At 69.4% G+C, this 40620-nt stretch carries 37 protein-coding genes and 2 pseudogenes; 6 read left to right on the plus strand and 33 right to left on the minus strand.

Annotated elements, in window-relative coordinates; all coding sequences use genetic code 11:
- From VGZ23_06335 to VGZ23_06445, 23 genes and pseudogenes are all read right to left on the minus strand, one after another.
- Nucleotides 1-255: BatA domain-containing protein (locus VGZ23_06335; GenBank protein ID HEV2357214.1), on the minus strand; the 255-nt coding region annotated here is incomplete at its 3' end.
- Nucleotides 252-1175, minus strand: a complete 924-nt coding sequence (locus tag VGZ23_06340) for a DUF58 domain-containing protein (GenBank protein HEV2357215.1) — start codon at nt 1173-1175, stop codon at nt 252-254. The genes VGZ23_06340 and VGZ23_06335, both read right to left, overlap by 4 nt.
- Before the next feature lie 17 nt (nt 1176-1192).
- The gene (locus VGZ23_06345) at nt 1193-2224 is read right to left on the minus strand and encodes an AAA family ATPase (GenBank protein HEV2357216.1); all 1032 of its coding nucleotides are present in this window, start codon (nt 2222-2224) and stop codon (nt 1193-1195) included.
- Nucleotides 2221-3783 carry a hypothetical protein gene (locus tag VGZ23_06350; GenBank protein ID HEV2357217.1) on the minus strand — a complete coding sequence of 521 codons (1563 nt, stop codon included), beginning with the start codon at nt 3781-3783 and terminating at the stop codon, nt 2221-2223. The genes VGZ23_06345 and VGZ23_06350 overlap by 4 nt, the downstream gene beginning before the upstream one ends.
- Nucleotides 3780-4484: a hypothetical protein gene (locus VGZ23_06355; GenBank protein ID HEV2357218.1), complete on the minus strand. Its 705-nt coding sequence runs from the start codon at nt 4482-4484 to the stop codon at nt 3780-3782. Before VGZ23_06355 ends, VGZ23_06350 begins: the two co-directional genes overlap by 4 nt.
- Nucleotides 4481-6268, minus strand: a complete 1788-nt coding sequence (locus tag VGZ23_06360; GenBank protein ID HEV2357219.1) for a hypothetical protein — start codon at nt 6266-6268, stop codon at nt 4481-4483. The genes VGZ23_06355 and VGZ23_06360 overlap by 4 nt, the downstream gene beginning before the upstream one ends.
- Nucleotides 6269-6320: 52 nt before the next feature.
- On the minus strand, nt 6321-6665 hold the full coding sequence (locus tag VGZ23_06365) for an FmdB family zinc ribbon protein (protein HEV2357220.1): 345 nt from the start codon (nt 6663-6665) through the stop codon (nt 6321-6323).
- Nucleotides 6666-6831: 166 nt separating this feature from the next.
- Nucleotides 6832-7776, minus strand: a complete 945-nt coding sequence (locus VGZ23_06370) for a hypothetical protein (protein ID HEV2357221.1) — start codon at nt 7774-7776, stop codon at nt 6832-6834.
- A 149-nt stretch (nt 7777-7925) separates the two neighbouring features.
- Nucleotides 7926-9146: a methionine adenosyltransferase gene (locus tag VGZ23_06375; protein ID HEV2357222.1), complete on the minus strand. Its 1221-nt coding sequence runs from the start codon at nt 9144-9146 to the stop codon at nt 7926-7928.
- Between the two features lie 185 nt (nt 9147-9331).
- Nucleotides 9332-10429, minus strand: a pseudogene (gene ispG / locus VGZ23_06380) (flavodoxin-dependent (E)-4-hydroxy-3-methylbut-2-enyl-diphosphate synthase).
- Between the two features lie 61 nt (nt 10430-10490).
- Entirely contained in the window at nt 10491-11531 is a 1041-nt protein-coding gene (locus tag VGZ23_06385) for a M50 family metallopeptidase (protein ID HEV2357223.1), read from the minus strand.
- Nucleotides 11532-11553: 22 nt separating this feature from the next.
- The gene (locus VGZ23_06390) at nt 11554-12765 is read right to left on the minus strand and encodes a 1-deoxy-D-xylulose-5-phosphate reductoisomerase (protein ID HEV2357224.1); all 1212 of its coding nucleotides are present in this window, start codon (nt 12763-12765) and stop codon (nt 11554-11556) included.
- Complete coding sequence (locus VGZ23_06395) at nt 12762-13655, minus strand: phosphatidate cytidylyltransferase (protein HEV2357225.1); 894 nt, start codon at nt 13653-13655, stop codon at nt 12762-12764. The genes VGZ23_06390 and VGZ23_06395 overlap by 4 nt, the downstream gene beginning before the upstream one ends.
- A complete protein-coding gene (locus tag VGZ23_06400) occupies nt 13648-14472 on the minus strand; it encodes an isoprenyl transferase (GenBank protein HEV2357226.1) in 825 nt (274 codons plus the stop codon). The genes VGZ23_06395 and VGZ23_06400 overlap by 8 nt, the downstream gene beginning before the upstream one ends.
- Nucleotides 14469-14777 (minus strand): hypothetical protein, encoded by a 309-nt coding sequence (locus VGZ23_06405; GenBank protein HEV2357227.1) that lies wholly within the window; start codon nt 14775-14777, stop codon nt 14469-14471. Before VGZ23_06405 ends, VGZ23_06400 begins: the two co-directional genes overlap by 4 nt.
- A complete protein-coding gene (gene frr, locus VGZ23_06410; GenBank protein ID HEV2357228.1) occupies nt 14777-15331 on the minus strand; it encodes a ribosome recycling factor in 555 nt (184 codons plus the stop codon). The genes VGZ23_06405 and frr overlap by 1 nt, the downstream gene beginning before the upstream one ends.
- Nucleotides 15312-16073 carry a UMP kinase gene (pyrH, locus tag VGZ23_06415; protein HEV2357229.1) on the minus strand — a complete coding sequence of 254 codons (762 nt, stop codon included), beginning with the start codon at nt 16071-16073 and terminating at the stop codon, nt 15312-15314. Before pyrH ends, frr begins: the two co-directional genes overlap by 20 nt.
- The gene (gene tsf / locus VGZ23_06420) at nt 16070-16699 is read right to left on the minus strand and encodes a translation elongation factor Ts (GenBank protein ID HEV2357230.1); all 630 of its coding nucleotides are present in this window, start codon (nt 16697-16699) and stop codon (nt 16070-16072) included. Before tsf ends, pyrH begins: the two co-directional genes overlap by 4 nt.
- Before the next feature lie 16 nt (nt 16700-16715).
- Complete coding sequence (gene rpsB / locus VGZ23_06425) at nt 16716-17531, minus strand: 30S ribosomal protein S2 (GenBank protein ID HEV2357231.1); 816 nt, start codon at nt 17529-17531, stop codon at nt 16716-16718.
- Between the two features lie 212 nt (nt 17532-17743).
- Nucleotides 17744-19189, minus strand: a complete 1446-nt coding sequence (hslU, locus tag VGZ23_06430) for an ATP-dependent protease ATPase subunit HslU (protein ID HEV2357232.1) — start codon at nt 19187-19189, stop codon at nt 17744-17746.
- Between the two features lie 4 nt (nt 19190-19193).
- Nucleotides 19194-19721, minus strand: coding sequence for an ATP-dependent protease subunit HslV (gene hslV, locus VGZ23_06435; protein HEV2357233.1), 528 nt, complete (start codon nt 19719-19721; stop codon nt 19194-19196).
- Nucleotides 19718-21853, minus strand: coding sequence for a type I DNA topoisomerase (gene topA, locus VGZ23_06440; GenBank protein HEV2357234.1), 2136 nt, complete (start codon nt 21851-21853; stop codon nt 19718-19720). Before topA ends, hslV begins: the two co-directional genes overlap by 4 nt.
- Before the next feature lie 261 nt (nt 21854-22114).
- On the minus strand, nt 22115-23011 hold the full coding sequence (locus tag VGZ23_06445; protein HEV2357235.1) for a LysR substrate-binding domain-containing protein: 897 nt from the start codon (nt 23009-23011) through the stop codon (nt 22115-22117).
- A gap of 97 nt (nt 23012-23108) precedes the next feature.
- On the opposite strand from VGZ23_06445, the gene VGZ23_06450 reads away from it, so the two are divergent.
- The 3 genes from VGZ23_06450 (at nt 23109) to VGZ23_06460 (ending at nt 24978) form a co-directional block, all read left to right on the plus strand.
- Nucleotides 23109-23681, plus strand: a complete 573-nt coding sequence (locus VGZ23_06450) for an NADPH-dependent FMN reductase (protein ID HEV2357236.1) — start codon at nt 23109-23111, stop codon at nt 23679-23681.
- Nucleotides 23682-23772: 91 nt separating this feature from the next.
- Nucleotides 23773-24639, plus strand: coding sequence for an EamA family transporter (locus tag VGZ23_06455; GenBank protein ID HEV2357237.1), 867 nt, complete (start codon nt 23773-23775; stop codon nt 24637-24639).
- A gap of 156 nt (nt 24640-24795) precedes the next feature.
- The gene (locus VGZ23_06460) at nt 24796-24978 is read left to right on the plus strand and encodes a hypothetical protein (protein HEV2357238.1); all 183 of its coding nucleotides are present in this window, start codon (nt 24796-24798) and stop codon (nt 24976-24978) included.
- A 197-nt stretch (nt 24979-25175) separates the two neighbouring features.
- Here VGZ23_06460 and VGZ23_06465 read toward each other — a convergent pair whose 3' ends face one another.
- The 10 genes from VGZ23_06465 to VGZ23_06510 all read right to left on the minus strand — a co-directional run bounded on the left by VGZ23_06465 (nt 25176) and on the right by VGZ23_06510 (nt 37264).
- Nucleotides 25176-25889 carry a DUF3179 domain-containing (seleno)protein gene (locus VGZ23_06465; GenBank protein HEV2357239.1) on the minus strand — a complete coding sequence of 238 codons (714 nt, stop codon included), beginning with the start codon at nt 25887-25889 and terminating at the stop codon, nt 25176-25178.
- A 269-nt stretch (nt 25890-26158) separates the two neighbouring features.
- Nucleotides 26159-27304 (minus strand): DNA-processing protein DprA, encoded by a 1146-nt coding sequence (dprA, locus tag VGZ23_06470; protein HEV2357240.1) that lies wholly within the window; start codon nt 27302-27304, stop codon nt 26159-26161.
- A 5-nt stretch (nt 27305-27309) separates the two neighbouring features.
- Entirely contained in the window at nt 27310-28095 is a 786-nt protein-coding gene (locus VGZ23_06475; GenBank protein HEV2357241.1) for a phosphoribosyltransferase family protein, read from the minus strand.
- Between the two features lie 30 nt (nt 28096-28125).
- Entirely contained in the window at nt 28126-29691 is a 1566-nt protein-coding gene (locus tag VGZ23_06480) for a YifB family Mg chelatase-like AAA ATPase (protein HEV2357242.1), read from the minus strand.
- Between the two features lie 122 nt (nt 29692-29813).
- Nucleotides 29814-30938, minus strand: coding sequence for a sulfite oxidase (locus tag VGZ23_06485; protein HEV2357243.1), 1125 nt, complete (start codon nt 30936-30938; stop codon nt 29814-29816).
- 140 nt (nt 30939-31078) lie between these two features.
- The gene (locus tag VGZ23_06490) at nt 31079-31546 is read right to left on the minus strand and encodes a sulfocyanin-like copper-binding protein (protein ID HEV2357244.1); all 468 of its coding nucleotides are present in this window, start codon (nt 31544-31546) and stop codon (nt 31079-31081) included.
- Nucleotides 31547-31960: 414 nt separating this feature from the next.
- Nucleotides 31961-32914 (minus strand): ABC transporter permease, encoded by a 954-nt coding sequence (locus VGZ23_06495; protein ID HEV2357245.1) that lies wholly within the window; start codon nt 32912-32914, stop codon nt 31961-31963.
- 50 nt (nt 32915-32964) lie between these two features.
- Nucleotides 32965-33867 carry an ABC transporter permease gene (locus VGZ23_06500; protein HEV2357246.1) on the minus strand — a complete coding sequence of 301 codons (903 nt, stop codon included), beginning with the start codon at nt 33865-33867 and terminating at the stop codon, nt 32965-32967.
- Between the two features lie 12 nt (nt 33868-33879).
- Nucleotides 33880-35625 (minus strand): peptide ABC transporter substrate-binding protein, encoded by a 1746-nt coding sequence (locus tag VGZ23_06505; protein HEV2357247.1) that lies wholly within the window; start codon nt 35623-35625, stop codon nt 33880-33882.
- A gap of 1183 nt (nt 35626-36808) precedes the next feature.
- Nucleotides 36809-37264, minus strand: a complete 456-nt coding sequence (locus VGZ23_06510) for a ferritin-like domain-containing protein (protein HEV2357248.1) — start codon at nt 37262-37264, stop codon at nt 36809-36811.
- A gap of 976 nt (nt 37265-38240) precedes the next feature.
- Here VGZ23_06510 and VGZ23_06515 point away from each other — a divergent pair.
- From VGZ23_06515 to VGZ23_06525, 3 genes and pseudogenes are all read left to right on the plus strand, one after another.
- Nucleotides 38241-39569, plus strand: a pseudogene (locus VGZ23_06515) (IS1380 family transposase).
- Nucleotides 39570-39900: 331 nt separating this feature from the next.
- Nucleotides 39901-40170 (plus strand): erythromycin esterase family protein, encoded by a 270-nt coding sequence (locus tag VGZ23_06520; protein HEV2357249.1) that lies wholly within the window; start codon nt 39901-39903, stop codon nt 40168-40170.
- Between the two features lie 38 nt (nt 40171-40208).
- On the plus strand, nt 40209-40620 hold a 412-nt coding region (locus VGZ23_06525; GenBank protein HEV2357250.1), incomplete at its 3' end, for a hypothetical protein.

Raw genomic sequence — 40620 nt, forward strand, 5'->3', positions numbered from 1 at the left:
GGCCGCCCAGCCGGGCACGGACGGCTGCGCCAGCGCCGCCGCGAGGCCGGCCGCGGCCAGGATCTGCAGAAGCAGCAGTAGACTGCGCTCGATCCGGCGCGACGGGCGAAACGCCGACGGCGACGGGGCGGACCTGACCCACAGGAGGATGCTGCTTACGACGTGCTCGCGGCGCCTGACCCGCAGCAGGTAGAGCGCGATGAGCGCCGGGACGGCGGCGAGCGCCCACAGCGCGGCGGGGACGCCGAACGTCACCGTACCAATCCCGCCTGCCGGAGGTAGCGGAGCACGAGTGCGTCGGCCGGCACGGTCGACGCGGTGCGGAGGTACTCGATCCCGTGGCGGAAGCAGAATCGCTGGAGGCCCTCGAGATATGCATCGCGCGCCGCGGCGTAGGCGCGGAGCGCGTCGGCGTCCACGGTCACCTCTACCGCCCGGCCGGTCTCCACATCGACCAGGCGCAGCTCGCCGCCGAGAGGCGGGGCCAGCTCCTCCTCGGCCAGGACGTGAATGACGAACGTCTGCAGCCGCTGGTGGCGCGCGCGCAGCAGCCCCTCTTCGTACCCCAGCGGATCGAGCATGTCCGAGATCAGGACCAGGAGGCCCCGTCGCGCCGAGCCTTCGATGGTCCGGCGCAGTGCGAGACCCAGGTCCGTCGCGCCCTCCGGCCGGATGCCGTCGAGGAACCGCAGGAGATCGAAGGCCCGGCCGCGGCCGCGCAGGCGGCTCAGACGCGGCCCGGGGCCGGACGAAAAGACGCCGATCTCCACGCGATCGAGGTTGACGAGGCCGACGTACCCGATCGCGGCGGCCAGACGCTTCGCAAGCAGCAACTTGCTCGGCGTCCCCGCCGCCATCGAGCGGCTCGTATCGACCAGCAGATGGACATCGAGATCCTCTTCTTCGCTGAACAGTTTGACGAAGAAGCGGTCGAGCCGGGAAGCGATGTTCCAATCGATGTACCGGTAATCGTCGCCGGGTTCATAGGCGCGGTAGTCGTCGAACTCGATCCCGCGGCCGCGGACCAGGCTGCGCCGCTCACCGCGCTGGCGTCCCCGCACGCGCCGGCGGCTGACGAGGCTCAGGGCCTCGAGGCGCTGCAGAAACGCCGGATCGAGGAGCCCGGCGTCGCCCCCAGGCGGGGACGGGCCGGCGGAGGGAGGATCGCGACGCATCGCGGCGGCGGGCGCGCTCAGGCGTTGACCGCGGGGGCGGTCTCGGCCTCGGTGTGCCGGATCGCCTCCTCGATGATGCGCTCCGGATCGATGCCTTCGGCTTCGCCCTCGAAGTTCAAGAGAATGCGGTGACGCAGCGACGGGAGGGCGAGCGCGCGGATATCCTCGGTCGCCACGTGCGCGCGGCCCTGCGCGAGCGCCCGCACCTTGCCGGCCCGCAGCATCGCCTGCAGTCCGCGCGGGCTCGCGCCGTACCGGACCAGCCGGCGCGACGTTTCCGGGGCGCCGGCCGGCTCCGGGTGCGTCGCCAGCACGAGGCGCGCCGCGTACTCCTGGACATGCGCCGCGACGGGGACCTGCCGGGCAAAGGCCTGCAGCCGGCGGACCGTGGCCGCGTCCACCACGCGCCGCGCGGCCGGCGGCTCCGGCCCTGTCGTGCGATCGGCAATCTCGCGCAACTCCTCGAGCCGCGGAAACGGCACGCGCAGCTTGAACAGAAACCGATCCAGCTGCGCCTCCGGCAGCGGGTACGTGCCTTCCATCTCGATCGGATTTTGGGTGGCGAGCACGAAGAACGGCTCCTCCAGCGGACGGGACTCTCCGGCGATCGACACGGCATGCTCCTGCATCGCCTCGAGCAGGGCGGACTGGGTTTTCGGCGTCGCCCGGTTGATCTCGTCGGCCAGCACGATCTGGGCAAAGACCGGCCCCGGCTGAAACTCGAACCGCCGCCGTCCTGTCTCGTCCTGCACCAGCAGGTTCGTGCCGAGGATGTCGGCCGGCATGAGGTCCGGCGTGAACTGGATGCGCGCGAACCGTAGGTCCAGCGCCTGCGCCAGCGTGCGCACGAGCAGCGTCTTGCCAAGCCCCGGCACGCCCTCGAGGAGCACGTGGCCGTCGGCGAACAGCGCCGCGACCGCGAGGTCGAGCAGGTCGCCGTGCCCGACGATGACGCGGCCGAGCTCGCCTCGAACGAGTGCGAACGCGCGCCGGAATTCGTCGGCGGTCTGCGCGGCCACATCCGCGCCCGGATGATCTGCGATGCTCACGGCGTGCCTCCAAGATCGAAGTACCGGCGGATGAGGGTGACGTACGCCGGGGGCAGCGGGTCCCGCGCGAGCGTGCGGTCGATCTCGTGGGTCACGTCGGCCGGCGGGCGGCCGGGCGTGGCGCGAGCCGCCTCGGCGCGTCCCGGCCCCACGATCTCCTGCACGTGGGTCGTGCCGGGCGCCGGCAGTCCTTCGAGCCGGCTTTGGGACCGCGTGCCGCTGAGGCGCGGCGTCGCCGCCCCGAGTTGCCCGCCCGTGCCCCGACCGGGAAGACTGCCCTGATTCGGACCGGGCGGCGGCGGAGCGTCGGCGGGACCGGGCGCGAGGGGATTCGGGCCGGAGGCCGTCGGCGGCGACGTGTCGGAGCCGGACTGCTGCGCCGATTGGGCGCGGCCGGCGGCGCGGCCGGCCTGCGCGATCCGCTCCCCGGACTGCTGGACCTGCCGCTTGGCGTCGCCCAGCGCCTGCTCGTCGCCAAGCATCCGCTCGAGCCCCGCCAGATCCTGCAGCGCATCCCCGATGCCCGCTCCCGCGGCCGAGCGCTGACCCTGCTCCGCCGCGCGCCGAGCCCGATCGACGGACGCGCGCACGCCGGGCGGCGCGCCCAACTGGTCGAGAGAGTCCGACAGAGCCCGCAGCCGCCTGGCCAGCTCCTCCGCAGACATCGCCGTTCCCACGCCCTGCCCAACCGAATTAGCCAATTCCTGGAGCGCGAGCCGGGCGGCATCGACGCGCTGCATCTCGTCCCGGCGTCCATCCGCCGGGGCACGGGCCCCCGAGCGATCCGCACGGCCGCCGGACAGCGCCTCGTCGACGCGACGGCGCACTCCTTCCTGCGCGGCCTCGAGCCGGCGCACCATCTCACGCACGCGACCGACGGCGTCGTCCCACCCGACACGCGGAGCTTCCAAGCGCCGGCCGGTGTCCTGGATGGCGGGCGCGGTGTGGAGGGTTTCCGGCAACTGCGCGGCGCGTCCGGCTTCGTCGAGCCGGCGGCCGAGATCGACGAGGAAGCGACCTTCGCGGTGGATGGTTGCGGCGGTCCGGCCGGCCGGCGTCCCCGGGAGGGTCAGCCCTGTACCGAACCGCCCCCACGCGGCCAGCGCAAGGCACACCGCAATGGCCAGCCAGGCGTCACGGCGCATGCGGACCGGCGCGACCGCCCTCGGCTCCACGGCGGCCGCCGCCCTGAGGGCGTCGCGAATCTGCAGCCGGCCCAATCCGGTCGGCGGCGTGCCGCGGGACAGCAGGTCCACCGCTGTGCCGAGGCGGTCGGCCAGCACGGCGCGCCGGTCGGCGACGCGCGCGGCGAGAAGGAGCGGCGGCCGGGCTCGCCGCGCGGCGACCAGCGCGAGGGCGGCGAGCGCCGCCGCCAGAGCGGGGGCGACGCGCGGCAACGGAAACGGCACCGGAAACACGGTGGTCAGAAGACCCCACAGGAGCAGCGCGCCTGCACCCGCGGTCGCGGCACGCGCGACCACCCGGGCCGCCGCGGTGATCGCGAGCCGGCGGACGACCGGGCGCAGGAGCCGATGCAACTCCTGAGTCTCCGGGATCATGCGCGGGCGTATCTCCGCAGCGACAGCCGCGCGGCCGCGTCGCACAACAGCCCGAATGCGATGTAACCGCCGTACGCGGCCGGCGACAACGTACCGCTTTGCGCCGCGGCGATGCCGAGCACGGGATTGACCGTCCGGGCCGGCATGGGCAGCGCCAGCGTCCCGACAAAAATCAGGAGCAGCCCGCTCCAGTGAACCAGCGTGCGGGAGAATTCGGATTCGACGGCGATGCCCAGCCACAGACCCATCTGTCCTATGCTCCAGGCCACCACACCGGTGAACGCGGCGGCGCCGAGCACGCCGGCCGTGGGATCCCGACGGATGCCGGCCGCGAGCGCCACGAGCGGCGCACCGAGCAGCAGCCAGTACCCGACCGTAACCAACGTGGCCACGCTCTTGCCCGCGATGATCGTCCGCGGCGCGAACGGCGCGAAGGCGAGATCCACGGAAGACTTTTCACTCTCCACGGCAATCTCCTGGGCGGCGCAGGCGGAGACGAAGTACGTCACGAGGATCCCCTGAACGACGAGGAGCGCCGTCGTGAGGCTCGCGGTTTGGTCCGCGGCGCGCGCCCCCAGCTCGGGCGCCATCCCGAACCACGCCAGCACCGCCAGCACGCCGACATAGAAGAGCTCGATGGCCACGATCTTGCGGCTCGCGGCCCGGGCGCGGAGATCGCCCCGCAGGATGGGATTGGTCACGGCACGCTCCGCGGCACCGGCGGCCGCCCGCGGACGGGGAGTACGAGAACCACGTCCTCGGCACCCGCAGCCCTTCCACCGCTCGGGTCAGCGAGCGCAAATGCCGGCAGAGCCACCGGCCACGCCCCGATGAGCAGGGGCTGGGGGGCCTGCGTGATGGCCCCTGGGATCTGGCTGCCGGGGGCCCGGAAGAATCGCCCGGGCGACCGCTGATCGGTCACGACATCCCCGGCGGGACGCCAGCCGGCACCGGGCACGCGCGATTCCGAGCGGCCCCCCGGCAGATCACCGAGCGGATATACGAGCCCGTGCCACCAGACGGCCGCGTCCCGGAGGCCCGCGGCCGGGAGATCGGCCGTGAGGCTCCCGGAGGCGGCGAAGTCCGCCGACGCGGACAGCGGCACGGCGGTCGCGGCCTCAAACACCCATGGTACGTCCGCGCGCATGCGGCCGGTCAGCAGCGTCGGGCCGCCGTCTCGCCGGATGCTGAGATCACCTATGACCGCGACCGGCGAGGCGGCCGCGCCGTCCGGCGCCCGTAGGGCGATGACCCCGCCGTACGGCACGGCGGTGGCGGCGACGATGAGCGCGCTCGCCACCTGCGTCTCCGGGGCCTGCTGCACCACCACGACCTGACTCAGCGCTGTCGACCGCGCCCGCGCGCCCGCGGCGAGGGTCGCAAAGACGGCGACGGCGACCACGGCGGCAACCGCCACGGCGGCGCCGCCCATCAGCGTGGGCCTGCGGCGCCGGACGATCGCGAGTCCGCCGACGTAGACCGCCATCAGGAATCCAGCGGCGACGTGCGAGAATCGGTCCGCCGGTACCTGGAGATCCAGCACCCCGGCCAGCGCCGCCGGATCGGCCAGGGCCGGCGCCGGCGCACCGAGTGTCTCGGCCCACAACCGCGTCCCGCCGTCCCAGTCCGCGAGCGGCGGGATCGTTGGATCGAGCCCCCAGACGCTCACCCGGCCGTCCCCTTCCGCAGCCGCGGCGACGACGGGCATGCCGCCCGCGCGCACCACCAGCGCGGCCGGTTGCGGCACGAGCGCGACGATCGGCACGGGACCGGCCGGGACGGACGCACTGTAGCGCGCCGCGAGATCCGAGGCGGATCGGAGCACCTGCGGCGGGCCCGCGTACGCCGGCATGATCGGCGTGAGGAACGCCGGGAGCGCCACGCCGGGACGCGCGATGACGACGAGCCGACCGCCGAGACGGACCCAGGTGAGGAGCGCGCCACGCTGCCGGTCGCTGAGCCGCGCGGGATCGATGTCGCGGAGGACCAGCAGATCGACACCACGGTACTCCTGCCATTCCGAGGGCAGCGCGTCCGCCGCGACGTACGCGTCGACGACGGGTGGATCGGCACGCCGGAGAACACTCAGACCGGTGCGCACGGCGGAGACCAGGACGACCAGCCGGCCGACCGCGCGGGTGGGATCAAGCGCCACGTCGGCGGCGGCCGCGGGCCGGCCGCCGACCAGCAGCCGGACGCGCAAGGGGCGGCGGAGATCCTCGATCACCACGGGAACGGAAAGAGTCTGGGCCGCCCCGGCCACGGCCTGAAACCCCACGGTCGTGGAGACGGTGGCGCGGCCGGCCTGCGGCGTGAGAGCCGATGTCTCGAGGATGAGCTGCGCGGGCCCGCCGGCGGGCAGCGGCGGGATCTCCACGTCAACCGCCGTGGGCGCCCCGGGCCGGAAGGCGCCGTCGAACCCCACGGTGACGGCGAGCCGCGTCTGGGCCGACGCGGCGGAGGCGGCGATCCCGACGACCGCCACCGACGACGCGAGGGCGCGGCCTATCCGCCGCGTCCTCGCGTCGTCGCGCCTCCTACGACACGGTCCCGCCGCCACCGGATCGCGATGCCGATTTCGATGGCTTAGGATTGCTCTTCGCCCCATCGCTCGAGGCGGCGCTGCCGACCTTCCCGTCATCGCGCTTGCCTCCGTCGGCCGGCGCCTTCTCCGCTGCCTTGCTCGCGCCGTCGGACGGCGCGGGGGTCTTCCGGTAGTCGTTCACGTGAAATCCCGGACCCTTGAAGATAATTCCGACCGGGGAAAACACGCGCCGCACCTCGCGGCCGCACCGCTCGCACCGCGGCGGCGCTCCGTCGACCGCGTGCATCACCTCGAATTGATGCCCGCAGTGGGTGCAGCGGTATTCGTAGATCGGCAACGCCTCCACCCCCATATAATGTCCGCGGCCCCGCCGCACGGTTGGCGGGGCCGCCGCCCTGACACTACTCGTGATTCATTGTCTCCCCGCCCGCCGGGTGTGTCAAGCGCGCGGGATGAGGACGCGGAGTGATGGCGCCGCGCGAGGAGCTTGCCGGGCCCCGGTCTCAGCGCCGCTCGAGCGTCGCGAGCCACACGAATCCCGCCGTCTCACCGGTGTCGGTGCCGAACGCGAGCCGGGTCCCACCGGGCGCCCACACGATGACGAGGGGGGCGTCGGACGCCGCCATCTCCGGCCGATAGTCGCCGACGTGGAGGCGCTGGCCGGTCAGCACGTCGGCGATCTCGAGGTCCGCCCACTCCCCGTCCTGCCGGGCGAAGGCGACGAGCGTGTCCGAGGGCGACCACGCAAGCCCGGTGTAATGGCCCGGCGGCGTCAACACACGGCGGCCGGCGCCGCCGGCGCGCACGGCGGCGACGCGCGACTCCCCTCCCCCGGCGTCCTCCAGATACGCGATGAACCGGCCCGCCGGCGAGGGCACGGGATCGCGGCCGCCGGCGGGAAGCCGTTCAATGCGCGACGCGGCACGGGCATCGGGCCGCAGGAACACAATCCGGTCGGCGTCCCCGCCGCCGGCCGCGGTGACCGCCACGCCGGCATCGCCGGCCAGCCAGATGAGCGACCGCGCAGCGATTCCCGACGGCAGCGAGCCGATCCGGAACGGCCGCTCCGCGTCCCGCAGCGCCCACACCGCCGTGCGGCCGCCGGCGGCGCTGGCGTACACCGGGCCCGAGAGACGGCCGGCACGTCCGAAGCCGCCGCGCGCCCCCACCGGCGGCCAGGCAAAGCACTGCACGCCGCGGGAGGGGACCAGCGGGCGCGGCGACGGATCATCGAGGTCGACCGTCAGCAGCCGGCCGCCCGCGAGCACAGTCACCGCGCCGCCGTCAGGCGACCACGCCACCCGATCGACGCCGGTCATAGCGGTGAGGCGGTGCGGCTCGGCGCCGGCCTGTCCCCGCACGGTCCAGACGGCGTCTGCCGTGGCGAACGCGATCCGCCGGCCGTCGCCCGACCAGGCCGGCGGGCTCACCGCGCGGAGATCGGACATGCGCGCCAGTCCCGCGGACCGGAGAAACGGCGGGCCGGCGCCGATCGGCGCGCGCTCGACGGCACAGCCGCAAACAGATACGGCCGCCAGAATCGCTCCCAGCAGCCGTGTGGGACGAGACGCCCCGGGCGCGCCGCGGGACGCCGTGCCTAGCACACCGCGTATTTACCGGCCGCGAGGTCGCGGCAAAAGACGTTGATCCCGGCCAGTTCGCGGTCGACGACATCGCGAACCTTGCGCTCCGCCGCGCTGCGGCGCACACCCTTCGCGAGGATGACCTGTGCCGCGGCGATGGGCAGGTCGATGGGCTTGCCGATCTGACTGACCATCCAAATGTAGACTTCGCGAATGCCGGACACTTCCTCGTACACTTTCTGCGCGACCTGGTGCGTAAACACGGAGTAGATCTTGCCGACGTGCGAGACGGGGTTCTTCCCCGCGGCGGCCTCGGTGCCCATCGGCCGGTTAATGGCGATCACGCCGTTCACCTTGTTGCCGCGGCCGACCTGGCCGCTGTCCCCCGACTCCGCGGAGGTGCCGAGGACGGATAGGTACACGCCGTTCTGCCCGCGTCCCGGCTCGTCCAGCGTGTTCAGGTCGAACGTCACGCGCTCGAGCGTGGTCCGCTTGCGAAGAAATTCCATCACCGACTCATACAGCCGGTCTTTGCGCCGGAAGTATTGGTCCTCGTCCTCGATAAACCGATCGACGAAGGCCACCGCGGCCGTGAGGCGCAGCTCGGGCCCGAGCCGTACCCCCATGACCTTGACGTCCTCGCCGGCTTCGGGGAAGTCTTCCTTGAACGTCCGCGAGTTGATGTACTGCTCCGTCTCGCGCACCAGGCGCTCGGTTTCGGTCATGGGCCAGTAGCCGACCGCCGCGGACGTGTCGTTGGCCCCCGTGGTGTCGCGGCTGAAGATATCGACGAGCTCGGCGGACCCGGGCTTCAGCTCGAGCTGGTAGGTGACGTGCGGCCCGTCCTGGTCATCCGAACCGCCCGGGTCGACGAATCTCAAATTCTCGCGGATCCAGTGCTTCGCCGTGCGAATCGCGATCTCGCGAATCGGCAGCTCCCGGTCGTCGATCCCGTACGTGGCCCGATCGCCAAAAATGAGGCGCATCGGCTCCTTGATCGTGCCGCCGCCGAACCGTGTCTCGGCGTCGCCGGCGACGAGGAAGGCCTTGTCGATGTTGTGGTGGAGGATGCGGCCGAACTGGCTGAGATACTCCTTGCTCAGCTCCACGGACACCCGCTCCATGATCGCGTCGCAGATCGAGTCGGGATGCCCCACGCCCTTGCGCTCGACCATCTCGACCTGCAGGTCGCCCACGGGCACCCCGGGCAGAGTCTCGACCTTGATGTCACGCATCCGCCGTTCCTCCATCAGCACGCGTCGGCCAGTGGCACCTCACGATCCACTGCCGCCAGGATCAACTGCGCGGTCTGGTGCGCCCGAGCACGCGTCGGCCAGTGGCACCTCACGATCCACTGCCGCCAGGATCAACTGCGCGGTCTGTTGCGCCCGAGCACGCGTCGGCCGGTGGCACCTCACGGCTAGCTGCCCGCGGGCGCGCCGGCGGCGGCCTGTTTCTCCCTGACGACGGCCTCGACTTCCTTCATCAGCCCTTCGAGCAGTTCGGCTTCCGGCAGGCTCGCGACGATGCGCCCGCGCTTGAAGATGAGGCCCATGCCCTTGCCCGCCGCGACGCCGAGATCGGCCATCCGTGCCTCCCCCGGACCGTTGACGGCGCAGCCCATCACCGCGACCTTCACGGGCACCGGATACGCGGCGAGGCGGCGCTCGACCTCTTCGGCGAGGCCGACGATGTCCACGTCGGCGCGGCCGCACGAGGGGCATGCCACGAGAATCGGTCCGCGCATCCGGAGACCGAGCGCCTTCAGCACCTCGAAGCCGGCCTTGACCTCTTCGACGGGATCCGTGGCCAGCGATACCCGAATCGTATCGCCGATGCGCCGCGAGAGAATCGCGCCGAGGCCGACCGCCGACTTGACCGTGCCGGCCCACGTCGTCCCGGCCTCCGTAATGCCGACGTGCAACGGATACGGCATGCGCTCGGCGATGCTCACGTAGGCCTCGAGGGCCATTTCGACGTCGCTCGCCTTGACGGACACGATGATGTTATGAAACTCGAGCTCTTCGAGTATGCGGATCTCGTCGAGCGCGCTATCCACGAGGGCCGCCGCGCACGGCTCTCCGTAGCGGCGCAGCATCTCCTTGGACAGCGAGCCGACGTTGGCCCCGACGCGAATCGGCACGCCCCGGGCCTTGGCCTCGCGGGCGACGATGCGCACCCGCTCCTCGCTGCCGATGTTGCCCGGGTTGAGGCGGAGCTTGTCGACGCCGGCCTCGAGCGACGCCAGCGCCAGCCGGTAGTCGAAGTGGATGTCGGCGACGAGGGGGACGTGGATGCGCGCCTTGACGCCGGGCAGCGCCTCGGCCGCCGCGCGGTCGGGCACCGCCACGCGGACGATTTCACAGCCGGCCTGTTCAAGGGCGAGGATTTGCGCGACCGTGGCCTCAACGTCGCGGGTGTCGGTCGTCGTCATCGATTGGACGGCGATCGGTGCCCCGCCGCCCACCGGGACGCGGCCGATCTGCACCTGACGCGTCTGGGTCCGGTCCATCCGCTTCGCGGCCTCCCTTCGTTTCGACCGGCGCTATTGTAACACGGCCGGCGCGGTCACCGACACGTCACGGCAGGTTGAGATGCACGGGGTGCAGCGCGTCACGGACGCTGAGCGCGACGATCAGGCACACCAGCAGGGCCAGCCCCACGAGGTGGATGTAGCCCTCGCGCGCCGGGTCCACCGGCCGCCGTCGCAGGCCTTCGACCGCCAGGAACACGACCCGGCCGCCGTCGAGCGCCGGGAGCGGAAACAGGTTGAACAGACCGATGATGATGCTGAAGAACGCCGTGAAGTACAGGAAGGTCTCCCCGCCGGCGTGCGCCGCCTGACCGAGCACGTTGACCGCCGTGAGTGGGCCGCTGAGTTCTCCAAGCAGCCGGCCGGTCCGAATCAGGTTGCCAATCGCGGCAAGATAGGTGACCGCGTCGCGGAACGTCGTCCCGGCACCCCACCAGACGGCCCGGGCGGGATCGAGCCGCCCGCGCACCACGGTCGGCGAAAATCCCGTCACCCAGACCTGCTGCTTCGCATCGTACCGGGTCGGCACGTGGACGATGAACCGCGCCGACCCGCGCTGCACGAGGATGGCGAGCGTCCGCTTCGCGCTGCGGTGGATCAGGTCGATCATCTGCTGTCCGTCCTGCATGGGCCGTCCATCGATCGAGATGATCCGGTCGCCCGCCCGCAGGCCGGCCTGCGCCGCCGGATAGTTGGGGAGGACCGTGCCGACCTGCGCGTTCACGCGCAGCGGAATGCCGTACGTCACCGCGACCACGGCGAGCAGCACCACGGCCAGCACGAAGTTCATGACCGGGCCGGCCAGCACGATCGCGAGCCGCCAGAGCACCGATTGCCCGCGGAACGTGCGGTTCGCCGGGACGTCGGGGCTCTCCGCGTCCTCACCGGCCATGTTGACGAAGCCGCCGATCGGCAGGAGGTTGAGGCTGTATGTCGTCTCCCCGCGCGTGACCGCGAACAACCGGGGTCCGAACCCCATGGCGAAGGCGTGCACCGCGATCCCGGCGCGCTTCGCCACAATCAGGTGGCCCAACTCGTGGACCAGAATCATCAACTCGAGAGCCAGCAAGGCCAGGATGATCGTCACATCTCGTCCCCCGTTTCGTCGATCACATCGAACGCCGGCCGGCGCTGCGGCGTGAGCCGGGACCGCGGCCGCTCTCGGCGGCGGCCGCCGCCTCCACGGCCGCGCGGGCTTCGCCGTCGGCCGCCAGCACGTCGTCGATCGAGACGACGGCGTGCGGCACGTGGGCCTCCAGCGCGCGGCGGACGGCCGCCGCAATCTCCGTGAAGCCGATACGCCCGTCCAGAAAGAGGTGGACCGCCGCTTCGTTCGCCGCGTTCAGCGCCGCCGGGGCGGTCCCCCCGCGGCGCAGCGCCTCACGGGCCAGGCCGAGGCACGGGAACCGCGCTTCGTCGGGCGGTTCGAACGCGAGCGCGCCGAGCGTCCGCAGGTCGAGGCGCTCCACCGCGTGCGGCAGGCGGTGAGGATACGTGAGCACATACTGGATCGGCAGACGCATGTCGCGCGGTCCGAGCTGCGCCAGGATCGATCCGTCGACGAGCTCCACGCACGAGTGCACGATGCTCTGCGGGTGCACGACCACGTCGATCCGGTCCGGCGCGACTCCGAAGAGCCAGTGCGCCTCGATGATCTCGAGGCCCTTGTTCATCAGGGTGGCGGAATCGACGGTGACCTTGGGGCCCATCTGCCAGGTGGGGTGCCGCAGCGCGTCCTCCCGGGTCACCCGCACCATCGCCGCGGCCGGTGTCCGGCGGAAGGGCCCCCCGGACGCGGTCAGCCACAACCGCGCGATGTCGGTTGCCGGCCGCCCGTCGAGGCACTGAAAGATCGCCGCGTGCTCGCTGTCGACCGGCAGCAGGCGCCGGCCGGCGCGGCCCGCCGCGGCGACGACCAGCGCGCCGCCGGCGACGAGGGCCTCTTTGGTCGCGAGCGCGACATCGGCGCCGGCGGCGAGCGCGGCGAGCGTCGGCCGCAACCCCGCGACTCCCTCGACGGCCACCACGACGAGATCGGCCCCGAACGCCGCCACGCGGTCGAGGCCCTCGGGCCCCACGTAGATGTCGCCCTCCCACCCCGGCAGGGCGGCGCGAAGGGCCTCGGCGTCGTCCGCCCGCGCCACCGCCGCCACCGCGGGCCGGACCGCGCGGATCTGCGCCGCGAGGACCGTTACATTGCGCCGCGCCGCCAGCCCGACGACGTCGATGTCGACGCCCACGTCGCGCAGCCGGCGCGCCACGTCGAGCGTCGCGCGGCCGATCGAGCCCGTGGATCCCAGCAGGGCGATGCGGCGCTTCACAGACCCAGCCACCACCGCATCGCCGCGTACCCGGCGACGGCGGCAAACAGCAGGCCGTCGAAGCGGTCCAGCATGCCGCCGTGTCCCGGAAGCACCCGTCCGGCGTCCTTGACGCCGACCTCCCGCTTGATCGCCGACTCCCACAGATCCCCGACGATGCTGACGGCGGCGCACAATCCGCCGACCGCGGCAGCCACCCCGACCGGCAGCGCCGCGGCCCAGGCGAACGCGACGCCCGTGAGGACCCCGGCGAGGACGCCGGCCCCCGCCCCTTCGCGCGACTTGTGCGGGCTCACCTGCGGCAGCAGTTTGTGCCGCCCGAGCGTCAGGCCGACGAAGTAGGCGGTGCTGTCGGCGGCCCACACCGCGCAGATGACCAGCAGCGCCGGGATCGGGCTCGGCGCACCGCCCGGCGCGGCCGGGAGCGCCCGGAGCCGGATGACGTACGCCGCGAGATACGCGACGTAGATGACGCCGAGCAGCGTGATCCCGGTGTTGACGAGTGCGCGATCGGGGTGCCCGCGGCGCAGCTGGGTCAGGATCGTGTACACGAGCAGCGCCGGCAGCACAAACGGCACCCATCGGGCCGGCCACGCCGCCGGCCACGCCGCGGCCACCGCCAGCCACACGCCGGCCGTAAGCCCCGCCTCCCAGATCGGCTGGTGTCCGGCCCGGCCGGCCATCTGATAGAACTCGAGCAACCCGACGACGATGAGCACGCCGACCCCCGCCAGCAGCCACGGTCCGCCGAGGTAGACGAGCGCCACGACGAGCGGCACGCCCCACAACGCGGTGAGCACGCGCTGCCCGAGCGTCCGGCCGGGGCTCGTCGCGGAGGAGGCCGCATCCTTCCGCGCGAGCGGCACCGCGACGTCCTGCGCGCTATCCACGGTCCACTCCGCCGAACCGGCGCTCGCGCGCCTGGTAGGCGGCCACGGCTTCGAAGAGGTGGGCCTGCGTGAACTCGGGCCACGGAACGTCCGTGAAGTACAGTTCGGCGTACGCGGCCTGCCACAGCAGAAAATTGCTCAACCGCTGTTCGCCGCCGGTGCGGATCAAGAGGTCCGGATCGGGAAGATCCGGCGTGAAGAGGTGCCGGGCGATCGTCTCCTCGTCGATCGCGTCGGGCCGAAGCCCGCCCGCGGCGACCGCGCGGGCGACGCGGCGGACGGCTTCGGTGAGTTCCCGGCGGCCGCCGTAATTCAGCGCCAGATTGAGCGTGATCGTCCGGTTGTTCTCCGTGAGGGCCGTGACCCGGTCGATCGCATCCTGGATCTCCCGCGGCATTTCCTCGACCAGCCCCGACGCCCGGAAGCGCACGCCGTTCGCGTGGAGCTCCTGCGCCTCGCCGTCGAGGGACTCGAGCAGCAGGGTCATCAGGGCGTGGACCTCGCCGGCGGGACGCCGCCAGTTCTCCGTGCTGAACGCGTACAGCGTCAGGATGCCGATCCCGCATTCGCAGGCGCCGCGCACGACGCGCCGCAGCGCTTCCCGGCCCGCGCGGTGTCCTTCCACCCGCGACAGGCCGTGACGCTCCGCCCAGCGTCCGTTACCGTCCATGATGATGGCGACATGGCGCGGAATACGCGCCGGATCGAGTGCCACGGGCCCGGTGGGATGCGGCTTGCCGTCAGGTCCGCCGGCGGCCCCCGACGGCAGCAGGGCGCGCTGCGCGGGCCCGACGCGTTCGGCCGGGGGCGCACTCACGCCGGCGCGTCCTCGCTCCCGCCGCGCGCAAGACCGTCGTCCGCCAGCGCCGTGTCTTCGGCCCGCGCCGCCGGCCCGGAAGCCCCGGAATCGGCCTCGCCGTCGGCGGCCCGTTCACCGCTGATCACAAGCGACACCCCGTCTAGGCCGGCCCGCTGGCGGAGCACGCGGAAGGGTTCACGCAACGCGCGGCGCGGCGGCCGGGTCTCCGTGACTTCGATCGTGTCCCAACCGGCCCCCGCCAGCACGGCCCGCGCCTCGGCGAGCAGGTAGCCGACCACGTTCGGCGGCGGGGACGCGCGCATCAGACCTCGGTGATCTCCTTTTCTTTGGCCGCGAGCAGCGCATCGATCTCCTTGATGTGCTGGTCGGTGATCTTCTGGAGCTCGTCCTGGTGGCGCCGCGCGTCATCCTTGGAGAGTTCGCCGGACCGTTCGAGGCGCTCCAGCTTCTCGCGATGGTCGCGCCGGATGTTGCGGACCGCCACCCGCCCGTCCTCCGCCTGCTTATGCACCACTTTCACGAGTTCTTTGCGGCGGTCGCCGGTGAGCGGCGGGATCGGGAGCCGGATCACGGCGCCGTCCGTCGACGGCGTCAGCCCGAGGTCGCTCTTTAGAATGGCGCGTTCGACCTCTTTGACCAGCGCCTTGTCCCACGGCTGGATGACGAGCAGCCGCGGCTCCGGCACGGAGACGCTGGCCACCTGGGTGACGGGCGTCGATACGCCGTAGTACTCCACGGTCACCCGCTCGAGCAGCGCCGGGGCGGCGCGGCCCGTGCGCACGGTCGAGAACTCCCGCTTCGTCGCGTCCACGGCCTTCTGCATGTGGGTCTTGGCGTCAGCGATGACCGCGTGCATCGCTCCCTCCCCCGACCAGCGTGCCGATCTCTTCGCCGAGCACCGCGCGCCGCAGGTTGCCCTGTTTCAAAATGTCGAAGACGATGATCGGCATGCCGTTGTCCATGCACAGCGACGTGGCGGTGGCGTCCATCACTTTGAGGCCGCGGTTCAGCACGTCCATGTAGTCGAGCGTGCGGAACCGCACGGCGCCGGCGCTCTCGCGCGGATCCTTGTCGTAGACGCCGTCGACGCCCTTCTTCGCCATCAGGATCGCGCCCGCTTCGACCTCGATGGCGCGCAGCGCCGCCGCCGTGTCGGTCGTGAAATACGGGCTGCCGGTGCCGCCGGCGAAAATAACGATCCGGCCCTTCTCCAAGTGCCGGATCGCCCGCCGCCGGATGTAGGGCTCCGCCACCTGACGCATCTCGATCGCGGTCTGCACGCGCGTCTCGAGCCCCTCGCGCTCCATCGCGTCCTGCAGCGCAAGCGCATTGATCACCGTCGCCAGCAGGCCCATGTAGTCGGCGGTCACGCGGGCGACGCCCGTCCGCGCCGCCAGCTGCACGCCGCGGGCGATGTTGCCGCCGCCGACCACGAGGGCCGCGTCGACGCCGGCCTCGCGGACGGCGCGGACCTCGCGCGCGACCAGATGCAGGATGTCGGAATCGAGACTCCGCTCACCGGCGCCGCTCCCGGCGAGCGCCTCGCCGCTCAGTTTCAGCACGACGCGCCGGTAGCGCGGGGCCGTCCCGTCGGTCATGCTTCGCCGAGCTTGAACCGCGCGAAACGGCGGATCTTGATGTTTTCTTTGGTGCGCGAGATCGCATCCTTGACGACCTCGCCGACGGTGCGCGGCTTGGCCCCTTCGTCGCGAATGAACGGCTGGTCGAGCAGGCACACCGTCGCGAAGTACTTCTCGAGCTTGCCGTCCGCGATGCGCGCGGCGACCGCTTCGGACTTGCCGTCGGCGATCGCCTGCGCGATGTAGGCCGCGCGCTCGGACGCGACGGCCTCGGCCGGGATCTCCTCGCGCGACACGTACCGCGGGTCGGAGGCGGCGATCTGCATCGCGATGTCGCGGGCGAGCGTCTTGAACTCGTCGGTCCGCGCCACGAAGTCGGTCTCGCAGTTGATCTCGACGAGCACGCCGAGGCGGCCCCCGCCGTGGATGTACGCGGTGACGATCCCGTCGTTCGCGACGCGGCCGCTACGCTTGGCCGCCGCGGCGAGTCCCTTGGCCCGCAGCACCTGGACCGCCTTCTCGAGGTCGCCGGCCGTTTCGGCGAGCGCGTTGCGGCAGTCGATGATGCCGGCGCCGGTGCGCTCCCGCAGCGCCTTCACCTGAACGGCCGGAATCTCCACGCGTGCCTCCCCGTCCTTCCCCATCGCCGCTCGTCCGGCCTTACGCCTGGACCTCTTCCTCCTCGGCCGGCTCCTCCACCACTTCTTCCTCGCCGGGCAGCGGCGCCATCGGCGCCGGCTCGACGCCTTCCGCTTCCGCGGCGGCCTCCTCTTCGACGATCTCGGCCTTCCGCCGTTCCTCGTACCCTTCGAGCGCCGCGTTGGCGACGCGGTTGGTGATCAGGCGCACCGCCCGGATCGCGTCGTCGTTGCCCGGGATCGGGTACGCCGCTTCGTCCGGATCGCAGTTCGTGTCGATGATCGCGACCACCGGAATGCCGAGTTTGCGCGCCTCGGCGATCGCGATGTGCTCCTTGCGCGTGTCGACCACGTAGACGGCCGACGGCAGCGTGCGCATCGTCGCGATCCCGCCGAGGTACTTCTCGAGCCGGGCGAGCTCGTCCATCAGCTGCGTCTGTTCCCGCTTCGGCAGGATCTCCAGCGTGCCGTTGTCGCGCATGTCGACGAGCTCGTGCAGCCGCTCGATGCGGCTCTTGATGGTCGCGAAGTTCGTCAGCATCCCGCCGAGCCACCGCTGGTTCACGAAGAACTGGTGGGCCCGCGTCGACTCCTCGCGGATCGCGTCCTGCGCCTGCTTCTTCGTGCCCACGAAGAGCACGGTGCCGCCTTGGCCGACGGTGTCGCGCACGAACCGGTAGGCCGCGTCGATCAGCGGCACCGACTTCTGCAGGTCGATGATGTGGATCCCGTTGCGCTGGGTGAAAATGAACGGGGCCATCTTCGGGTTCCACCGGCGCGTCTGATGCCCGAAATGGACCCCCGCTTCCAACAGCTGCTTCATCGTCACGACGGCCACACGACTACCCCCTGTCCGGTTTCGCCTCCGCCCGGATCATTCCGCACCGGAACCCGACGCGGGCCGCGGCTCCTCGCCGCAGACACCGCCGCCTCTGCAGGGCACCGCCGGCGCGGTCACGCAGGCGTGCAAGAATCCTCGACGTAGTATAACACACCACCCGCCCGGTGAAGCGTTCGGCCGGAGCGCCGGCGAACGGCCGCCGCGGTGGCCTAGAGGATGTAGCGGCTGAGGTCGCGCGTGCCGAGGATGTCGCGGAGCCGCTCGCGCACGTACGGGGCGTCGATCACGACCCGCGCCGGCGCCTCCGGCGCGGCGAACGAGAGGTCTTCGGTCACCTTCTCGAGGACGGTGTGCAGTCGCCGGGCGCCGATGTCCTCCGCCTCGCCGTTCACTTCCTGCGCGATGCGCGCGAGTTCCCGGATCCCGTCCTCGGGAAACTCCACGGTCACCCCCTCGGTGGCGAGCAGCGCGGCGTACTGCTTGGTCAACGCGTTGTGCGGCTCGACCAGGATGCGCACGAAGTCGGCCTCGGTGAGCGGCGCGAGCTCGACGCGGATCGGGAGGCGGCCCTGCAGCTCGGGAATCAGGTCCGCGGGCTTGCTCACGTGAAACGCGCCGGCCGCGATGAAGAGCACGTGGTCGGTGCGAACCGGCCCGTATTTCGTGGTGACGGTCGAGCCCTCGATGATCGGCAGGATGTCGCGCTGCACGCCCTCACGCGAGACGTCTGGCCCCACCCCGCCCTCCCGGCCGGCAATCTTGTCCAGCTCGTCAATGAAGATGATCCCCGCATCCTGCGCCCGCCGGATGCCTTCCCGCACCACCTCGTCCATGTCGACCAGCTTCTGGGCCTCTTCCACGGTCAGCACCCGCAGCGCCTCGGCCACGGTGGTCCGGCGGCGCTTCCGGCGCTTCGGCAGGAGCGTCCCGAACAGATCCTGCAGGTTGACGCCCATCTCTTCGACGCCCTGCCCGGAGAAGACCTCGACCATCGGGGCCGCCGTCTCCTCGACGTCGAGCTCGACCTGCTGGCCGTCGATCTCGCCGCGATCGAGCCGCTCCCGCGTCGCCGCCCGGCGCGCCTGGAGGTCGCCGGCCTCCCCGGCGTCCGGTCCCTCCGCCGTACGGGGCTCCGGTGATGGGCCCGGACGGCCGCCGAACAGCACTTCGAGCGGATTCGCGAGTCCCGCCTCGCGGCGCGGCGCCGGGACGAGGATCTCGACGAGCCGGTCCCGCGCGTGGGCGGCGGCCCGCCCTTCCACCGCGCGAACCCGTTCGGCCTTCACCATCTGGACGGAGGTCTCCACCAGGTCGCGGACCATCGAGTCGACGTCGCGGCCCACGTAGCCCACTTCCGTGAACTTCGTCGCTTCGACCTTGACGAACGGCGCGCCGGCCAGCCGCGCCAGCCGCCGGGCGATCTCCGTCTTGCCGACGCCGGTCGGACCGATCATCAGAATGTTCTTCGGAATGACCTCGTCGCGCAGCTCGGGACCGAGGCGGCTGCGGCGGTACCGGTTCCGCAGCGCGACGGCGACCGCGCGCTTGGCGGCGGTCTGGCCCACGATGTACTTGTCGAGCTCGGCGACGATCTGACGCGGGGTAAGGGACTCCGCCGGCAGGGCGGCATCCGGGCGGCCGTCCGTCGGGGCCATGGCGCTACCCGAGCACCTCGACGGTCACCTGGGCATTCGTGTACACGCAGATGTCCGCGGCGATCCGCAGCGCCTCGCGCGCCACCGCCTCGGCGTCGAGCGACGAGTGCTGGAGCAGGGCGCGCGCGGCGGCCAGCGCGTACGGCCCGCCGGACCCGATGGCCGCCACCCCGTCGTCCGGCTCGATGATGTCGCCGCCGCCGGAGACCACGAAGAGGTGCGCCCGGTCGGCGACCACGAGCAGCGCCTCGAGACGGCGGAGCACGCGGTCGGCCCGCCACTCCTTGGCCAGCGCCACGACCGCGCGGGGCAGGTCGCCCCGCGCCTCGCGGAGCTTGTCCTCCAGCCGGTCGTACAGGGTCAAACCATCCGCGGCCGAGCCCGCGAATCCGAGCAGCACGCCGTCGCCGGCCCGCCGGACCTTCCGCGCCCCGTGCTTGAGCACCGTCGAGCCGACGGTGACCTGCCCGTCGCCGGCCACGGCGACCCGGCCGTCGCGGCGCACGGCCACGACGGTGGTGGAGCGGATCAGTGACGTCCCCCGACGGGCTCCGGCTCGCGGGGTTGCGGCGCTTCCTTGTAGACGCACGTCTTGTTGCTGCAGACGATCGTGGGCGCCGCCCCCCGGCGCGCGCGCTTGGCGACCAGCATCGACCCGCAGGTGGGGCACATCCGCCCGGTGGGCCGGTCCCACGACGTGTACGTGCACGCCGGGTAGTTCGCGCAGCCGTAGAATACGCGGCCCTTCCGCGTTCGGCGTTCGACGATCTCGCCGCCGTCGAGCGGGCAGCGCACACCGATGCCGACCGGGCGCGTGTACGAGCACTCCGGGTATCCGGAACAGGCGATGAACTCGCCGTAGCGCCCGCGCCGCTTGACGAGCGGCCGCCCGCAGCGCGGACACGCCTCGCCGATCTCCTCCGGGGCCATCTCGACTTCTTCGATGGCATGCTCGGCCTTGGACAGCTCGGTCGAGAACGGGCCGTAGAAGCCCTCGAGGAGCCGGACCCAATCCTGCGCGCCGTCCTCGACCCGGTCGAGGTTCTCCTCCATGCGGGCCGTGAACTCGACGTCCATGACGTTTGGGAAGTGCTCGACGAGCAGCGCGTTCACGAGCATGCCGAGGTCCGTCGGGTAGAGCCGCCGGTCCTCGACCTCGACGTATCCTCGGTGCTTGATCGTCTCGATGATCGGCGCGTACGTGCTCGGCCGGCCGATGCCCCGGTCCTCGAGCGACCGCACGAGCGTGGCCTCGGTGTAGCGGGGCGGCGGCTGCGTGAAGTGCTGCTCCGGGTCGAGGCCGAGCAGGCGGAGGGTCTCGCCGACGGTGAGGTCGGGCAGCCAGCCCTCCGGCGTCTCGTCCTCCTCGGTGTCGCGCCCCTCCATGTACACGCGCAGGAATCCCGGGAACTTCACCCGGGATCCGGTCGCCCGGAACACGTACGGCCCCGCCGTAATGTCCACCGCGAGCGTGTCCATCACCGCCGACGCCATCTGGCTGGCGACGAACCGCTCCCAGATCAGCTTGTAGACTTTGTGCTGGTCGGCCTTGAGGTGCGGCCGCACGGCGTCCGGCGTGCGATGGACGGACGTGGGCCGGATCGCCTCATGCGCCTCCTGGGCGCCGCGGCGCGACGTGTAGCGCCGCGGCTTCTCCGGCGCGTACTCGGCCCCGTAGGCGGCGACGATGTGCTCCCGCACCTGCTGCTGGGCCGCCTCGGCGATGTTGACCGAGTCGGTGCGCATGTACGTGATCAACCCGACGGTGCCCTCCGCCCCGACGTCGAGGCCCTCGTACAACTGCTGGGCCACGACCATGGTGCGGGCGGCGGAGTATCCGAGCTTGCGGTTGGCCTCCTGCTGCAGGGTGCTCGTGGTGAACGGCGCCGCGGGGTGCCGCTGCTGATCGCGCCGCCGAATCTCCCCGACCGCATACGGCAGCCGCTCGAGCTCCTGGACGAGCGAGCGGGCCTCGGCCTCCGTCGCGATCGCGATCTTGTCCGCCCCTTTGGCGACGAGCTTCGCCGCGAACGCGGCGTCGGCGACCGGCGGTCCCCCCGCGTCGAGGCGGCTCAGACGCGCGGTGATCGACCAGTATTCAGTTGGAACGAACGCGTCGATCTCTTTCTCACGCTCACAGATCAGCCGGACGGCGACCGATTGCACGCGGCCCGCGCTCAGACCGCCGCGGACCTTGCGCCACAACAGCGGGCTCAGCTTGTACCCCACCAGCCGATCCAGGATCCGGCGCGCCTGCTGCGCGTTCACGAGGCTCGTATCGATGTCCCGGGGGTGCGCCAGAGCGCGGCGCACGGCGTCGCGCGTCACCTCGTGGAACTCGATCCGCTTGATCTTGGGGTTGACCGGGTGCAGGATCGTCGACAGGTGCCAGGAAATGGCCTCGCCTTCGCGGTCGGGGTCGGTCGCGAGGTAGACTGTCGACGCCTTCTTGGCCGCCGATTTCAGCTCTTTGATGACCGGACCCTTCCCCTTCGGCACCAGGTACTTGGGCGTGAACTCGTGCTCCACGTCCACCCCGAGCTGGCTGCGCGGCAGATCCTTCACATGCCCCATCGAGGCCATGACTTCATACCGCCCGTCGAGGAGCTTTTTGAGCGTCCTCGCCTTGGTCGGCGACTCTACCACGACCAGTGATCGTGCCACTCCGTCCCTCCAGTTCCTGCGCCGGCCGCCGCGGTTCCGCACCGACAGCCGGCCGTCCGTCGGGGACGCCGTCGCCGTTCTTTATTTAATGGAAGCAACACCGGCTGCGGCGCCCTCATGGCGGAAGCTCCGATGGGCGATTCTATACCCCGACCTTTGCTATTGTCAAATTTGCGCCCTCCGGCTACTCTGTTGTTCCCCTTCCCCAACCGTCCGGCACGGCCTCGATCGCCCGACGTGCAAACCACCGGCTCGGGCACGTCATTTGCCGCCAACCGAGCTCATGTTGTCTACCACCGCGATGAACTTGACGACGGTAGGCGGCGGTGCGGCCGGACGCCAGACGACCGCCAGCCGAAATCGCGGCCCGGCCGGGGTCACCCGACGGTACACGATTCCCGGGCCCGGGAAATTTTGCACCCACGCCGGGGCAAGGACGACCCCGATCCCCGCGCTCACCAGGCTGAGGATCGAGTGCAACGGCTCCGCTTCCTGCACCACACGTGGCGCGAACCCGGCATCCTTACGGAGTGCCATGATGAGATCATCGATGAGGCGTGTCTTCAGCGACAGGGGAAAGGCCGCGAACGGCTCGCGGGCCAGCGCGGTAAGCGGTACGCGGTGCCGCTCGGCCAGCGGGTGCCCCCTCGGAAGCGCCACGACGAGCGGGGCGTCGGCGATGATCTTCGAGCGGAAGGCAGATCCCGGGAGCGGCAGCGGGACGCAGATGACGTCGAACTGGCCGGTCTCCAATCCCTCCAACAAGCGTGGGATCGGACGCTCGTTGAAGGCGAGTTCGATCGCGGGGTAGCGGTCGCGGTAGGCCCGGAGCATCTTCGGGAACGCCGTCCACATCGCAATCTGGCTGAATCCTACCGAGAGCCGCCCGATGTGCCCCACGGCGGCTCGTTGCGCGGTGCGGACCGCCACATCCGTCTGGGCGAGCACCCGTCGGGCCTCCTGAAGGAGTAGTCGGCCGGGCTCGGTGAGCTGCACCCGGCGCCTCGTCCGCGTGAACAGCAGCACTCCAAGATCGCGCTCCAATCGCTTGATCTGCTGGCTCAACGCCGGCTGCACGATGTGGAGCTGCGCGGCGGCACGGCCGAAGTGGAGGGTGTCGGCGACCGCCACAAAGTACCGGAGATGGCGGAGTTCCATAGAATCACTCCTGATGATCAATTGGTCATCATTTTGTATTGGACGGTGATCAGGGGCGTCCCTATGATATCGGTGAGAACCGACACGGAGAGGTTCCGTGACTTCGAAGCGACTGCGGATTCTCGGAATTCCCGGCAGCCTGCGACGCCGTTCCTACAATCGCGGACTGCTCGAGGCGGCGGCCGAGCTTGCGCCCGATGGAATGGAGGTCGAGATCACCGACCTTGCATCGATCCCTTTGTACAATGCCGACGTCGAGGACGAGGGCGTACCGCCGTCCGTGCAGACGTTTCGGGCGCAAATTGCGGCGGCGGATGGCTTGCTCCTCGCCACCCCGGAATACAATCATATGCTGCCCGGAGTGCTCAAAAACGCCATCGACTGGGCCACGGGGGACGGCAGGGGCAAAAACCCGCTCCAGGGCAAGCCCGCCGCGGTCATGGGCGCCTCAAGTGGAATCGTGGGGACCGCGCGCGCCCAGCTCGCGCTCCGCCAAGTCCTCGCGTCGACCGATTGCTACGTGCTGCTCCCCAACCCCCAAATCCTCGTCGGCGGCGCGAAAGACAGGTTCGACCCGGATGGCCGTCTTACAGATGAACCAACGCGCAAGCGGATCCGGTTGCTGCTCAAGGTCTTTCGCGCATGGATCGATCGTCTCCGGCCGCGGTAGCGTGGCACGAGCGGGTAATCGCCGCGATGGCGATGGAGCCGCTACCTGCGGTGCGGTGAGTGGCAGGACATCGGCCCTGAACCATCGCGATATGGTGCTGGCTGCTCTGGCTTCGGTGATCTGGGGCCTCGCATTCGTCGCCGCCAAGTTCGGACTGGAAAGCTTCTCCCCCCCGCAGTTAACGGCAGCCAGGTTCCTGATCGCGAGCCTCCCCGTTTTTCTGGTGCCGCGGCCGAACATCCCGTGGTGGTCGATCGCGCTGATCGGGATGACACTGTTCGCCGGGCAGTTCCTGTTGCTGTTCTTCGCCTACACTCAAGGGCTGGCCCCGGGCCTCGCCTCGGTCACCCAGCAGACGCAGGTGTTTTTCACGGTGCTGCTCGCCGCCGTATTCCTTCGCGATGTCCCGAACCGCAGACAGTGCTTGGGCATGACGATCGCGTTCACGGGCCTCGTACTGATCGCCCTGACCATCGGATCGGACCTCACGCTCGCAGCGCTCGGCCTCGCGCTCGGGGGCGCCTTCAGTTGGGCCGTCGGGAACGTCCTGGTCAAGCGCACCGCCGACGTTCCTATGTTTCCCTTGATCGTGTGGTGCAGCCTGATTCCGCCGTTGCCCGCGATCGTTGTGTCGGCGGTCTACGATCGGCGCGTGTCGGTGTGGGAGGCGGCGGCGGGCGCTTCCTGGCTGAGCATCGGGGCCGCGGTTTACCTCGGAACGATGGCCACCGTCGTCGCCTACGGGATCTGGGGTCATTTGCTCCAACGCTACCCGGCCGGGGTCGTCGCGCCGTTCGCCCTTCTGGCACCGTGCACCGGGATCGTGGCATCCGCCGTGACCTTCGGCGAGGTGTTTAGTCCGACGCGCTACGCCGGCATGGCCCTGATCCTTGCGGGTCTCGCTGTGATCGTCCGGCCCGCGGGTGGCACGCCCGCCGATGGACGGGGCGTGGCGTGACGACGGCCTTGCTTCCCCCGGGGTTAGCGGATACCACGGCCCAGAACGGGAGAGAATAGGATTGCCTTCTGGCCGATAGCCATCGCCTGGAGCCTTGCAGCGGCGGTTCGGAGTGCGGGCGTTTGCTCCGTCGGCTTGGACGTAGGCGGCCGTGGGGTGGTTCACACGGGCTACACGAAGCGGCGCCAGCTCGATGTCGACGGCGACGAGCGCGATGCCGGGGAATCGCGTTGCCAGTTGCGCCATCATGGCTCCCACGCCGCTACCGAGGTCGAGAACACGGTCTGCCGGCCGGATCTGCACGTCTCCCAGGTAAAACTCGCGACAAATGGCGCCTGAAACTCAAGTCGCGCCGCCTCGCGAGAATCTATCTTCCCGTGGATATACTCATGCATGCGCTAGAGCGATGGCCGCTGTTTGTTGGCAGTAATACACGGACCGTCCGATGAACCTGACGCGCTAATGGCCGGCGTGAGCATCGAGCGGGCCGTAGACGGCTGTGCGCGGAAAGAAGGCGTACCATGCAAACCAGTACGTCAGAAATCCGCCGACTCGGGGCGCACGACGTCCGTCGGCCGCCACAGCGGGCAGTACGTGAGCGCCACCGGCACGCCGCCGACAGTATCGTTCACCAGTTCGTGCCAGTCCATGATCCGAAGGGGGTACGCGCGCGCGTCGCCGCCGACAGCCAGCCCGAACACCGGCTCATTGGGCGTGAGATACGTCGCCATGTCGGCCGCGACCACCCGGGGATCCTCGAGGACGGGAATGCCGTCGACCGTGACGCCACCCCACTGTATCTCCTCGACGCTTACGCGGGCGGGGGCGCCGTCGCGCAAGAAGGTTTCGAACCGTGGATCGATCCGTCCAAGTAGCCGGCCCTTCCACCCGACGAATCCCGGTGGCGGCGTGTTCGATGTCCCGCCGTACCACTCGACCCAGGCGATCCAGTCGTCGCCATACGCCAGGCCGGTAAGCCGGCGCAGCGCGGCGACGATCGCCCCGTCATCGAGATCTCGCGCGATACCCGCCTGACTCGCGCGGAGCAACTCGATCAGCACGCCGACGTAACTGACGTCACGGGTGCGGACGATCTGGTCAAGCGCGTCGCGTCCCGGTGCCCCTCCGGCGGTCAGCGCATCCATGAGCGGGCGCGCCTCGGATTTTCGCGGCGAGGCCGCGACCGCCGGTAGGAGAACACCGAGCACGAGCACCGTCAAGACGGTCAGCCGGAGCCGGCGCACTCTCACGCGAACCCGCACTCGCCTTCGGCGATCGTCAGACGCTCGTCAATGATTGCGGCCATCGTGTTTCCGGTTTTCCGTGTTCTAGATCAGACGTGGCGCATGGCGACGCACAAGACCAACGCGATGGGGCCGACCCTGCCTTCGGCGCCGGCAACGCGAATTCCCAACTTGGCAACTTGACCGTCGTTTCCGCGTGCGCTGTTCTGCTTCCCGAGGCGGTGTAAGTGGACCTCGCCGGGCCCGCAGGGATCCACGATTTCCGCTCCGTCGGGCTACTCTGTTCTTCCCCTTCCCCAACCGTCCGGCACGGCGGTCTTGATGTACAGACCGCCCGCCGTCCGCCGGATGATCCCGCGCAGTTCAAGCGCCACGAGCGCCGCCGCGGCCACCGGCACGCTCAGACCGGCCGATGCCGCCACGCCGTCGATCGACCGGGCATCGCCGTCATCCAGCGCGGCGACTAGGCGGCGCTCGGGGGGCGTGAGATCCGCCGCCGGCCCCGGCTCGTGCGCCACGCCGGGCCGGTCCGGGTCGCCTCCAGGGCGGCCGGCCCCGAGGCCGAGCACCGCCAAAACGTCGTCCGGGGCGGCGACGACCCGGGCGCCCGCGGCGAGCAACCGGTGTGGTCCTCGACTGCCGCGCGCGTAGACGTTTCCGGGCACCGCGAACAGAACGCGTCCCTGCGCCTGCGCCTGGCGCGCCGTGATCATGGCCCCGCTGTCCACGTCGCCTTCAACGACCACGACCGCGTCCGCGAGCCCGCTGATGAGCCGGTTCCGCGCGGGAAACGCCCGCGGCCCGGGCGCGGCTCCCATCGGGGCTTCGGCCACGAGGGCGCCGCGCCTCACCATGGCCTCCATCAACGACCGGTGCTCCGGCGGGTACATGACGTCGACGCCGCATCCGAGTACCCCGACCGTCGACCCGCCGATCCGCACGACGGCCCGGTGAACGACGCCGTCGATTCCCCGGGCCAGGCCGCTCACCACGGTTACGCCGTGCTCGGCGAGCGCCGCTCCGAGGCGTTCGGCGACACCGAGGCCATAGGGCGTCGCGCGGCGGGTCCCGACGATGGCGACCGCGGGCCGGTCGTTGCGCCAGACCCCGCGGACGTATAACACCGGTGGAGACGCGGGAATTCCGCGCAGCCGTCCGGGGTATCCCGCATCGAGCCACGTGACGATGCGTGCACCGCAGTCCGCGGCACGCCGCAGCATCCGATCCACGCCGTTCGCGTCGCGCGCCTCGGCGATCGCCTCTGCGATGGCGGCGCCCAGGCCCGGCACGTCGACAAGCGCGGCCCTCGGCGCCGCCCACGCGGCCGCCGCCGACCCAAAGTACTCGACCAGCCGGCCGATCCGGACTCCGCCGAGTCCCGGCACGAGCGAGAGGGCCAGCAGGCACCGGCGCTCGTCCACGGCGTCTATCTCCGCGGACGCCACGGCTGGCGTGCGAGCGCCACCGCGTCGACGGCGGCGGCGCCGCCCTCGTCGAGGATCACCCGCGCGCACTCGCTCACCGTGGCACCGCTCGTCAGCACATCGTCGACGATCAGCACGCGGGCCCCGCGCAGCAGCCGGGTCGGAAAGGCAAGCGCCACCGTCCCCCGCACGGACCGCCACCGCGCCGGTTCCGACTGGGCCCACCGCGCCGGCCGAGGCCGGGTCTGCACAAGAAGCGGTGGCGCCAGGTCGTCGGCCCGCACGCGGGGCCACACCGCCGGACGCGCACCCAAGTAGATCGACGTAAGCGGATGGGCGGGACGCCCCTGGAGCCCCGCGGCGTGAAAAGGGACGGGAAGGACCACATCGTAACGCCGTCGCCCCGCGGCATCCAGGAGCCATCCGGCGAGCAGGCGGCCGAGTGCTGTGACGGCCCATCCCTCGAGGCGCTTCGCGGCGAGCACGAGCCGCTCGACGTCGCCGTGCTTATAGCCCAGCACCGCGTCCGCCCGGCGGATGCGGGACCAGCCGCGCACGCAGCCGAGGCTGCGGCAGGCGCCGCCGGTGCGCGGTTGGGCGCATCGCGGACAGGCATCGCCGGGAATCGGCGTGATGCAGGCCGCCAGACACGCGGGAGCAATGGGATAGCCGTTCCCGCAGCGCCGACACGGCCGGGCCGCCGGCGCGGCGTGTGCGCGCAGCATCCGCCACAGTTCGCCCGAAGCGGGGCCGACTGGAGCGGTGTCCGCATCAACCGCCGGCCACATCAGGCCATCCCGGCCCCGGCGGCGTGAAACTCACACCTGCGCAAGTCCGTCGGGCTCGCGCACGCGGTCGAGCGCCCGGTATCCGATCGCCTCCGCGACGTGGCGGACGTCGATCGACGGCGCGCCTTCGAGGTCGGCGATCGTCCGGGCGACGCGCGCCAAGCGATGGTAGGCGCGCGGGCTGAGGCCGAGCCGATCAAAGGCCTGGCGCAGCAGCGCCCGCGGCGCCGGTCCGAGCGCGCAGCAGGTTCGCGCGAGCGCTGCCGGCATCGTCGCGTTGACCGGGGCCACGATGCCCAACGCCCTTCCCCGCTCCGCCTGGAGGGCCCGCGCGCGCGTCACTCTGGCGCGGACGTCGGCCGACCGCTCGGCGGGTGCCGGCGCCGTGAGCTCGTCGGCGGACACCGGCGGCATCTCGACGTGGAGGTCGATTCGATCGAGGAGCGGACCCGACACCCGCGCGCGATAGCGCGCCCGCTGCGGAGGGGTGCAGGTGCAGACGCGGCGCGCGTCGCCGAGGTGGCCGCACGGACACGGATTCATCGCGGCGACCAGCATACAGCGGGCCGGGAACATCACGGTCCCTCCCACGCGCACGATGACGACCCGGCCGTCTTCGAGCGGCTGACGCAGCGCCTCCACAGCGTCGTGGTGAAACTCCGCCACCTCGTCGAGAAACAACACGCCGAGGTGGGCGAGGCTCACCTCGCCGGCGGCCGGCGGGGTCCCGCCGCCGACGAGCGCGTGGGCGCTCGTGGTGTGGTGCGGGGCGCGAAACGGCCGCGCCGTGATCAGCGGGGACGATGCCGGCAGACGGCCCGCCGCGCTGTAGATCCGCGTGACCTCGATCGCCTCCTCCGCGGACAGCGGCGGCAGGATCGTCGGCAGCCGCCGCGCCAGCATCGTCTTGCCCGTCCCCGGCGGTCCGATCAGCAGCAGGTTGTGCCCGCCGGCGGCGGCGAGCTCGAGCGCCCGCCGCGCGTGGGCATGGCCGCGGACGTCCCCGAGATCCGCCTCGTCGTCGGTCGGGCCGGCGGCGGCCGGGGCGCCGGGCGCGCCCGTCGGCGGCTGCAGCGGGAGGCTGCCCTCCCGAATCAGTGCCGCGACGAGGGACGCCAGCGACGTCACCGGATGGACCCGCAGGCCCGTGACCACCGCGGCCTCCTCCGCGTTGGCGGCCGGCACCAGCACGGCCCGCGCGCGCCGCGCACGGGCGGCGAGGGCGATGTTGAGCACCCCGGCCACGGGACGCACCCCGCCGTCGAGCGACAACTCGCCGATGACGATACACCCGGCCAGCGCCTGCGGAGGGATTTGCCGGGTCGCGGTCAGGATGCCGAGCGCCATCGGCAGGTCGAACGCGGGGCCCACTTTGCGCAGATCGGCGGGCGCCAGGTTGACGGTGACGCGGCGCGCCGGCATCTCGTAGCCCGCGTTGCGGATCGCCGTCCGGACGCGTTCCCGCGCCTCCCGCACCGCGGGGTCCGGCAGCCCGACGATCGCGCACATCGGGATCCCCGCCCCGACGTCGACCTCCACGTCGACGGGCACCGCGTCGATGCCGATCACGGCGGCACTGTGCACACGCGCCAGCATGGGGCTCCTCGGCCCCAATTGTAATGGACTGATGGCTAGATGTCTAGATGTTTATGGAAATGACGCCTGCGTCAAGGTGTGTCGTGGACTCTTTTTCTCATGTCAACACTCGATGAGCAGGATTAGGAAGCGGTCACCGCCAGGACGTCCCAGGCATTGTAGAAATATCCCTGGGGATTCCACAATCCCTCACGCGGCTGCGTGCGGTCCCGCCAGTCCGTCGCGCGTGCGGCAAGTTCGTGGCGGCCAGGGGCGAGCATCGTCGTGAACTCCCACTGATACCACGCGTACGCTGATCCGGCCGTCGTGATTCGTGTCGGCCGCCACGGCCCACCATCGACCGAGACTTCGATCTTTGCGATCCCTGTCTCCCCCGCATATGCGACCCCCGAAAACGTCAGGGATCCCGCCCGGACCGTGTCGCCCGTAATGGGCGACGTAAAGAATGAGTTCACGGGGAACACCGTGGTAGGGACGAAGTCCTGGGAGAAGTTGAAGCTCTTGTCGGTCGGATTTATGGACACCGGGTTGATGCGGTAGAGGTCTTTCATGTACGGCCCGTTCCACTCCTGTTCGGCCAGGTGAATCGCTCGGATCCACTTCACGTTGGCCGATCCGACCCATCCCGGTACCAACGCTCGAACCGGGAATCCATGGAGGACCGGTAACGGTTGGCCATTCATCTCGAAGACCAGCAGCGTGTTCGGATCGAGGGCCTTCTCGATCGGGATGCTGCGGACGTACGGCGGCGCGGCGCCGTTCGGATCGCTCCCCTCGAACGCCACATGATGCGCTTTCACAGTTGGGTTGGCCGACAGGAGAACGTCGCGCAAACGCACGCCGGACCAGCGGGCGTTCCCGACGGCCCCGCGGTCCCACTGCCCGCCCGCGGCCTTGGGCTGGAAGTGCCCGCGTCGGTTGCCCGCGCACTGGAGCCACGCCGTCAACTCGACGCGCGCAAACCGGTGCACGTCGGCCCACGCGAGACGCAGGGGTTGTCCGACTTCTCCATCCACGGTCATCTGCCACGCATCCCGGGTGAGCTGCGCGTACCCCGGCAGGTGCAGGCGGACGAAGAACCGGTCGTTGGGCGTGATCCATGTCCGCAGTGGCGGGATCGGTGTCTCCAGGTTGATCGGTGACCGGCTAATCACTTTCATCCCCGAGGCGACCCCGGGGATTGCCGGTTCCTGCGCCAAGGCATCGCGCGGCAGCGCCAGCGCCGGCGCCCCTCCGAGCGCAGCCACCCCAGCGATCGCCCCCGATCGGTAGAGCAACGCCCGGCGGGTCAGTCGACCGTTCCTCTTTATGTCCAGTCCAGCCGCAGACTCACGGTCCATCGGGGCCCCCTCCTGCTCGACGTCCGCGTCGCGCGTGACGACTCCATTCACTTGGTGGTAGCGGACGGCGCGCTTAGCCCGTCCACCACATCGAGTTCGTCCCACATCCCTATCAGGGCATGGCCCGGCACGCCGCAGAGAAGGGTGTAGGTCCCAGCGCTGCGGGCGGTGAACGTGAAGTGCAGCGGAGGATCGTGCGAGGTGATGCCCGTCTCGAAGTCGCCGGACGCCGCACCAGGGAAGGCCGGCGTGAACCCGCTCCCTTTCGTGCGTTGGTCCCAGGGAGCCACCAGCAGACTGTGCGAGACGTCCGCCGCGATATTTCGCATCGTGACCTGCACCGTGCTCCCCGTCGGCACTTTCACGACCAGCGTGCCGCTCGCGTAACCGTTGAAGTTGTACCCGTCTGCCTGTGCCGCGGTGAGGCTCAAGGACACGGTGTGCGTCCCGTTCTGGTAGCCGATCGGTGGGACAGTCCCCGCCCCGAGGGCGGTGGTCACCGCGCCTGCCAGCATGAATGGGACGAATATCGCCCCGGACGTCCGCCTTCGCAGACGTCGGCAAACCCCGGTGCGATGCGGCCCGTGCGCGTCCGTCGCGGCCATTCCAACGTGCCTCCACCCGGGTACCGCCTGCGCTTCACCGTACCGGCTCACACGGTTTCGGACCATTACCACTTGCCGCGGGCAGAGTCCTGCGGGGACGGGAACCCGCCAACCACAGTGCGGGCGGCTCCCGCGAACAACCTTCAGCCTCAGCCCTACTCAGGAGACACATATGGCCGACACTGCGACAATCCAGTTCGCGAAGGGAAAGGAGACCAAGAACACGATCCGGTACCAGGAACAACCCGAAGAAGGTCAGCCGCCGATCATCGGAACGCGGTCCCCGGTCCGGCGAAGGCCGACGAGAATGTAAAGTCCCTTCGATCAATCGTACTTGATGCGGGGATCGGCCCATCCGTACAGCACGTCGGCCAGCAGGTTGCCCAGTACGGTCAGCACGCCAACGACGACGACGATGCCCAGCAGGATAGGATAGTCCCGGCTGCCCGCCGCGTCCCAGAAGAGTAGGCCCATACCGGGGTAATTGAAGACCGACTCGATGATCACTGCTCCGCTGAAGAGAAAGGGAAGTGAGAGTCCCACCAGCGTGATGAGCGGCAAGAGGGCGTTCTTGAACGCGTGGCGGACGAGGAGCCTGCCGCGGGAGAGGCCCTTCGCCTCCGCCGTGCGGATGTAGTCCTGGACCAGCGCCTCGGTCATCGAGGACCGCACGTAGCGGCTCCACCCGGCGACTGTCAACAGCACGAGCGTGGCAACCGGCAGCACCAGGTGCAGCATGAGCGCGCCGAGGCTTGGATGGAGGTCGGTCGGATTGGTGATGCCGCCCGCCGGCAGCCAGCCTATCTTGTACGAGAAGGTGAAGATCAGAATGATCCCGAGCCAGAAACTCGGCATAGAGTAGAGGAAGTAGACGACGCCGGTCAGCGCGTGATCCGTCCACGTGTTGTGATGTGTGGCCTGGTAGATGCCGACGGCGATCGCGATCAGGTGCGAGATCACGATGGCCGTGACGACCAGGACCAGGGTGTGCGGCAGATTGGTCAAGATCAGCCGGAATACCGTCTCGTGATATGTATAGGCGTATCCGAAATCGCCACGAAGGAGCTGCCCGAGCCAGATCAGGTACTGGACCGGAAGCGGCTTATCCAGGCCGAGGGAGTGGTTGATCTGCGCGACCAGCGCCGGGGTCGCCTGGTCTCCGAGCATGGCGGTGGCCGGCCCGCCGGGCACGATGTGGATGAGCACAAAGCTGAGGAGCGTGAGCAGAAAGAGCGTCGGTGCGGCTTCGACCGCCCGCCCAAGGATCAGCCGCAGCATCGGTCAGCCTCTCCCCGCTCCGGGCAGCGGGACGTGTGTCGGGGACGCACCTAGAGACTCCGGCGGAGGCGCGTGTCGAACGCCTCGCGCAGTGCATCGCCGAGAAAATTGACGGACACAACGGCGAGCAGGAGCGCGACTCCCGGCGGGTAGACGAGCCACCAGGCGTTCTGCGGCAGGTACGACATTGAGGTGGCCAGCATGGCCCCCCAGTTGGGCGCCGGCGGCGGCAGGCCCAGGCCGAGAAAACTCAGCCCGGCCACCAGAAGGATCGCGTCCGCAACCCGAAACGTGGCTGTCACGGCGATCGTGCCGATGGCGTTGGGCAGGAGGTGGACGAGCGCCACCCGGAGGCGCGAGGCGCCGGCGGCCCGAGACGCTTCGACGTATGTGCGCTCCCGGAGCGACAGCACTTCCGCCCGTACGAGTCGGCTGACGTCGTGCCAGGCGACGAACGCGATCAGCGCGATCAACAGGCCGGCGTTCGGCTTGAACACGGAGTTGACGAAGAGGAGAAGGAACAGAGCCGGCACCGCGCGCAGCAGGTCGACGACGCGCATCATGACTGTGTCGGCCCACCGGCCGCCGTATCCCGCGGTGAGCCCGTAAGCGATGCCGACCGCCATCGACGCCAGCGCCGCCGCGAACCCGACTTCGAGCGAGAGCTGGCCGCCCAGCATCAGGCGGCTCAGCACGTCGCGGCCCAGCTCATCCGTGCCGAGCGGGTGAAAGGCCGACGGCGGCTGCAGGGTGCTCAGAATGTTGACGGCCATCGGATCGGTCTCATACACGGGCGGACCGAGAAAACACAAGCCGACGATGAAGGCGAGCCCGGCGCCGCCCGCCCATGCCAGGGGATGCCGGCGGAGAACCCTCCAATTTCTGGCGTAGCGGCCCTCCGCCTGTGCCGCCCTGGGCACCGCGCGCCCGGCCGCCGCGGACTGTGCGCTCACGCGCACCCTACGTCAACGGCCGATCCACCAGTACTGCGGCAAGATCGCGCCCGTGAAATTATTGAGCGTCGACACCACACCGTGCACGTTCTTCTGGACCTCGTTGAGGATGTACGGCTTCGGCATCCAAATCTGCGGTAGCTGCCGCGCCACGTACTCCTCGTAGGCATTCATCGAGGCCTGCGCCGCCGCGGGCGTCGGGTGCGGTGCCAGGGTCGCGTCAATCAGCCGATCCAGCGTTGGATCGGAGTACTCGTAAAAATTGTACGCGGCGCCGGTCCGGTAGATACCGTCGCCCGTCGGGTAGCTGGCGCCCCAGACCCAGCAGATGCCGCCCTGAATCTCCCACTGCGCGGCGTCGGCCTTCAGGTGCATGCCGACCATCTGGGCGAACGTTCGGGGCTCGAGCTGGATCGAGACGCCCTCCTTGGCCCAGTCGCTTTGGATGAGCTGCATCATGGCCTCGGTCGTGGTGTTCCCGCTCACGTACTGCATGGTGAACCGCAGCTTCTGCCCCTGCGCGTTGGTCACGACGCCGTTCTGGAGACTCCAGCCGTGCTCCGCGAGGACCCTCTTGCCGGCCGCCGGGTCGAAGGCGTACGGCGGCGTCTTGAGTTTGGGATCGAGAAAGGTCGGCGGGATCAGCGGCACCGGGCCGCTGCCGATGACGGCTTGGCCATGGTACAGCTTGTCGATGATATCGCGCTGATCGATGCCCATCGCCATCGCCTGGCGTACGGGCAGCTGTTTCAGGATCGGTCCCGCCTCCGGGTTGGCGAAATTGAGGAAGAGGCGGCAGTACCCGTAGTTCGTGCTGGTGAAAAACCGGTCGTTCGAAAACTGATCGCGTATGCTGTAGTCCGTGGCCGGCAGATAGCCGACCTGGACCGCCCCGGTCCGCAGCGCGGCTTCTTCCGCGGCGTCGGACGTCTGGTAAGCATAGATGAACTTGGCCAGGTAGGGCTTGTGCCCGCTGTACGCGGGGTTGGGCACGAATGCCCACGACTGCTTGTCGGTGGCCGATTCCAGCTTCCAGGGCCCATCCACCACGCCGAAAAACGACGGATTGTTCCCGTTCTTTGTGAGGTAGGCCAGTTCGGCCGCGGGATCGTTCGGGTACTTGTTCCAATCATGCGACGGCAGCGGACGGAGCTGCGAGAGCCCATCGTATTCGAACCAGAGCTGATTGACCGGATGTGTCAACGTGACGGTGAACTCTGTCGGACTGATCGCCGTCACGGCCTTCACGTCGTCGGGAATGCCGCCGAAACCCGATTGGGCGTACGGCCACGGCGCGGGCGCCGACTTCGCGCTGGCCGCCTGGATCACGTACCAGGTGAACAGCACGTCGTCGGCCGTCACCGGCTTGCCGTCCGACCAGTGCCATTTGGGGTTCATGCGCACCGTGTAGACGGTGCCGTCCTGGTTCCAGGTAATGGCGCTCGCGACGCTGTGGCTGTAATCGATCTTGCCGTCCCCGCCGACCCAGAAGAGCGGCAGGTACATCATCGTGGCCGCCCTGCCGTCGACCACGGTGTTGTACGCGGCGGGCCGTAGCGGCTGATACCAGTTGATGTCCTGCGGGCCTACGGCGTACACGACCGTCCCGCCGGTCTGCGGCGCCGCCGCCGTGGCACCTGTCCCGGCGCCGTACGTGGCCGGCAACACCGCGACGAGCGCCGCCCCAACGTACCAAAGCAGCCCGCGCCGCATCATCCCGTTCTTCGCGTGAGCGCGCCGCAGATGAATCCCATTCATCCGGTCACCTCCGCGTCTCGCTATGGTTCACCTCTAAGACGTTGGCAAGAGGGTCGTCGATTCCTTGTGGGGCCACAGAGGCGTTCTACGTCCGCAGCCCGCGCCCGGTGCTCTGCGAAGGTACCGGCAGGTGTAGGCCGAATATCGGCGAGTCCAGCATCGCGGAGTACATCGGGGAGCCGGTCGGCAATCGTGTTATCCAAGCCGGCGTCTCTCCGCCAACCGAGGAACCGTTCGCAGAAAGTCCGCATGCTCTCCCTGGTCAGGTGTCCACTGGATCCGCTCGTGATGGTAATCGAGTACGACGATCCGGCCGCCCGACCTGGCCGTATCGCTCATGTTCCGGAGCCCACCGAGTGGATTCGCGAGCCATTGCAAAACCCGCGATGCGGTGACGATGCGCTGGAGAGCTCGATTGGGCGGCGGGCATCTGGGGTCCTCCCTCCGGCACAAAATCACCCACTTTCGAGAGTTCCAGCAAGGACTGGCGACGGAAACTGACCCCGCGAGCTACGCCGTACTGAGCCGTATCCTTGCAGCAAGCACTGGCGGGATCTCCGGGTAGTTGCGCCAGGCGAGGCCGGGCTCCCGCTCTTTTTCCCTGTGATGAGCCACGAACTATCCCTCTTACCGGCCACCAACCTCGACGGGGACCTGCCACAGAAGGTAGTAGACGGTGAGCGCCGCGTAGAGCATAAGACTGATTCTCGCGTTCACAAAAGCCAGCGGGATGCCGACAGCGTATGCCGGCGCCCCGCCAGTGAATCATAGCAGCAGCTTCCGTTTAGTGGCGTCGTCGCTCGTGGTGGTCCGAAGCTCATCCTTCCGTAGAACGTGGGCCGCGCCGGCCACGGCTTCGTCGTGACCTGCTTGGAGGTAGGTGGCCAACAAGGCCGTGGGAAGCGGGATCAGCGCCACAAGCAGTAAGAGAAGTAGGTTGAGCACCCGTAGGGGCGATCGACGCGGTGAAGATGGTCGAAGATGGCGTGGTGGTTCATCCAGATGATGCCGATGGTCAGGAAGTTGATGCCATAACTGACGTACGCGGGCCACGCATGAACGGCGGCGGATAGAAGATCCCGTGCGCGACAGGTACGTGGATCTCAAGCACGAGCAGCGTCGCGGCGATGGCGAACACGCCATCGCTGAATGCTTCCGTCCGACCAGGCTTCATCGGCTCCGCTCAGCCGAGCACGAGCCTATTCGCGAAGCCGCCAAGCGATTCGCCGATCCGGCCCAAGGGCGCCGTCAGGCTTGGGGCCCCTGCCCCCGATTCTGTCGCAGAAGCCGACCCCTTCCTGCAGGCGCTCTCGGATGAGCGCCCAGGCCGCAGCCGCGGGACGATCTCGCCCAGCTCCATAATGGGCGTCGCGCGCTCGATCGCCGCCAGGCCTTCCGCGTCGTCCAGCGCCATTCTCTCCGGTCGCTCGAGACACATGAAATGCCCGAGCGCCTGTCCGCCGAAGGGCATCAACGCGAGTTGCACGCCGGCGGGATAATGGCCGGCCGGCGCGGGGAGGTGGGGGCGCGAGAGGTGGGGCGCGGCCCCGATCGCGGAGAGCAGATTTTGGACCAGGGCCAGGTGCAACATCTCCTGGGCGGCCACCCCCAGGATGACGCCTCTCCAACGCTGCACCATCTCCAAATGCGACTCGCTCAGGCCCTCCTCGGTGCTTGTTTGAGCGAGAAGGCGGCCAACAAATATTGGCACATGATGCCGTGCTCGAGCTCCGCGGCCTCGCAGAGCATATAGATGAGCGCCTCCCGATGCTCGATGACGAAGGGCGCCTCGGGAGCGGCGTGCCCGTTAGACGACGCTCACCACCAACCAGGCTCTTGGAGGAGTTAAGCACTCCGTTCAGCGGCGGATCCCGGGAATTCGGCGATCGCAACTCGGACCGCCGGATCCAGGACCAACCCCCAATGGTCGAGACCGGGGAAATATCGTTCCTCTGACCCATACAACGACGCAATCCGCCGGCCCCGCTCCTCTGGAAAACTGTCGCCGTAGACGACGAGGGACCGGCCGGGGATCTCTGGGATGGGAATGCCCCGCTTCCGCTCCGCTCGGGCGAGCAGCAATTCGGGTCGTGCTCGCTGGCCGGCGGGGAAACGACCGTATGCTTCCTCCGGGTCGAATGTGCCTTCGCGAAGTGCGACATCGGGATTGAACCCTTGAACTCCACCTGGTGGACTGGACTCCAGCAAGATCACACTGTCAGGCCTTATTTTCAGGGCGGCCAGAAGGACGACCAATCCGCCCATGCTCCACCCGCAGAGGGCCGTGGGCCGGCGCAGTCGCGCTGTCGCCGCCATGACGGCCGCGGCGTAGTCACGCATGCTGGCACTTCGGATGTCGAGGCCCTCTTGTAGGTCAATGGCCACCACGTCGATACCAGGAAAAGCCGATGCCCAACTGCGAAACACGCACGGTCCGCTACCGGCGCCGTGGACCAACAAGAGCGATGCGGGCGGGGTACTTTGCTTCTTTCCTCCAATTGCCCTGTACCCTACATTTCCGATTTGACTGCGCACAAAGAACCTCGGGGATGCGTCGAATGCCTTTATGGATGCGGGTTTGCGCACGATGATCACGCCGGGGAGGTACGTACCCAATGGGTGAGGCCCAAAACCAGCCCTTCCAGCTCTCTTTCAACCCCGCGCTGAGGGTCGAGTTCCAGGGCTCCCGGGTCACCTCCGATGGCGGCTTGATCCTCGTGCGCGAGCTGGACGAGCGGTTGGGTTTCAGCGACTTGATCGCGCAGCACGTCACTGACCCTCGGGGGAAGAACACCCAGTTTCCGCTCGCCGACTTGGTCCGGCAATCGGTCTACCGCCGATTGGCGGGGTACGAGGACGTCAACGACGCCGAGCGCCTCTCCCACGATCCGACGTTCCGGCTGATCGGGTCGGAGACGGTCTGGGAGCGCGGGGCCGCCCTGACGTCCCGAGTGCACTCGTTCGAGACGGAGTTGTTGACCCAAGACAAGAACCTTGTCGGGCTGGCCGCGATCAACCGGGAGCTGATCGCAAGAGTGGAGGCGCTGACCTCCCCGCAGCGGGTGGTGCTCGATCTGGACAGCACCGAGATCCCGGTCTACGGGCAACAGGAACAGAACGTCTACAACGGCCACTTCGAGTCGACCTGCTATCATCCGCTGCTACTGTTCAATCGGGAGGGCGACTGTCTGGCGGTGAAGCTGCGGTCGGGCAACGTCCACAGCGCCGAGGATTGGGACCAAGTGCTGCTGCCCGAGATCGAGCGGCAGCAGAAGCACGACAAGGACGTAGTCGTCCGGGCCGACGCCGCGTTCGCCAAACCGGAACTCTACGAAGCCCTGGAGAAGCGGGGCGTGAGGTACGCGATCCGCATCCCCTCCAACGACATCCTGGAGCGCGAGGTCGAGGAGTTGTTCCGGCGGTCCGTGGGACGACCCAGTCACAAGCCGGTGGTCCGGTACAAGAGCTTCCGGTACCAGGCCGTCAGTTGGAAGACGGCACGGCGGGTGGTCGCGAAGGTCGAGTGGCACTGCGGGGAACTGTTTCCTCGAGTGGGCTTCATCGTGACGACCCTGGAAATGGACAGTCGGGCGGTGGTGCGATTCTACAATAAGCGGGGAACGGCAGAGCAATGGATCAAAGAGGGGAAGCAGGCGGTGAAGATGACGCGGCTGAGCTGTCACCGGTTCCGGCCGAACGAAGTGCGGCTGTGGCTCAGCATCATCGCCTACAACCTGGGGAATTTGTGGCGGCGGCTCGGGTTGCCGAAGCGGATCGACACCTGGTCGCTGACAAGTCTGCAGCAACGCCTGATGAAGACGGGTGGCCGGCTCGTGAAACACGCGCGCTATTACTGATGGCTGCTGGCCGCAGGATACCTGACGCGGACGCTATTCGGGGCGATCCTGCGACGGCTTGTCGCCCTGCCTGGGCCCGCAAGGTAGGCAGACACTGTCGTTGCAGCCAGGTCGGGCAGCCCAGCAGCCGAGGACGGAGAGGTGGCCGAGAAATCGCCCGCCGGTGCGGCCATCCCGGTGTTGGCGTTCTCAGGAAGGGCAGAACGGGCTCTTGTGGGCCCGCGCTGGAGGAAACTGGGGTGGAATCCTCCAATACAAGGCGTGCAGGTGCACACTGAAGATGACTCGAGAAGCCAAAACGCAAATTCCGGACTAGACAGAATCAGCACACAATGGAAGATAATTAGGGTGGGCCTTTGAAACGCTCAGCTCGCGGGTCAAGCTTGCGTGCCTCGCGCGGATATCCGATGCCTATCGCATCGTTGCCCGCGCGCATGCGTCGTTGGCGATCGCGCGCTCTGCGTATTCCATCGTTCAGGAGCTGATCGCACGATGCTCAAACGACTACGACGACGCGCGTGACGCGGGGATGGCGCAAAACGTGCGTTGGGTCGCCGACAGCCTATACCCCGATGCCAACATCGCGATCTGGGCCCACAACGGACACGTCGCGGCCTGGCCGTTTTCCGAAGGATCGGTTCTCTCGATGGGCACGTTTTTACGAGACCATTACGAAGCGTCACCCTAACGAAACCTCAGGGAGATGTCTTTCGTTTAGGAGAGGAAATGTACAAGTCTTTTAGCTTGCGAATCACTCGCGTGGCATTTGCCTTAGCGTTGATGGTGTTACCGCTTGCCGTTTGCGCGGCCAACACGCCGGCGCGCGACGGTGCGACGGTCGTCGATTCGGGTGCGACGGATTGGTGGGGATACAAAATGGACGTGTGGTCCGACGGCAACGCCGATCTCACGCTGCAAGATCGCGGGAGAGCGACGCATGGCCCCCTCAAAACCTTTACGATTGCGGCCTCGCTCGCTCACCGGTTCTTCGCCGATCTCAAAGCGGCGCGCGACGGGTTGGCGGTGGCGGGAGAGTTTTGCGGGACGTACGCCGGGAATGCAACGACGACGTACGTCCAATGGCACGGCTGGAGGTCGCCCGACCTCGCTTGCGCGCCTGCGCCCAATAGTGTGCTCA

Source organism: bacterium, from assembly GCA_035945995.1.
GTDB lineage: Bacteria > Sysuimicrobiota > Sysuimicrobiia > Sysuimicrobiales > Segetimicrobiaceae > DASSJF01.

Bases quoted from the DNA above. Each gene is read 5' to 3' on its own strand.
- VGZ23_06340 (HEV2357215.1), bottom strand. From the start codon at position 1,175: ATGCGTCGCGATCCTCCCTCCGCCGGCCCGTCCCCGCCTGGGGGCGAC.
- VGZ23_06350 (HEV2357217.1), bottom strand. From the start codon at position 3,783: ATGATCCCGGAGACTCAGGAGTTGCATCGGCTCCTGCGCCCGGTCGTC.
- VGZ23_06370 (HEV2357221.1), bottom strand. From the start codon at position 7,776: ATGTCCGATCTCCGCGCGGTGAGCCCGCCGGCCTGGTCGGGCGACGGC.
- VGZ23_06375 (HEV2357222.1), bottom strand. From the start codon at position 9,146: ATGCGTGACATCAAGGTCGAGACTCTGCCCGGGGTGCCCGTGGGCGAC.
- VGZ23_06405 (HEV2357227.1), bottom strand. From the start codon at position 14,777: ATGCGCGCGTCCCCGCCGCCGAACGTGGTCGGCTACCTGCTCGCCGAG.
- frr (HEV2357228.1), bottom strand. From the start codon at position 15,331: ATGCACGCGGTCATCGCTGACGCCAAGACCCACATGCAGAAGGCCGTG.
- pyrH (HEV2357229.1), bottom strand. From the start codon at position 16,073: ATGACCGACGGGACGGCCCCGCGCTACCGGCGCGTCGTGCTGAAACTG.
- tsf (HEV2357230.1), bottom strand. From the start codon at position 16,699: ATGGGGAAGGACGGGGAGGCACGCGTGGAGATTCCGGCCGTTCAGGTG.
- hslU (HEV2357232.1), bottom strand. From the start codon at position 19,189: ATGGCCCCGACGGACGGCCGCCCGGATGCCGCCCTGCCGGCGGAGTCC.
- VGZ23_06445 (HEV2357235.1), bottom strand. From the start codon at position 23,011: ATGGAACTCCGCCATCTCCGGTACTTTGTGGCGGTCGCCGACACCCTC.
- VGZ23_06455 (HEV2357237.1), top strand. From the start codon at position 23,773: ATGGTGCTGGCTGCTCTGGCTTCGGTGATCTGGGGCCTCGCATTCGTC.
- VGZ23_06475 (HEV2357241.1), bottom strand. From the start codon at position 28,095: ATGTGGCCGGCGGTTGATGCGGACACCGCTCCAGTCGGCCCCGCTTCG.
- VGZ23_06480 (HEV2357242.1), bottom strand. From the start codon at position 29,691: ATGCTGGCGCGTGTGCACAGTGCCGCCGTGATCGGCATCGACGCGGTG.
- VGZ23_06490 (HEV2357244.1), bottom strand. From the start codon at position 31,546: ATGCTGGCAGGCGCGGTGACCACCGCCCTCGGGGCGGGGACTGTCCCA.
- VGZ23_06495 (HEV2357245.1), bottom strand. From the start codon at position 32,914: ATGCTGCGGCTGATCCTTGGGCGGGCGGTCGAAGCCGCACCGACGCTC.
- VGZ23_06505 (HEV2357247.1), bottom strand. From the start codon at position 35,625: ATGAATGGGATTCATCTGCGGCGCGCTCACGCGAAGAACGGGATGATG.
- VGZ23_06510 (HEV2357248.1), bottom strand. From the start codon at position 37,264: ATGGTGCAGCGTTGGAGAGGCGTCATCCTGGGGGTGGCCGCCCAGGAG.